The following is a 57671-nucleotide window of genomic DNA, read 5'->3' as shown; positions in this document are numbered from 1 at the left end:
GCGCTGGATTTAGCTGCTCTGGGCCATAGCCTGTCGTCAACTCAATGCCTAACGATTCTAGTTGCGTACTCATCGGCGGATACACATTTTGATCTGAGCCGGTCACTCTAAACCCTAACGCCTGCGCAATGGCCGCAATGCCGCCCATAAAGGTGCCGCAGATCCCTAAAATATGTATGTGCTGTTGCTTAGTTTGCTGACTTGCCATGAAAATAATTTGCCTTTTCTAATATTTATACCGCCATTGGCAGGGTGCTACTATGCCAAATTTACACGCAATAAACCAATTTTGGCCGAGCAAAACAGCTATGCGCAATCGGCAATAATAACCGCTTATACTGAACTTTTTATGAGTTTAGATAAAAAAAATGCCAGTCTTAGACTGGCATCTTATACAATATTTCAAGCTGCAATTACGCTACACCGTACTGATCACGATAAGCTTTTACCGCCTCAAGGTGCTCAGCCATACCCCCTTGCTGTTCAAGGTAAGTGATTAAATCGGCAAGTTTTACGATAGACACCACCTGAGTGTTAAAGTCGCGCTCTACTTCTTGAATCGCAGAAAGCTCAGCTTTGCCTTTTTCTTGGCGGTCTAGTGCAATCAACACACCTGATAAATCAGCGCCCGCTGCCGCAATGATTTCCATCGACTCTCGAATAGCAGTGCCTGCGGTGATCACATCGTCAACCAACATGATACGGCCTTCAAGTGCCGAGCCTACCAACGAGCCACCTTCACCGTGTTGCTTTTTCTCTTTACGGTTAAAGCAATAAGGCACATCTTTGTTGTAGTGATCCGCCAATGCAACCGCTGTGGTCGTCGCAATTGGAATACCTTTGTATGCAGGACCAAATAGTACATCATATTCAATGTGCGCATCTTCAAGCGCTGCGGCATAAAAACGCCCTAAGCGCGCCAAATCACGGCCTGTGTTAAACAAACCGGCGTTAAAAAAGTAAGGGCTGGTACGGCCTGATTTTAGTGTAAACTCACCAAACTTAAGCACCTGCTTTTCAAGGGCAAATTCAATAAACTCTTTTTGATATGCTTTCATGTCTTACCTATTTATTTAACGGGTTATGCCAGTGCTTTTTTCTGTAAATCGATGATTTCTCGAATTGAGTGCTTAGCCAAACCAAGTAGCTCATCTAGCTCTTCAAACGAGAACGGTTCACCCTCGGCGGTGCCCTGTACTTCAATCAGTTTACCCGTTTCGGTCATGATCACGTTCATGTCTGTTTCGGCTTCTGAATCCTCAAGGTATTCTAGATCAGAAATCGCTTCACCGTTGTAAACACCTACAGAAATCGCTGCAATCATAAACTTAAGAGGATTGTTGTTGATCATCCCTTTAGCACGCATATGCGTTAATGCATCAACCAGTGCCACACATGCACCGCTGATTGACGCTGTACGCGTACCGCCGTCAGCCTGAAGTACGTCACAGTCGATGGTAATGGTGTTTTCGCCAAGCGCTTTTAAATCAACCGCAGCACGTAGTGCTCGCGCGATCAAACGTTGAATCTCCATTGTGCGGCCGCCTTGCTTGCCTTTGGCTGCTTCACGGTTATTTCTAGTATGTGTAGAACGTGGCAACATACCGTATTCAGCGGTGATCCAGCCTTTACCTTGACCTTTCATAAAACGAGGTACGCCCGCTTCAACAGTGGCAGTACACAATACTTTGGTGTTACCGAACTCTACCAACACCGAGCCTTCGGCGTGCATAGTATAGTTGCGGGTAAATGTTACCGGTCTAATTTGGTTTGCTGTTCTTTCGCTTGGACGCATCCACGTTCCCCTAAATTCAGAATTTTGCCTATTATAAAGGCTCAACCGATACGATGCTATGCGTTAAGCTAATAAATTGTTGTGACCATAACCGATAAAATTTGCTAATTATTTCCTCTGTCGCCTTGCGCGCTTTATAAGCTATAATGGCGCAGCAAAATTTGTTAATAGATTAGGAACTTTACATGATCCATAGTATGACCGCCTACGCACGCCGAGAAGTTAAGGGTGAATGGGGCACAGGGGTTTGGGAAATTCGCTCGGTTAACCAGCGCTACCTAGAAACCTTTATCCGCGCACCTGAACAATTCCGTGCCATGGAGCCGGTAGTACGTGAACGCCTGCGCAAACACTTACAGCGCGGCAAGGTAGAAGTGTATTTGAAGTTTACCGCCAACCCAGCCCACGTGGGTGAGCTGTCTATTAATGAAACCCTAGCGGAGCAGCTGATCAAAAGCGCCAAGTGGGTACAACAGCAAAGCCAAGGCGATATCAACCCCGTTGATATTCTACGCTGGCCTGGTGTAATGGAAGCCCAAGAAGTTGACCTAGACACGGTAAACAGCGAACTACTTGCAGGTTTTGACGAACTGGTTGAAGACTTTAAAGCCGCTCGCGCCAGCGAAGGTGAAAACCTAGAAACCATGATCACCACCCGTTTAGACGCCATCTTAGAGCAAGTTGCCATTGTTGAAGGACACATGCCAGAGGTGAACAAATGGCAACGCGAAAAGCTCACCACTAAGTTAGAAGAGCTAAAAGCTGAAATCGACGAAAACCGCCTTGAACAAGAGCTTATCTACCTCGCTCAAAAGCAAGACGTAGCCGAAGAGCTAGACCGCCTAAAGTCACACGTTAAAGAAACCAACAAAATCTTGAAAAAAGGCGGCGCATGCGGCCGACGTTTAGACTTTATGATGCAAGAGTTCAACCGCGAGTCAAACACCCTCGCCTCAAAATCAATCAACACCGAAATCACCAACGCAGCGGTAGAGTTGAAGGTATTGATCGAGCAAATGAGAGAGCAGATCCAGAATATCGAATAATGTTTCAGGCTGTTTTTCATTTGGTTTAAAGCCCTTGTTTATAAGGGCTTTAAACCAAAGTAGATAATATTAAGCCAACGCTAATTTAGCCGATTGTTTCCACATAAATGAAGGCATAACATTTCTTAGTTTCCAAGTTATATTCATAGGTTGTCGTCCTGTGTGAGAAACATACTCAACCTCACCGTAATTAACAAACCCCATTGTTCTGCCATACTCATCTTTTGCCTGTTCACGCACGAATAAAAACAACCTTTTCCCTATTTTTTTGTGTCTGATGTAATCTAACCCTTTACCTACTTCCGGTCTTGCTGAGTTTTGGCTTTGCCAATGAAAAAGCTCTTCATTAATAGCGTAATCATGATACATAGTGGTTGGTGAAAACTGCTTTTCATTTTTATTGAGGGTCACAAACAGCAACTCTATATTTTGCTCTTTAATATTAAAGACCCCTTCCCTAGAATTTGACTGCTTCTCAAAAGTTGTTGCTCCGAACCCTACTAGGATCTGCTCGCGGGTATACCTCGCATGTAGCTTGATGGGGTTGTTGCCCATTAATGACATACTTTCTTGCTTATGGTGAACTCGATTGATAAGTAATTTAGTTAAGCAAATTAACTCTGACTTCAACCAAGGCTGTTTAAATCTGTCCAAACTAAAACTTACGTCCTTAAAACCAAGCTGGTGACCAGATTTTTGCCAAAAGTCATAATGCAACATTAACTGATACAACTCTGATTCAACGTTATTTTGCGAAGCAAAATCTCTGATTGCTTGTAAGTACGAGTGATCATCACACACTAGCAATCGCGTTTTAATCATACGTGAGAAATTACGTAGAAGTTCGGGGTCAGCATTTGCTAATAATCCAGCTTCTAAACAAAGCTCTGTCCAACTCAACTTTTTGTATAATTCATCAAGGTCTACTTGAGGATAAACCTTTATAAAGTTAGTTAGATTCAAATCCAAATTTGAATCCTGAGCAAACTTTCTTGCTAAACTGACCAGACGTTGTCTGCTAAGTGTTGCACTGTGTATGTTTCTTAAAATCATTTCTTGTGTTTGTTTAGACAACTCTATGCGACAGCCTAATGGAGCATGAGGAAAATCGTTTCTAATTTCATCAACGATCGCTCCGTCGGTTCTCCCGACTAACGCCCTAAATTTGCGAGCAAAGTCGTATTCAACGTTCGCATTACCGACAAAGTCTAGAACCGTACAAACTTCTTTGCTATCAGCTAAGCGTAAACCACGCCCCAGTTGCTGCAAAAAGATAGTTAAACTCTCAGTTGGTCTTAGGAAGAGCAAAGTATCAACTTCGGGAATATCAACACCTTCGTTAAAGATATCAACAACAAACAAAACGTTTATTTCTCCATACCTAAACGCCTGCTGTTTAATATGACGAGATTCGCTGTTATCACTGGTCAAATAGTCACAAGCAATACCTTTGAGCAAAAATTGTTTGTGCATATATAAGGCATGTTCTTTACTCACACAAAATGCCAGTGCTTTCATCGTAGCCGGTGATGTGACTAACTCATCTATTGTTTGACAAATCTTGTCTACCCGCCGCTGATTTCCAGTATATAGATTTGTTAACGAAGCTATATCATAGCGACCTCTGTTCCAGCTTATGGACCTTAGATCTGTTTCATCATCTACACCAAAATATTGGAATGGGCACAAGTGACGACGGTTAATTGCTTCAGGTAAACGAATTTCTGCAGCAATCACACCACAGAAATCATCTAATATGTCACCCCCATCATGGCGCTCTGGAGTCGCGGTTAGTCCGAGTAGGATCTTCGGATTAAAGTAATTAACAATACTTCGGTAAGAACTGGCTGCTATATGATGCACTTCATCAATAACGATATAATCAAAATAATCGACAGACAAAGACAAGCTTTTAAGTTGGTTGTTTAACGTTTGCACTGAAGCAAACAACTGGCTGTAACCCTCAGGCTTATGATTACCAACCCAAAGTTCTCCAAAGGCAGAATTTTTCAGCACACCTCTATAAGCTAATCTGGCTTGTTGTAGTATTTCTTCTCTGTGAGCAATAAAAAGAAACTTAGCATTCGGTTTGTTTTTAATGTATTTAGAAAAGTCAAAGGCTGAGATTAACGTTTTACCAGTGCCAGTTGCTGCAACAACCAAATTCTTAAAGCGCTTATGCAACGAGCGTTCAACTTCTAGTTGTTCTAATATTTCTTGTTGATGTATAAACGGCTTAATATCAAAGTAATGTGACTGCCCTTGGCTTGTGTTAGACCTAGCTTCTTTTAAAGCTGTACATAACTTTCTTTTAGCTTCTGCTTTACCATCAAACACTTCAAAGTCTTTCGAGTTCCAATAGCTTTCAAATGTATTGATCGAACGTTCAATAATATGCGGGATCTCTTGTGAAGTAATTTTTAAATTCCATTCCAACCCATTCGTTAAGGCCGAATGCGAAAGATTAGATGATCCTATGTAACCGGTATTAAACCCCGACTCACGTATAAACAAATAGCTTTTGGCATGTAAGCGCTCTCTTTTAGTGTTGTAGCTAAGCTTTACTTCTGTATTTGGTAATGAAGCCAAAAATTCTACAGCCTTAGCATCTGTCGCTCCCATATAAGAGGTAGTAATTACCCTTAGCTCTTTACCACTTCGCGTAAATTCCTCAAGCTCGTTACGAAAGATGCGGATACCTGCCCACTTTATAAAAGATACTAGCCAGTAGATTCTATCGGAAGAGCGAATCTCTCGTTTAAGTTCGCTCTCTAGTGATAACCCTGCGTTACTTCCACAAAAAAGTTCACTTTGTGTCAAACCTGTGAGTGGAAATATATCTTCTACATACTTTTTTAAATCAGCAGCAATAGGGTTCTCAATTTCATACAAAGCAGTAAGAATTCGGCCCTGTCCATCAAGTAAGTTTTCATCAAAAAACTCATCTTCATTTAACTTGTCTTTTAGCCATAGCAAGAGCTGATTTGATAGTTCAACCTGGCGTTGTAGTCGATCATCGCCTAGCGGAAGGCTGTTAAGCGCATACTCCATTACTCTACTTAAAAAACGAGACAGCCAAGTCACCGCTTCTGGCTGTTGTAAAACGCGCTCACCCACATAAAACTTTTCCTTATTGAGGTGTTCAGAAATTAGACTTGTAATAAGTTGCTCGTAAATACCGATTTGATTCATATATACTTTTTATTATTTTTTATTGAAGTTGCTGCACACGCCATAATGAATACATTTTTGTGTCTGTCAGACTGTATGCTTTGAATTTACACAAATAACAGTTGCGTATCTATACGTATCACAGAAATAGGTGCGTCAAGAATCTGAAACTTTTAATGATCGATGAGCCGTTTAGAGCTGTCATATTGAATCAAACTACCATTCATTGTAAACAGAATGTTGACTTTTTCACCATTTACAAATATCTTTACTACCATGTTTGTTCAGGCTGAATTCATTAATTTTTCTATCATTGACAACGTTGACAATTCCTTTCAGTTTGAATCTCAAAACAGCGTTGTTAACAACATGTACATTAACTGTGGAAAATCTCCCCATTAATAAAAAGGACAGGGACACGTGATAAATGGTGATGATTTAAGGGCGATGCGGGTCAATGCAGGCATATCCCAAGATGGGATGGCTAAAAAGCTCAAGTGTGATAGAAAAACCATCATAAATTACGAATTAGGTGTGAGTGATATTCGTTCAAAACAGCTTTTTTTGTGGTTTTTATATTGTAAGATAGACGCTGGATCGTTATTGAACGAGATTAAACAGATCCGCGATATCACCAACAGTAAAGAAAAACCCAACTTACAGGATGAAGAACCATGAACAAGTTAAGCCTACACCGTGTATTTAGCTCTATGAATTTATTTATCAAGGTGAATGGGAAGCACAAGGAAATAGCAAAAAGCGATTGTGGTTTGGTAGCGGGTGGACTTTTAGCCATAAAGCGTCCTAGAGCTACGCACGTCAGCGAGTTTACGGACTCTATTCAAGAGCTTACAAATGATACATGTATTTATGTGTCAGGTGGAACTGTACCAAATAAGCGCCCCAAGGCCACTGCCGCTAGCATTCAATTTATTATCACACCTCCGCCCCTCTTAAATGATTCACAAGGATAGAAAATGAAACTTTCAAATTTGATATTGCTCACTATCGTTTCAGTAGCAATTTTTTATATTCAACTTTGGGACGATCGTATCGTTACACCTTTGCATCTATCACTTCTCGGAGTATGTGTTGCCTATGCGATATATTCTAAGAGTATTAATATGGCTCATATAGCAAGCTTCATCCTAGTTTGCACCGTAACTAATCGTTTAGTTTTTGAAACTGGTTTAATTAATGATGTTACACCAGCAGATAATGCGCTTCTGCAAAGCTTATTAATCTACGGTACAAACTTACTATTTAGCCTGATTCTCACCCTAGTGTTAATATTTAGAGTACAGTTATCTAGAATGCTCTCTAACTCAAAAAATATTGAACTCACGCACTTTGACGGTATTTTTCATTGGATATTTATTTACATGGTAGTCATTAACCTTTTAATCCTACTAGAAGATATGGCGCTGATTTTATTCGACATGAAATCTTGGACACTTATTTATGACAACTTCGAAGGCTTGGTCTATGTAGGATGGGCGCTATGTTGCGGCACCTTACTCACCATGATGATTGTTGAAGCCAAGTCGAATCGTTCAGGTGAGGCTAACGCACTATAAGTCAGCAAAAGATGAAAGCTCTTTTTATTACTAACTCAACAATATGTTAGCTCTTACTTTTAGCCTTGATGGCGATGGCTGGTCACTTCGATTTGCAGCAAGCGACCGAGTAATACCAAAGAGTTGGCTTAGCTTCCCAAGATTGTTTTGTTAAATGGGTTTAAAGCATGATTGATGGTGAAGATTTAAGGGCATTGCGTGTTCAAGCGGGGATTACACAGCAAGACATGTGTAAAAAGCTTGGCTGTGATAGAAAAACCATCATCAATTATGAGTTGGGGGTGAGTGATATTCCCTCAAAAAAGCTGTTTCGGTGGCTACAATGCTGCAAGCTTGACCTCGGTGTGTTGCTCGGCCAAATCAAGGCGATTCGTGAAGATGCCAATAATAGCGGCAGAGCTAAGATACTGGACTTTGTCACCATGGGCTTTGTGTTGAGCCAAATATGGAGTCCTATTATCATCACGCCAATATACTTGGCCTTGATTGGTATTTGTATTATCTATGGTGTATACACAAAGAACATCAATATGATTCATATCGCAGGTATTATCTTTATATTAACTGCTGCGAGCTATACAATTTTTGAGTCAGGCTTAATCAATAAAACAACACCTGACGACAATGCCGTGTTACAAAGCATACTTATTTTTGGTACTCAGCTGCTACTCAGCCTCGTTGTCGTATTTCTCTTGGTATTTAGGGTGCAGTTTTCTAGGCTACTGTCCAAATCAAAGGACATTCAATTAACCCACTTTGATAGTATCTTTTATTGGATTTATATCTATACATCAATAGTCTACTTATTAGCTCTACTAGAAGATTTAGCCTACATACTCTTTGACTTAACATCATGGACTTTAATCTACGATAACTTTGAAGGGCTGATCTATTTCGCTTGGGTGCTTTGCTGTAGCGCACTGTTGAGCATGATGATCTGCTCAACCAAAACGCCTTCTGCTTGGGAAAGTAACCCTTAACAGCCTACGCGAAACATTTAATACCTTACACTGTGTGCTTGGGTGGTAGTACCCTATACTTCCCGCCTCCCCCTTTCTTATCAAAGCGCTACCTTTTTGAATTAATGGCAAATTTATAATAATTTTCAGTTTTTTTCTTTGTGTGGAGATTTTTCCACACACTGTATTAGACAATGTAAACATCAAGTAACCAAAGGTTAAATAAAATCATGTATGGAACGAGATTTTTAAGTGATGTTAAAGCAAATGCACACGCAGCGCAGGGATTTGATGATGTGGTGTTGTACAAAAAAGACAAGCAGGCGGTTTACATTAAACATGTGTTTATGAGTAAGCTCCCAGCCAAAGTCAAACCTGATATGAGCGCCCAACATATTGAATTTATTAAACAGTTAGACACGCTCAACCTACGCTGTTACGTACTTGTTCATGTAAAAAATAAATTGTCGGGGCAGTACGATTTAGCATTCTTTTTAGATGATTACGAAGCGATTCAGGGAGTGAGTAAAGAGCTCGCTATGCAAAGAGTTATGCCTTTAGCATCGGCAACACATTTAATCGATACAATTTTGCTGTGAGGGACCTATGATGAGAAACAATATGGCAATGAGACACGCGCAAGTAGAGCGCTTTAAAGCTGAATTGCAGATCAGTATTCGCAACCTACGTAAAGAACGAGGGCTAACACAAAGACAGCTAGCCACGATTTTAGGTGTTGACCAAGCAACCATCAGTAACTTTGAAAGTGGTAAAACCGTGATGAGCATCACTCAAGCGTACGAGTTGGTACTGGTATTTGGTAAGGACTTTTCAAACCCAACGCTGGCACTCGCGTCTGGCTACTAGTGATAACAAGTAGACGACTTGCTTGTAGCGAAGGCTTAATCTTTATTTTTCAAAATGGATGCGCATCCTAGGAGTTTAACCAACCTACATGTTTTAATCGCCCGCAATGGGTGAGTTTATTGAACTTCAACGCTATTAAAATTTTCATCTATGCGTTCTTACCTATCGATTGCCATAAAATATTTTATATTGAAACCCCGCAGATGATGAGATTCTGAAATAAATTCAGAATGACAAAACCACGATTCTGAAACACGTTCAGAATGACGAGGCTGATTGAGGTTATAAGATTCTGAAATAAATTCAGAATGACGAGACTAATTAGGGTCATGAGATTCTGAATCAAGTTCAGAGTGACGAGACCTGTTAGGATGATGAGATTCTGAATCAAGTTCAGGATGACGAGACTGGTTGAGGTTATAAGATTCTGAAATAAATTCAGAATGACAAAAGCATGATTCTAAAACACGTTCAGGATGACGAGACTAATTAGGGTCATGAGATTCTGAAATAAATTCAGAATGACAAAACCATGATTCTAAAACACGTTCAGAATGACGAGACTGGTTGAGGTTTAAGATTCTGAAATAAATTCAGAATGACAAAAGCATGATTCTAAAACACGTTCAGGATGACGAGGCTGATTGAGGTTATAAGATTCTGAAATAAATTCAGAATGACAAAACCACGATTCTGAAACACGTTCAGAATGACGAGGCTGGTTGAGGTTTAAGATTCTGAAATAAATTCAGAATGACAAAAGCACGATTCTGAAACATCTTCAGAATGACGAGGCTGATTGAGGTTATAAGATTCTGAAATAAATTCAGAATGACGAAACCATGATTCTGAAACAAATTCAGAATAACAAGACCAGTCAGAGGTGCTTAAGTGAACGGTATGAGCTGACTGCAAGGCTTGGGTTAGCTTGTACCACATCGCCAGCTTGTTTATCAGCTCATATATAAACCGCTCGTTCAAAGTGCCGAGACTTCCTGCGCTATCTCATTTTTTACCTTGTCCACCAGTTCGTTGAGGTTACTGCAATCCATCACCCAGTCAAAGTCTACATAAATACCGGCTTTCTCTTCGAGCAGTTCGCAAAACTCTACAACATCAATTGAGTCTAGCCCTAGCAGTGACATATCCAGCTTCATGTGTTCTTCGTTAAAGTCTTTGGTTACAAAACGCGTGCCCCAGCTCATCACGAGGTCTTTAATTTGACGTGTTTCCATTCTAAATTCCTTGCCTATCTAACATCCACTTGGTCACTAAACTCAGCTGACCACTCATAAACTGCTCCCGACATGTCTGGCGGCGTATCTTGCCACTAGAGGTCATAGGTATTGTCGAGGGCTGCACCAATGCAATGCCATATACCGGTATTGCAAACTCTTGATATACCGCTTTTCTAATGCTTTCAATCACTTCATCGTAGTCCGCATTTTTCACGTGGGTGCGTTCCACTTCATGAATAAGGATCAAGCGCTCTTTGTTGTTGTCATAAATTGATACCGCTGCACAGCGCTCATTTCTCAGTGCTTCATGGGCGTTGTAGCTGCATAGCTCTACGTCTTGTGGGTAAATATTTCTGCCATTAAAAATCAGCAAATCTTTTACCCGACCGGTAATAAACAGGTTTTCTCCGTCGGTAAACCCCAAATCGCCGGTATTGAGATAACACTTACCGCTGTCATCATCCGCCAGACGATTTTGAAACGCTTCTCTGGTCGCGCCTTCGTTGTCCCAGTACCCTATTGCGTTACATGGGCTGTGTAGCCATATTTCTCCAACTTGCATATTGGGTAGCTTGGTTTGACGCTCCCCATCTACAATCGCGATAGAGTCTTCAATCAACGGCACACCAGAAGAGACTATCGTTATGCTATCTGCCGACTCCCCTATTACAGGCTCTATCTTGCTACATTCATAAGAGTGCCTGTCGACTGTTAGATACACAGGCGCTTGCGTTTTAGTGGCACCACTGATGATTAAGGTAGACTCGGCCGTGCCATAACAAGGGTAAAAGGCACTGGCTTTGAAACCACAACAGGCAAATGCTTGCGTAAACTTTTTAAGCGTTTGTGCGCGAACAGGCTCTGCGCCATTAAAGGCCACTTCCCAACAGCTTAAATCCAGTGTTTGTTTATCTTCATCACTGATGCGCTCAACACACAGTTCATAGGCAAAGTTAGGCGCCCCGCTCACCCTCACTTTATATTTAGAAATGGCTTTTAACCAACGCAGTGGCTTTTGCAAAAAGGCGTTTGGTGCCATAAATATAAACGGCTGACCGATATAAATAGCTTGTAGAAAATTACCAATCAAGCCCATGTCATGATACAGCGGCAACCAAGACAAATACGTAGACGGCCCGTTATTTCTAAAGCCTTTTTTAAGAATGATCTGGTTCTCAATCAGGTTGTCATGGGTCAACGTCACGCCTTTTGGTAAGCCCGTTGAGCCTGAAGTGTATTGCAAAAACGCAATATCACTGCCAGATACATTTTGTGGCGCTTTGGGGGCTGATTGCATCAAGAGTTCATGTAACACAATATGCAACTGCGTCTGCGGTAGATATCGCTGCGCATTTTGTGCAATTCTGTCATACGCTTTTTCATAGGTGATCACCCATTTAGCGCCAGCGCTGTTGGTGATTTTTTCTATCTTTTCCCAATCGCTGGCACGTCTGCTTGGCACCGGTAACGGAATTGAAATCACCCCAGCATACAAACACCCCAAAAAGGCCACCGCAAATTCATAAGACGATTGATACAACAACACAACACGCGCGCCCTTGGTGATGTGCTGCTTATCCAGCCCCGCGGCAAATTTCATAGCCTGAGTATGAAACTCCCCATAGGTCATAGGCGGCTGTTCTGTTTCTCCATCGCTAAGAAACAACAGCGCTGTGTCGTCACGTTTCTCTAGCGCAAGTGTTGACAATATCTGTACAAAGTTAGGTAAGCCATCGCTGGCAGGTTTGTAAGCTTGTAGGTCAAGCTCATCGGTTAGTATTTCCATCGTTCTCGTTCCATTTATTCATAGCCGCACGTCCTTTGCCAACCCAACTACACATGTTCACTACAGAGCTGGTTGGAGTGTGTTTGCTATTGCTTTAAAGTTGCTTACTACCGCGCTTTTTACTTGCTCATTGAAAAAATCAACCACCTTCATACGTAACTCCGCGCTCGCAACCATGTTATTATCTTTAAATATTTGCGCCTCACACAGTGCAAAACCTCGGCTAAAGCTTAATAGCTCCACCTCACAGGTGAGTTTATCTCCTGGCACCACATAATTAACAAACTTACTGTGAGAGACCGCCGCAAGGATTGCCATGTGACTAAAATCAGACTTATACAGCACCAAATTTCCAGCCGATTGCGCCATCATTTCAATAAGCAGAACCCCTGGCACAATCGCAAAGCCTGGAAAGTGCTCATCTAAAATTGGCGACTGGTTGGGTATTTCAATCACGCTTTTTAATTGCTTAGTTTGTCTATCACTTACATCAATGCGCTGTAAAAACTTAAAACTTTCAAAGTTCATCTATGCTCTTCTCTTATAAAGTGGCATCCCGAAGCGAACACGCTTCGGGATGCCAAGCGTTAACGTAGTCGTTTAAGTGAACTTTGACTGAAGTCGCTATCACTCAAGCCCTCACGGAACTGATAGTTATAAAACTCCAGTACCGTTGATTTACCACTTTGGTGGTTAACCATCTTCGCATTATCAGGACGCCAAAATCCTTCGATGTACTTGTTATAACCGCTGTAAGTCAAAGTCTTGAGCAGCGCATCTTTACGATCATAAAACTCAATTTTTTGAATGCGATAGGCTTCTTTGTCTATCCAAACAATGCGTCGTTTATACCCTGAGTTTTCGTCTACCGGAAACTGCTCAATCTTGTGGCTTTGTAGGCCATTGGCTTCTTCTTCGCCTAAATAGTTGTAGGTATACTTTTGTACTTCAAACGAACTTAAATCTTCATAAGCAAACTCAGAGCCCATAAATGGTCCCGATTTATTGCTCGAAGAAATGCGTTTTACGCGTTTAAGTGCGGGTAAATACAACCACTGATCATCGGCCCCCACTGGGTGAGAAAAGCTCAAAAACGCCGTGCCTTTGAGGTCATACGGCTCCACAAATACAGTGAGGCTTTTATCACCGTCAGACAATTGCTCCAGCGTATTGAAGGTGATCTTACGAATACTTTCTTGGCCCTCGGTATTGCGCAAAATCATTTTGATTTCAGAGCTGCTATCACCCCAGCCCGTATCGCGAGATTTATACTCTTTGGAGATCTCTAGTCCTTTTTGTGCGCCTTCCATTGCCAGCACACCGTGAGCGCACAGCATCACGGCCGATAGTAAGGTGCAATGTGTTAGTTTTCTTAGATTTAACATGAGATTATTTCCTTTCTTTTGTTATCTGATCAGCTTGCTTCTCGCTTCAGCGCTAAGTCACTTTGCTGCTCATCCCACTGGGCGTCCGTCTGATTTGCTTTGCTGCTTTTACTTTTATCAATCGCCAATAACAGCGGTGGCAAGAACAGAAAATCAATGATGAGTGCAACCAGTAAGGTTATTGCGGTTAGCAGGCCCATATCGGCATTGGTTTTAAAGCTAGAAATAGACAACACGGCAAAACCAACAACTAGTACAAAAGTGGTGATCCACAATGAGCGTCCAACGTTGCCAAAGGCGTAATAAATTGCCTGCTCTGGGGTCTCACCACGCTCGCGTCGGGCATGGAAATACTTACTCAAGAAGTGCACAGTATCATCCACCACTATCCCTAAGGTCATACTGGCGACCACCGCAAGTGCCACGCCCATTTGCCCATCCATTAAGCCCCAAATACCAAAACCAACTAATACTGGCGCAAGGTTAGGCAATAAGCTTATCAAGCCAAAACGCACGCTTCGCATTGCCAAACCTAATACAATCGAGATCACTATTAGCGCGATGGTGGTGCTGATCAGCAAGCTCTCAACACTGCTTTGGCCGATGTGCGCAAACATCAGACTGGGGCTGGCAATATCCATGCGGTACTGATTGCTGTTGGCGCCAGACCAAGCTTGAATACGTTGCTCTACGTCAATTAACTCACTGGTTGTAAGGTTTTTAAACGTCACAATTAAGCGTGTTGAAGATTTATCAATGTTGATCTGGCTGTTTAAATCTAGGCCGTATGGCAAAGACAGCTCATACATTAGGACGTATTGCGCGGCGAGTTCACGCGATGTTGGTAAGGTATAGGCGCTGGGGTCATCACCATTCATATTGCGATTGACGCGTTTAATGGTATCGGTGATGGTACTCACGTGGTCTGTTTCAGGCTGCTGGCGTAGCCAGTCACTAAAATCAGATACAAATTTTAAGTACTGAGGTTCATAAATTCCGCTGCTTTGGCCTGAGTCTACCGACACCTCTAAAATGGTCATACCTGAGATATTTTCCTGCATAGTATCGGTCGCAGTTCTAAAAGGTACGGTTTCATCAAAGTATTTTACGTAGTCGTCATTCACTTCGTTGCTGGTAACATTCAGCGCAAGCACCACGGTAATCACACTCACCACTGGCAACAACACCTTTTTCTTGGCGATAATAAAACCCGCTAGTTTGTGCATATTATTCTGACTGTCGCTGATATCTTTACTCACGCGCACAGGCAAAATAGACAGCATCGCAGGGAAAATCGTCATAGAGAAAATAAAGGCCAAGAAAATCCCCATCGCCACTAAATTACCCAAATCGCGATACGGTGGAGAATCTGAGAAGTTCATACATAAGAAGCCAATGGCCGTAGTCACTGTGGTTAGGAATATCGGTTGAAGATTAAGCTGTAAGCTCTTAGCAATGGCCGCTTTTTTCTCTGCGCCTTGGCGCATTTCGTAAAACATAGTGCTAAGAATGTGCACACAATCCGCCACCGCAAGCGTTAAGATCATAATCGGTGCGACCGATGATGGGCTGGTCAAATAGAAACCCAACCACCCCGCCAGCCCCATGGTGCTGGCAATACTGATAATGATCACGGTCACACTGGCAATCGTGCCGGTAATGGTTCTTAGTAATACGCCAATGGTGATGATCACCAATAAAAACATCAGTGGGATAAGCGTTGCGCTGTCGGCCATTGATGATTCGCTAAATGCGGTGTTCATCATTACCATGCCCGATAAATACACTTCAGTACCGGGGTTGTTTGCCAAGTATTGAGCTTTTAAATCACGCACAAATGCAGCAACTTCGGGCACTTCGGTAATTGGATTTACACCCGGCAAGCGCACGGTGACATTCACCACTGACACATGCCCCTGCTCAGACACCGCTTTGTTCACCAATTGCGGCTCATTTAGGGCTATTTCTTTGATGCGATTAAGGTCCGCAGCGGTTAGGCTCTGCACATCCGTGACGAGGTCTTCTACGACTAAATCGTCACCCTCGGCATAACTGTGTTGAAAGTTGGTGATAGAGTCCACCCGCGTTGAATACGGTATTTGCCAACTTTGTTTGGTCAACTCTTGAATAGAAGCAAGGTGCTCTTTGCTGAACACATTACCGTCTTTAGGCACTATCAAAAAATACACGTTGTCGCTTTTGCTGTATATTTTTTGCATTGATTCATAAGCTTGTAACTGCGGATGCTCAGGCCCGAAGAAAACTCGGTAATCAGATTTAAAAAGCAGGTTTTTTGCCCCATTAGAGGCGAGAAAAGCCAGCCCTATTATTGCAACAAATACCCATATCGGGTGCTTTATTACAAAGTTAAAAATTTTATTCATCATAAACGAATTTCCTTTTATGTTTTCACGACTTATAAATATTTATGCCGATAGTGCTAACTGTTTCCGATAGCTTTTATCGACAACTTTTTTGTCCAATATCGGGCATCCATTAAAGCCAGCGAACTTTTCTAGTTCTTTGATTAGCAAAGAGAAGAATTCTTCTCTATCAAATTTCAAGTCCTCTAAATGTAAGCTCAATACTTCAAAACGCTGTTCACTGCGATGGGCTTTACAATCCACACGGCCCACCAGCTGATCGCCAAACAAAATAGGCAAACAAAAGTAACCGTACTTTCTTTTATCTTGCGCAACGTAACACTCTATTTTGTAATCAAAGCCAAATAACTCACTGAGCCGTTCCCGATGGATAACCAAGTTGTCAAAAGGCGACAAAATCTTTACCAGGTTCTTACACGCTATGGGTTGTTCGAAGGTTTGTGTATCGACGTAAAGTTCTTTACCTTTGCCATGTTTGACAACCGTGATATCTCCGGTCTGAATATGATCATTGAGAAGCTGGCGCATTGTTTCTCTAAGTGGTTTACCGGGTCTCAAATGCACCAGCTGCTTCCAATTAAATACACCATGGGCGCGTTTGGTGGTGTTAAACAAATACTCGGCGTATTCGCTAAGTGATGGTGTGCTTAAATCCAGTGAACTGGGTAAACAACGCTCCGGTAAGTCATAGACTTTTTCCATACCGTTGCGCTTACATACCATGAGTTCACCACGCATAAATAGGTTTTCAACTGCCCGTTTACCCGGCCCATAGCTCCACCAACTGCCCTCAGAGCCACCTTTTTTATCGATGTCTCTCAGACGTAACGGGCCTTCTGATTTAACCTGCACCAGTACGTCTTTCATCATCTTGGTTTGGGTACTTTGAAAGTATCGGTTTTCCCCATTGCGTATGCTGTTCATTTGTATCAGCGCATATCGATAGTCTTGCATTGGTAAATACGCTGCGGCGTGATACCAATATTCAAAAATACTTTGCTCTGTAATCAACTGATTGAGGTAGTCAGGATTGTAGCTGGGCACACGACTCCACAGCACATGATTGTGCGCGCGCTCAACAACGCTCAGCGTATCTATTTGCACATAGCCCAAATGCTCAATAACAAGTTTGGTCGCTTGCAAGCCATCATCTGGCTCTACCTCAGAAAGTAACCCTTGTTTGGCCAGCGTAATACGCCTTAGTTGCTCAAACGACTCCATATAACACTCCACATCCTCAGCGCTGTGAGCTTGCGCTAAGACAAGCCCACAGCTTTTACAACTAGCCTAATACGGGCTCAATAACATCAGGGGCAAACGCCGCCTTTGCCGATGGCTTAGACAGGTTATTAACCAAGTAATTATTTAGCTTCGCGAAAGGTTTTAAGTCCACTTTCGCGTGAACAACGTTGGTCAGTACTTCGCTTACAATAAGGTCGGCGATGGTAAAGTGGTTACCCACCAAGAACCCTGTTTTTTCAATAGCCTTTTCAAGCATGTTTAAACAGCGCATCACTTCGCCCTGCTCTTTGTCGGCAATTTTTGGGTCTCGGATACTTTCGTCGAACCAAGTTAGGTGTAGTGAAGCAACTTCAATATGGCTCTCCAGCTCAGTCATCGCCCAAACAGACCATTGCAGTAATACCGCTTCATCATGTACATCATCCACATAAAGTGTGTCTGCACCGTACTTTTTAGCCAGATAAAGACAGATTGGCACTGACTCAAACAGCACTAAACCCGCATCATCAATAACAGGAATACGGGCATTTGGATTGATTGCTCTAAACTGCTCAGAACCTGTTCCTTCACTACCGAGTTTGGTGAGTTCTTCTTGGTACGGTACGTTCATTTCCTCAAGCGCCCATCTAACACGGTTAGCTCTAGAATAGGGGTTACCATATAATTTAATCATCACAATTAATCCTTTATTTCTATTGGTTTACTTTGAAATAGACGGTATTGCTTACTCCGCCATCTCCGTTAAATACTTGTCGTGAAAATGTTTGATTGACTGTTCATAATCCTCAGCCAATGCACCAATGCCACCTAAATCCGACATCATGCCTTTTTGAACGCGCTCACATAAATCAATGTCTTCCTGATTCACGTTAAACTCTTCACTGCTGCCCGCATCTTCATAGTACTGGCCTTGGTCTTGCTCACCCTCGTCCATAAACTTACCAAACACCCTAATCTGAACCTGACTGGTGGTCGACGACGTTGGTACTGCTTTTAACATGGCCACAAACTTAGCCCCGGTGACTACGCCCAAATTGGGATAAATCATATGATCCCCCGAGCCGAACCACGTCTCGTTGGGGGCGATAATTTTTGACGGTAAGTATTTTTCGAATTCGGCCATTTTTCCTTCCACTAAGGTAGACTGAAAAAACGACCAATGACCATTGTAGTAGTGATTCACCTGACTTTTATGATCCAGTCCTAAGATCGAATTTTTATGGGCGTACCATAGGTGATAACTTTCAATGTGGTTTTCAATAAATAGCTTCCAATTTGCATTCATATCATAGTTAACGCTGTGAATTTGTTCCAACTCACTGAGATCATATGGCCCAAAGTGCTGGCCAAATTCTCCTATCCACTGGGTAAAATCTGGCGCGTTATCTGGGTCTGGGTGAATGAAGATCATACTCTTAAACACGTTAACGGCAGCTGGATAAAGTGAAAGCTCTTTTTTATCAACACGACTAAATTGCTTCGCTTGCTGTGGAATAGAACGAAGCTCTCCCGTTAGGTCATAACGCCAGCAGTGATAGCCACATTCAATTGCACTAGAGATATTACCCGAGTCACGCAGCATCACCGTGCCACGGTGGCGACAAATGTTATGAAATGCTCTCAGCTGACCTTGATTATCGCGGATCACAAACAAAGGTAAATTACCCACCGTTGTACAAATGTAATCTCCGTTATTTTTCACATCATTTTCGACGCCAACAAAACTCCAGTTTTGTGCAAATACATTTTTTTGCTCTTTGGCAAACCACTCTTCACTGAAGTAGGCTTCACGATTTAATCCTAATGACTTAACGTCCCTCATACTGCACCTCCTTGGTGACTTTGCGAGATAATGACCCGTGAGACTTAGAAATTGCTCGATTTATGCTTGTCATTATTCAATGCCATCATTTCTAAGCCTCACACCACGTTTTGTGTTATCGCTGACAGCAAGTAACTAACTATGTTCATCTGCCAGCGGCTGTTGTGTTACTCAATATTTAAGTGCCTGATGCATCGGCTATTACTTCATGCTCCGCATCTTGCTTTGCCACTGTTTTAGTGTCATTTGCACTGTGTGTTTCTTGCTCATCTTCATCTGAAATATTTCTAAAAAAGACGCGTCTAAAGGCAAGTGCTGGCCTGTCTGCTATCACGCTGACCGGCTTGTCGATACCGTAGGTTTGTTGTGATGAAAGCATCAGCTCAACATGCTCGACGTCTTCCCCATTGAGCTGCCTAACCCACTTTTTGATGATGTAATCCACCAGCGCATTTTTGGCGAATGAACGAACATGCTCACCAAAGAACCACGCCTGCGTATCATCCGCTGGAGTCACCATGAACAAGGCAACCTGCTCATGCCCAGAGACAAATCGATCGTAAAAATACACCACGCCACCTAAGTCAAAGCGGAAGTAGCATTTTTCACGGTCCAAGCGAGTCACGCCCAATAAGCGGCGGCTAAGCCCCAGCATGCCTTCTGTGCCTTTTACGTCATCATGCACAGGATCAGTTGGGTCTAACTGGCCCCAGTAGCCACGCATATCGTCGTCATAACGGATCACCTGATCGGCCACACGGGGAGGTTCACCCGCCAGTGTGCCCGGATGAATAAATGGCGGGTGCGTGTTGTCGATAGCATTTTCCACCACGCTTAAAAATGGTGCATTAGCAAAGATAGGAATATCCCTTACACGACGCATCCCTCGGCCATAGTCTTCTTCCAAAAAGTAGTAGTGTGGCGGATTGGGATCACTCGGCGCTGACTTCTCCCCCCAAATCCAAATGATCCCTTGGCTTTCGGCGACGTGATAAGCGTTCACTTTTGCATTGTTGGGAATATTTTTGGATGGGCACTGAGATGGAATGGCTGCACATTTACCCGCACTATTGAACTCCCAGCCATGAAACGGACATTGAATATTGCCGTTCACCACCTTACCAATCCCCAAGTCTGCGCCTCGGTGAGGGCACATTGCATCTAGGGCCACGACCTTGTTTTCGAGGTCTCTAAAAAATATGATTTGACTGCCTAATATCTTTCTTTTCAAAGGCAGTTCATTGTTGATTTCATGACTCCAGCCAGCGGCATACCAAGCTTTGGTCGGAAATTTTTTGTTGTCCATAATCTTTGTCCGTATATCTTGAATTATTTAGTATGCTTTTCAGGGCTTTGTAAAAACAAAATAAAGCTCATCAAACACATGGTGTAGATAAATGCATAGTGGTGGGTGATCATTCCCAAAGTTGGCACTCGCCAATACTCAAAATATTCACCAGCTATGACAATAAAACCCAAAAACAACATCACTACACTTATGCCACAACCAAATATTCCCCACTGCTTAGCGGCTTCAAAAGCCGTATCATCATTGCGTGCTTCAAACATCTTGTAGGCTGCAAACAAGCACACAGCGCCCGTTGCAAACTTAGATAAATAAATCACCGCAAACCCGAGTGTCGCTATCACCGGCGAATGGATACTGCGCCACTCTATACCGGGGGTATCCGCAGCCCCTTCCATACTCAGTACATATCGAACCTGCTCCAAACCTGGTGCGTAGTCCATCAAGTTACTCAGTACGCCAACGAACCCCCAGCAACTGACACAAAACATCAGTACAATTTTCAACAACCTTACCATTCAAATATTCCTTTTAATTCTTACTACAACGTGTTCGAAGCGCCCTTTTTATCGAGCGCGAACAAGGCCACCTATTAGCGCGTGTACACATCAAGTACATGATTGAATGACTGTGCATCGGTCACTTCATGGGCGCGAGCACGATCAATCTTGCCACTGGATGTACGGGGCAATCGACTTGTCCCTAAGAAAATAAAGCGATGTATCGCGAGCTTATATTCACTGAGGATTTGGCCACTGAGCGTCACTGCCAAGTCTTCCAGCTGAGGTAGCTGTGTACTAACTTCATCAAGCCTAGACTTATGAATTTCTTGGATAAAAATAACCTCGGAGTCATCTAACCCTTCATTGACTTGAATCAGACAAGCCCCGGTTTCAACAAAGTAATCCCGTGACTTTGCAACAAAGTACTCAATTTCTTCGCCGTAGTAGTTTTTACCGTTGACGATCAACATGTTTTTCAGCCTGCCAACCACATGTAGCTTGCCATCGTTTAGATAACCTAAGTCACCCGTTCTGAGGTAGGTAGGTTCGCCGTTGCTACCATCCAGCGTCGCTTGAAAGGTCTCTGCACTGGCTTGTGGATTATTGATATACCCCTTGGCAACATGCGGTCCGCGCACCCAGATCTCACCCGTTTCACCATCGGCAAGTTGATGTCGCTGCTCATCAACGATGATCACTTCAGCCTGTTCATCAGGTTTACCCACGCTGACATTTAATGGCGTAAGCCCTTGCGCTTCAATCACACCCGTTTCACCTGTCACATAGAGCGTGGTTTCAGCCATGCCGTAGCAGAAAAATGGCGCATTGTGCGCAAAACCATACGCGCTAAAGCGTTCAATAAAGCGCTTGATGGTCGTCGCTCGAATCATTTCTGAACCGTTAAAAGCAACTTGCCAACTACTCAAGTCAACCCCTTCTAGCTGCTCATCTCTTATCCGTGTAACACAGTAGTCATAGGCAAAATTGGGCGCACCACTGACACTGGCAGAGTACTTGGAGATCAGCTGTAGCCATTTGCTTGGGTTATGAAGAAAGTCATTAGGAGACATCAACACCGCGCTGCCGCCGGTATACACTGGATACAAAATACTCCAAATCAATCCCATATCATGGAAAAATGGTAGCCAGCTGACTGATGTTTCATCCCCGCTTAGCTGAGCATGTTTGGCAAACCCACGCTGGATCATTTGTAAGTTTGCCAACAGGTTGTCATGTCCAACTACCACCCCTTTGGGATTGGCGGTTGAGCCGGAGGTAAACTGGATCAAAGGCGGCACATCAAAAGACAACTCCGGCATAAAGCCTTCAAAATCAAAGGCACGCACTGCATCGGTGCAAATAATTTTGTACTCTTTACCATCGAATAGCTTTTCAAGTTGATAGCCAACCTGCTCTGCCTTGTCTCGCGTTGTAAATACCACGGCCACATCAATACCACTGGTGATTGAACGCAAGCGGTTATCTGGTTCATTCCCCGGCGGAATATACATGGGAATAGCTGATACATTGCCATACATACAGCCAAAAAATGCTTCCACAAATTCCAGCCCTGGCGAATACATCAGCAGCGTATATTTACCCTCTAGTTGCTGCTGCTTAGCAATATCAGCGATAGCACACGCACGCTCATGTAAACGTCGATAAGTGATAGTTACAGGACGCACAGCGCGTGGCGCATAATAGCTATACGCCTTTTTATCACCTATCTGTTGAGCGTGTTGTGCCAGCACTTGAGAAACTCCTTTTTGCTGCATCATTCACCTACTCCTTACTTATCAACAACGCTTTGTGTGGGCACCTTCGCTCTGCTACTACGCTTAAGCGGAGCCCATAGTTGGCTAAACCACCCTTCTGGTACGTAAGTGCTTACACCGATTTCTTTTGATGCCATACGGTCTTTTGGATTGAGATAAGAGCCAAAGATGTGGTCCCATATCATAGAGACCGAACCATAGTTGTTATCATGCTCATCCCTGATTTGGCTATGATGCCAATGATGTAATTCAGGCGTGTTAAAGATGTAAGATAACCAACCACTTCTCACAGCCACATTAGAATGTGTCAGCAAGCCAACTGTCAGCTGAAACGCAAAGTACCAATTCAATAATGCAGGAGGCACGTCAATGACCAACACCACCAACATAATTGGCAAGAAGAAAGTAAATACTTCCAGCGGGTGCACTCGCGCGTTGTTTAAGACGTGCAATTGGTGGCTGTTGTGATGCAGCGAGTGGAACTTCCACAGCATAGGTAAGGTGTGGAATGAGCGATGACAGATGTACCAAATGAGATCAACGATTAGGGTCATGATGATCAGTTCCAGTACAAATGGCAGGTTTAAATTAAATAAGCTTTCACTGCCTGAGCTAGCTTGCGCGCCCACCACGGCGAGGGCTACCGCTGTAGCTCCGATTTGCGCGGCGGGAAAGGTAATATTGTAGAGAAAATCATTCCAACCTTGGCGATCATATTTATTCCAACTCTTGTGATAGGGAATAATTAACTCCAAGATGAAAATCCCGACCAATAACCCCAGAAAGTGAAACTGTATCGCCATTTCATAAGACATCGCCATCGGTCCAATTAGCCACCAATACATCGCCAGTGAACCTGCCATAACCGCAGGCCAAACCAATACCAGCAAGTGACTCCACGCTGATTTATCTGCGTTTAATTCCATTACATCTTTCATGTTAACTTTCCTCCTTTGAGATCTTCCGTGATTCAACACGCTGTGGTGTTGGTACTTGCACATTGCTGGCAAGACCCATCCACTGCCACAACTTAATCAACCCATAGCCGATGTCTAAATTTCTCGCATATAGCCCCACATGTGCAGAGCGCGGAAAGGCATGGTGATTGTTATGGAATGATTCACCCAAGGTAATAATGGTCATCCACCAGTGGTTACGGCTGTTGTCTCTGGTCTGAAAGGTTTTAGTACCTATCAGGTGGTTAAGACTATTGATATAACCTATGGTGCTGCTCAGTACGAATGAACGAACTCCCCAGCCCCACAAAAAGCCGGTTAGTAAACCTATGGGTTTTTGCGTTACGGCAAACTCCACCAGTGCAGGCAGTATCATTGCTAAAGCTATCCATTTGTAATAATGCTTATTCACCGCGCCAATCTCTTCGTCACGAAGTAAATCAGGCACATACACCATGGGGTTTGGGTATTCATGGCGCTTCATCCAGCCAAAGGCAGCATGAAATACACCGTTATACTTCGAGTTATGTTGATTCGGTGTATGTGGGTCACCATCTTTATCAGTAAATTGATGGTGGCGGCGGTGAAAAGCAGCCCAGACAACAGGTGGCCCCTGCCCGCCCATACACGCCAGTGCAACCAAAGATTGCTTTAAACTTTTAACCGGTTCAAAAGAACGGTGAGATAAGTAGCGGTGACTGCCACAGATCACACCCACTAAGGTTAAAAACCACATCACTAAAAATTCTAAGATGTTTGTTAAGGTAGGTGGAAACCAAACAAACGCAGCCACAGTCAGTGGTATTGGCAAGCAAGTTAATATCAAGAAATGCCACATCTGTGTTTTTGCCATGCGTTCATCGAACATCATGGGACTCTTTTCTTCGCTTAAGACAGAGTCTACTTTCGTGTTATTGTCCATAAGATACACTCAAATATTTCTCTAAAGTGGTCGAAACTGACATCGAACTTCCTTTTTTGTTGCTAGGATCAATGCGCTCACTCGCGTCTGCCGGCCACTTCAATCACTTTTATTGCTAGCAGTCACAGCTGTGCAACGTTACGATCCCAGGCTAACAACGCCTCGGTGATCTGCTTTGCTGCACGCAGCCCTGACTCTAGCGCCCCTTCAATCTGACATGGATGCGTTTGTGCGTACTCTGCACCACACCAATAAATGGGTGGCTCCTGCTCGCGTAATACATGCCCCATCCTGCTCATCACACCGGGTGGAAAATAAGCGCCATAACTGCCACCAATCCACTCGTTTTGAGCCCAATCTTCGATTAACACCTGCTGTGGTTTTGGAAATTGGTTGCCAAACATGTTACCAATCGCATCAGCCACTAACCGCTCTCTGTCTACGCCATCGGCCATAAACGCTTTGGCATGGCTGGTCCCAACAAAGGCGGCAAGCACGCCGCTTTGCAAGTCCGAAGGAGAGTTGTCTATGGTGTAACTAAGTGGAAAGTGATTGCTCATCACCTGACCTGATAAGCCCAACTCCAGCCAATATGGCTTGTCGTATATGGCTTGAACTTTGATAACCCGCCCCATGGGGAGCGCTTGTAATAAGCGCTCTCTGGCAGTGTCTCTCGGTGGTGAAAAGATAACCTGCTTGACCGCCGGTGGTGGCATGGCACACAAGATAGAACGATAGCGCCCAGACACGTGCCCCGCATCCACAGTGACCATATCATCGGCAACTTTGATGGCTCGAACTGGCGTATTGAGCAGGATGTTTTCCAGCCCAACACTTGTAGCTAGGTGATCACACAGCTGTCTAGGGCCATGGGTGAACCTGAGCGCTTGATGGCCTTTATCAACGCTAATCAAGCTGCTTAGACTCACTGAGCGGTTGGAGTAGTAGAGTACATACAAGAACGACACCATATGTGACTCAACCCCAAACACCATTTCACTGACCATTCTGAAGAATTGTTTACCACTGGTGGTAAACAATGTCTTATCAATCCATTGGCCAAATGACATATGGTCATACTCCACAAACAACTCATCCCAAGGCTCTTGGTTTTGCAGTTTGCCCATAATGCGCTCAAAGCGCGCCATGCCTTGAATGATGTCTGAATTGACAATCGGCCCTAGCGAGGGAAGTATTCCCTTAAAAGCACTACGTTGGTCATTCCACCAAATTAAATGTTCGCCATCGTTATGCGTTTGCTTGGTTTCAATACCAAAACGTTCAATTTGCGATTTAATTAAGGGTTGTTGTTCAGAGAACCAGTTTGCGCCAAGCTCTACCGTCACGTTGTCCTGACAGGTGGTGTCTTTAACGCGTCCGCCAACGTGGCTCTGTGCCTCAAATACATCAACCGTTAAGCCTGATTTTCTCAGATGATCTGCGGCGAATAAGCCGGAAACACCGGCTCCCACCACACAAACATCCGCTGTGCGTGCTATATCACTCATGTTGATACCCTCAGAAGCAGTTTCTTAGCTGCCCACGGCGCTTGATATCGAGTGATGCACAGTGAAATGAGCCGACAAACGGAAAATAATTTTCGAACTCACAGAGAATTGGCTGCATCCCCAGCTTTTTCAGAAACTTAATTGTATGCTCTTGATTGCTTTCAACAATTATGCGTTTCTCGTCCAAGCTCAGCATATTGATATTCAACCAACCTGATAGACGCCCCAAACGGTTTTTAGCACTGTAGATCACCTCTGGCGCTTCAAACATTTCCCATGTTTTAAAGATGTCAGGCAATGCCGCTGGGTCAAAATAATCAGGACTGTATACCAAACGCCCTTCATCTAATGGCATGATGGTGTCATCAATATGCATGGCGAATGCATTTTTGGTTTCCACCTCATGCACAGTGAAGTCAGCACCTAGGATTTGTCTTACCCATTTGATCCCAGCTTCATTGGTTGTGTGGCTGCGAGAAACCAAGATATCTTTACCAAACTTCATGAAGTCAGCCGCGTCGAACAGGATTTCTTCCTCAGTGGTGAGCCACTGAGTTGGACGCCCATCTGCATCACGCTTTAAATCGTTAACAAAAGACTTATCAGACAATCTCGGTTTTGGTGCGGAAATCCAACGCGCACCTCGCTCGTTCAACTCTTTAAGAACATCTCTGTAAGCAAATGTCTCGAAGTAGCGGCTCCTATCTGCCATAGGCGACTCAACAATGAGATCACCAATTAACAATAGGCTATCTCGAGGGTTTGAAGAACAAAACTGATTTGGCACATGCCAATCGGGCGTCTTCAGAGGTTGAGTAAAATCAATTGGCTGCGCCACATGAACTTTAACTCCTTCACCTTCTAATATTGCCCGCAGCTCGGTTACTTCTTTTCTTGCCGCATCAATAAGATCGCTTGGGTAGCAGCGGCTACCATTGGGAAAAATGTTGTCTAGCACGTGCTCATATTCAGGCGGCACCACAGCATCAAAGACCGCCATTTCACCGGGCTTCATCGCCCCAAGCGGATCGCCGAGCAATACTTCTTCCAATGGGTCCCATTCGGTAAAAGTACCTACGTTATTTTGCTCACTCGTATGAATAGTCATAAAACTTTCCTTGTAGTTTTGCTTAGTAGTAGTAAGGTGCCGATGGAACTAAATCCCTAACAATTTCCAATGCATTGATTGCATTATCAATTTCTTCTACTGTGTTGGCGGCCGTAATGGTAAATCTCAACATTGAGCGTTTGATTGGCGCATTTGGATAAACCGCTGGCGTGATTAGGATCCCCTTTTCCCATAGGATTTTTGCAGCCTCAGTCACTGCGGCAATGGTGCCGATTTCAACGCTTACCAGTGGATAGAAATCAGAACTCTCCGCAACCAAACCGACTTCCCGCACTCCGGTTACAAAGCGTTTTGTGAGTTCAAAAATATGTTTTCTAAGTTCATCGCCTTCACTACTTTGCGAGATTTCCAGCCCTGTTTGCGCACTCGACAAGCTCGCTGTAGGACATGGACCTGAATTGATAAAGGTTGCTGCAGTGGCAAACATCTCAAGCTCAGCGTCGTTGCGACACGTCACAAATGCACCCAAAGATGAAAACGCTTTTGATAGCCCTGCAACATAGATTACTTTGTCTCTATTTACATCGATGTTGTACTTACGTAATAAGCCGCCACCGCCTGTGCCGTATGGGTTTTCTTCACTTGGGTTGCTGCCCCATAAACCAAACCCGTGCGCATCATCAACATAAATTGTGGCATTCGGATAGTCTCTGATCATCTCCACCATTTCAGGCAGTTTTGCATCCACACCCGTCATGGAGTAAACACCATCAATGCAGATATAAACGGCATCCAAGTCTCGGGCATTTTCTAATTCTCTTTGTAAGTCTTCCAAATCGTTATGTTTGAAAAATTTCTTCAAAGCGCCTTTGGCATACGCAAGGTCAACGCCTTCTTGGATAGATTTATGCGCACGCTCATCCATTAAAAACAAGGTATCGGGCGTTGCTACTAACGGTAAAATCCCCATATGGATCAAGGTGACGGTCGGATATACCAACACGCGTGGCACACCAACGACCTCACTTAATGTATTTTCTAGCTTGGTATACAACTCGGGAGATGCAATGGCTCTTGACCAGCTTGGGTGTGTGCCCCATTTGCGTAAGTCTGCTTCTATCTTGGTAAAAATCCTTTCATCCAAGTCCAGACCTAAATAGTTAGCAGAGGCAAAGTCATACACCTCTTTGCCTTTGATTTTTAGCGTTCTTCCATGCTGTTCGTCTACCTCGTTGTAAAACTGAGGCACTTCTTCTATCAAATGACGTTGTAGATCCGTGATACCCACACCTGGCACGCCGCCTTTAGCGTCCGTATCTTGGGTTTCATTCACAAGCTCCAATAAATCTCTGAATGTTCTAACGTTGGTAGATTTATCTGGATCGATTGATAATCCGAAGGTCTTTTCTACATGCAGTAAAAACTCAACTTGATCAATTGAGTCTAGCGCTAGGTCACCACTGAGCTGTAAGTCTAGATGTAAGTTTTGCGGAATACGCTTCTTCTTGTACTTATTGCAAAAACCAACATAAGATTCAAGTAGTTGCTCACCGTCAATGGTGCCTGACTTTGCCTTTGTAGAATTGTTAAGTTCAAGTCCAACAACTCTCTCTAAGTCTACCACTTCTTCTGATAAGTATTCTTCTTTCATGACGTTCCCTCTAAATTAGCCTGCTAGCACGACGAGGCTTTTAAATACTTTATTATTAGATTTACTCTATAAAGTCCGTGATTTATATTTCGTGACAACCAAAAAGGGTTAGAGAATTGCCAAATGACCAAAGCCACTACATCAGACATGATTTCCGTACCTTAACCAGCAACATATACCGCATTCAGTTTTCCACACTGAGTTATGCCGATAATCATCACAACCAGTTAAGAGCGTACCGCCAAAATCAACACCGCTCAAAAAACAAACTCATTTGTAACATACTTGTGCAAAAGATCAATAAATTATTTATATTATTAACTTGATTAACTTATTTTTAATTACAAAAATAATTCAAAATTAATACACTAACTCTCATTTACCAATATCAAAAACACCAATGATAATGCTTATCAATTTTAAACATTGTAATTAAAAATTTGTTATCACATATAAAGCCACAGCAGGAACAAAATAATTACCTCCTTTAAAAACAATTATTTAAAAACAGGAAATACTAGAGACGCATGCTATTTATAATAAAAAAGGATTGAAAACTATAATCATAGATATCATTATTTTTCATGTATATCAGTAAAATAAAATATTCAACACACAGCAAAACAAAAGAAGAACCTATCAAAATTAGCTCACGAATAATTTACAAATAAGCAACAGTATAATTGTTGAAGACGCACTTTTTGACTTTTAGAAGTGATAGAAGATATTGATTTCGATAAAGTCATCATTTTTGAGGCTAGAAAGTGGACTATCCGGCTTATCTGTATCAAACAGCCAAGCTTCAACTTGCCACTTCCAATGCTCATCGATACGACTTGATGTCTCAAGTTTGATGGCATATTCATCACTATTGTCCAAATCTTGACTAATGCCGAATAGCATTTCGGTGCCATTGAAGTCGTTCAGCGCCAAACGCCACCCTAGAAATAAATCATTTTGATATAAAGCCAACGCAGTATCATCGTATGAGTACTCTGCTATCCAGCCTAAGTTCCATTGCGTATTAGCAACGCCAGTTTGAGTCCATTCAACGCCACCAATGTAGGCAAAATGATGTGTTAGGCTGTCTCGATATCGCATTTCTAGCTTTATCAATAACTCGTCAAATATCGCCTGTAAATCTAGGCTGGTTTGTGTCATTTGCGCGTAATAAGGCGTTAATTCTGATTGCTGTTCGATAAAATAAGGTTCGCGGTTAGTCCCTTTGAAAAAGCTAACGCCCACTTCCCACTCATCGATAAAGTGACTATATCTGGCTGCAAAATCGACATGTTTTTGCTTTTTGCTCGACTCATATAGTGGGTCATCTGAAATCGCTAAATCAAAGCCAAGCCGGCCATCTACACCAGCAAAGGTCCGCTCTCTAAAGTAGGGTAATAGCCAAATGCTAAAACTACCATATGCCTGATGAGTGGCGACATTAAGCATAGGTTGACCCAGCTTACTCTCCTGATCGATGGCATCTGCAAAGTCAGTTTGGTTAATCACATCAACTAGATGTAGTGACTCGGTTACTCCCCAAAACTCTTTACCAATCCCTACTTTAAACTCGATATCATCGACGTAATGTACATACATAAACTCCCTGATATCCAGAAGGTTTCGCTCACTATCAACATTATCAATGCGTAGGTACGGAACAAATGAAAGCGTGCTGTTTTCACCCAACCAATGTAGCTGAGGCTCAACTGCAAATGACGTATGCCAGTGCTTATTTGCATTTCCTGTGGCTGTATCAGCGTGACTATCGTAATGGCGTTGTTGGAAAGAACTTTCACCACTGAACTCAACACCTAACGCTGTTTTGCAAACAAGCTGTGCAGCGAAAGGGATTACCCACTTGATACACTTTAAACGCATACTGGCTCCTTGAGGGTTTTCATGTTGATGCGTAAATATTTCTAATTGGCATACAGCAACAACTGATTCTTACTTCCTTGAAGAGGGCTATGGTTGCATGTAATAAAAAAGTTATCAATATGTTTTTAAATGGAAAATGATAATACTATGGTATTGGTAGCACCTTAGTGTGAGAAAATAAAAACGGCGCTGTTGAGCGCCGTTTTTTCATCTTGATTGACGATAAGAGCTATTCTTCGTTTTGCTCCTGCGGCACATCCTCGATATCTGCATTGGATGACTTAGTTTCTATCTCGTACTCATCCACACGCTGCAGACCTCGCGGTAACTTGTTACCACGACGGCCGCGTTCACCATGATAGTGTTCTAAATCACTTGGCTTAAGCGTTAGTTTTCGTTTACCAGCGTGAAGTGTCACCGAGCAGCCCTCTGGCACGCACGCTAGGACCTTTACAAACTCTTCTCGCGCTTGAACTTTGGCACTGGGGATGGAAATAATCTTATTACCCTTACCTTTACCTAACTTTGGCAAATCGCGTAGTGGGAACAGCAGCATTCGGCCTTCATTAGAAATCGCCATACACATATCGGTGGCAACATCATTTACCGTGATTGGCGCCATCAATTGTGCCCCTTTTGGCACACTCACCAGTGCCTTACCGTTTTTGTTCTTACTGACAAGGTCGTTAAATTCAGTGATAAATCCATAGCCACCATCGGTTGCCATGAGGTACAGAGTCTTCTCATCTCCCATTACCACGTGCTCAAAGTTACACCCAGGTGCAAGATTAAAACGCCCAGTCATGGGCTCGCCTTGGCTACGAGCTGACGGCAAGCTGTGCGCTTCAGTGGCAAATGCACGTCCCGAGGTATCTAAAAATACTGCCGGCTGATTACTGCGTCCTTTCGCCGAGGCTTTATAGCTATCACCCGAGCGGTAGCTTAATCCCTCGGCATCAATATCATGACCCTTAGCGACACGCGCCCAGCCTTTATCAGAAAGCACAACTGTGACCGACTCAGATGGGATCAGATCTTTTTCGCTCAGAGCTTTGGCTTCTGAGCGTTCAATTACTGGCGAGCGACGCTCGTCACCATACAACTCAGCAGCTTCTTGGATTTCTTTTTTCATCAATGTCGACATACGACGCTCTGAGCCTAAAGTGAGCTGTAACTTATCGCGTTCACTGCTTAATTCATCCTGCTCACCACGGATTTTCTCTTCTTCTAACTTCGCTAAATGGCGTAGTTTCAAATCAAGAATCGCTTCCGCCTGTTTATCCGATAAGTTAAAACGCGCCATAAGCTCTTCTTTTGGCTTGTCTTCATTACGGATAATTTCAATCACTTCATCGATATTTAAAAAGGCAATCATTAAACCTTCTAAAATATGCAAACGGGCCAATACTTTATCTAAACGGTACTGCAAACGACGGCGTACCGTTTCGCGGCGGAACACCAGCCATTCAGATAAGATCTGCTGTAAATCTTTTACCTGTGGGCGACCATCAAGGCCAATCATGTTGAGGTTTACACGATAGCTTTTTTCTAAATCAGTGGTAGCGAATAAATGCGCCATCAAAGGTTCGAGTTTGACACGGTTTGAGCGCGGTACAATCACAATACGAGTTGGATTTTCGTGATCCGACTCATCGCGTAAATCAGCTACCATGGGCAGCTTTTTCGCAGTCATTTGGGCCGCAATTTGCTCTAACACTTTGGCGCCTGAACACTGATGCGGCAAGGCAGTAATGACAATATCCCCCTGCTCTTCGGTATAAACCGCACGCATTTTGATAGAGCCACGTCCGGTTGTGTAGATCTTTCGAATATCCGATTTAGCAGTGATGATTTCTGCATCTGTAGGATAATCCGGTGCTTGCACAATTTCTAATAATTCTTCCAAAGTTGTTTTTGGCTGGTCAAGCAACACGCAACATGCGCTCGCTAACTCTTTTACATTGTGTGGCGGAATATCGGTTGCCATTCCCACCGCAATACCGGTTACGCCATTAAGTAAAATATGTGGTAACCGAGACGGCAGCACCTTTGGCTCATCCATTGTGCCATCAAAGTTTGGCGTCCAATCGACAGTGCCTTGACCAAGTTCTTTAAGTAATACTTCTGAGAACTTAGACAAACGCGCCTCTGTGTAACGCATGGCCGCAAATGACTTAGGATCATCAGCGGCCCCCCAGTTACCTTGTCCATCTACCAATGGGTAACGGTATGAAAAAGGCTGTGCCATTAAAACCATCGCTTCATAACAGGCACTATCACCGTGTGGATGGTATTTACCTAACACGTCACCCACTGTACGGGCTGACTTTTTGTACTTAGCAGCGGCTGATAACCCTAACTCGCTCATGGCATACACGATACGACGCTGTACCGGCTTTAAACCATCACCAATATGCGGTAAAGCTCGGTCCATGATCACATACATGGAGTAGTTTAAATAGGCGTCTTCGGTAAAGCGCCCCATCGTTTGTTGTTCAATCCCCTGTAAAGACAAGGTTTGAGGATCAGTCATGTAACACCCTATTTATTGTTATAGCGAACGCGATATATCGCATTGGCATAATCGTCCGACACCAACAGGCTGCCATCAACAAGTTCGGCAAATGCAACCGGACGACCCAAGGTTTGTTCTTTATCTAAAAAGCCGCTAATAAAGGGCTCATAAGCGGCTACTTCGCCTTCTTTGATGGTTGCCATCATCACGCGATAACCCACTTTCTTGCTACGATTCCAAGAGCCATGCTCGGCGACAAACAATCTATTATGTAGCGCTTTAGCAAACTGTTTACCACGATAAAAATGAATACCCAATGGCGCGACATGAGCCTGCAATGCGAGCTTTGGCATCGTGTACTTTTGCATATCAGCAAGCGTTTTGCCTTTGGCAAACTCAGGGTCCAGCACGCTACCACCGTGTACATATGGAAAACCAAAGTGTTCGCCATCAAAACTGACGCGGTTTATTTCATCGGGTGGAATATCGTCTCCCATCATGTCGCGACCGTTGTCAGAAAACCAAAGCGCCCCACTTTGCGGATTGATATCAAACCCGACTGAATTGCGCACGCCTTGCGCCACTGTCGTGAGTTTTTTGCTCTGTAAGTTCAGCGAAAAAATACGCCCATACTTTTCATCTTCTGCGCACACATTACAAGGCACGCCCACGGGGACCAATAGCTCACCACTTTCGGTAAAACGAATAAACTTCCAGCCATGGTGGCGATCCGTTGGTAAGTTATCAAACACCACCTCAAAACTTGGCTTGCTAAGCTGCTTGTCAATACTTTTGAAACGTATGATGCGATGGACCTCGGCGACATATAAATCGCCTTGGTAAAGCGCCAGTCCTGACGGCATATTAAGGTTTTTTGCCAACACAATCTGGCGATCCGCGACACCATCTTGATTATGGTCAATCAGGGCGTAGACTTTGCCAGCTTTGCGTGAACCTGCATACACCACCCCCGATGAAGAAACGGCCAACTGCCTAGCATTTTCAACATTTTTCGCAAAATAACTGATCTCATAACCTTTGGGCAGAGTTAGCCGCTCCAACAACTCATCATTTGCAGCCGCGGATTTAGTCCACATCAGCAAACTTATGAGTGCACTCATTGCTACTAGGGTGAACCGTATCATCATTTACACCTCTACTTGCGCTTTGTCACCGTGGTTTTCAAGCCATTCTTTTCTATCGCCTGAACGCTTTTTAGCCAGCAGCATGTCCATCATTTCCATGGTTTGCTCCTGCTCTTCAAGCGTTAATTGCACCAAGCGGCGTGTATTTGGATCCATCGTGGTTTCACGAAGTTGTAAGGGGTTCATCTCACCTAGACCTTTAAAACGCTGCACATTTACCTTGCCACGTTTTTTCTCAGCTTCAATGCGATCTAGCACGCCCTTTTTTTCATCTTCATCCAACGCATAGTACACCTCTTTGCCCACATCGATACGAAATAGCGGAGGCATAGCCACATACACATGCCCTTGCTTAACCAAGGCAGGGAAGTGGCGCACAAACAGCGCACATAACAAGGTGGCGATGTGCAACCCATCGGAGTCTGCATCCGCGAGAATACAGATTTTTCCATAGCGCAAGCCAGACAAATCTTCCGAATCTGGGTCTATACCCAAGGCAACAGAGATATCATGAACCTCTTGTGACGCGAGGATCTGACCCGACTCAACTTCCCAAGTATTTAAAATCTTACCTCTGAGCGGCATGATTGCCTGAAATTCACGATCTCGAGCTTGTTTTGCCGAGCCACCAGCTGAGTCCCCTTCCACGAGGAACAGCTCCGAACGCTCAGTTTCGCTGCCCGAACAATCCGTCAATTTACCCGGTAATGCTGGCCCTGAAGTAACCTTTTTACGGACCACCTTTTTCGCCGCTCGCATCCGCTTTTGAGCATTGCTGATACACAGCTCTGCGAGTAGTTCAGCCGTATCGGTGTGCTCGTTCAACCATAAGCTAAAGGCATCTTTAACAATACCCGACACAAACGTGGCACATGAACGAGAAGAAAGCTTTTCTTTGGTTTGGCCCGCAAACTGCGGGTCTTGCATTTTAACTGACAATACATAGCTACATTTATCCCAAATATCGTCAGGTGTGAGTTTTACGCCGCGTGGTAACAGGTTACGAAACTCACAAAATTCTCGCATCGCTTCCAGTAGCCCCTGTCTTAAGCCATTCACGTGGGTTCCACCTTGCGCGGTTGGTATGAGGTTCACATAACTTTCGGTGATCGACTCCCCCCCTTCAGGCAACCAATGTAACGCCCAATCTACGCCCTCAGTAGAACCACTGAAACTACCGGTGAAAGGGCTTTTTGGAAGCACTTCATAACCTTGCGAGCTGTCTTTTAGATAATCTTCAAGACCCGCTTCATAGTGCCATTCCTGCGTTTCTTTGGTTTGCTTATTGATAAAGCGAATTCTCAGACCGGGACAAAGTACCGCCTTGGCTTTAAGTACATGATTGAGCTTAGCTAAAGAAAAGTTCGCTGAATCAAAGTAACTGGCATCGGGCCAAAAATGAACCGATGTACCTGTGTTCCGCTTACCCACAGTGCCTGTCACCGTTAGGTCTTGTACTTTATCACCATGCTCAAACGCCATTTCATACACTTGCGCATCACGCTTAACGGTTATCTCAACACGGCTTGATAAGGCATTCACAACCGAGATCCCTACCCCGTGCAAACCACCTGAAAACTGATAATTTTTATTGGAGAACTTACCACCGGCGTGAAGCTTGGTGAGGATGAGCTCAACACCTGGCAAACCTTCTTCAGGGTGAATGTCCACCGGCATGCCACGGCCATCATCAATAACTTCTAGTGAGTTATCTTCATGTAAAATAACATCTATTTTGGTAGCGTGCCCCGCGAGCGCTTCATCCACACTGTTATCAATCACCTCTTGTCCAAGGTGGTTAGGGCGCGTGGTATCCGTATACATGCCTGGACGACGTTTTACCGGTTCCAGACCATTTAAAACCTCAATCGCTTCGGCGTTATAATTTTGCTCGCTCATAGGTAAATTCTTTTTATTTAATTCGTTCTGTTTTACGTGATTTTAAGAAAATTGACAACAGTGTCAAAGTAACGTTGAAAGCCCATAAAACTATGATCACCAGCAAACTCTACTCTTTGCGGGCATGATTTGTAGTATTGCAATGCATGTTGGTACGGCAGAACTTCATCGCCCATTTGCTGCAAAAGCATCAACAATGATGGGGCTGTGAGTCGCTGTAGATACAATTGCCGCAGAGCATACACATGTTCTTGACCCAGTTGATAATGTATCTGTTGATAGGGATTATACTGTGGGCCCAAATAATCCGCCAATAATTCAAAAGGCCTAACCGCAGGATTAATCACAACCGCTGGAATATTGTACTGTTGTGAAAGATACGTGGCGTAAAACCCGCCAAGGGAGCTACCCAACAATACCGTATTACTATCAAGTAAAGATTCTAGCTGGGTGATCGCAACACGGGGATCATAGTGCAGGCGTGGAGTAATATAGTGGCTTTGCAATGCCTGCTCTTTTAACCACACACCGAACTGCTGGGCCTTGGCTGATAGCTCTGAACTGTTAAAACCATGAATGTAAATCACTCGTTTAACCATACAACCTCGGTATCATAGTTTTGCCCGTCAATGCATACCAGCCGCCATGCGGGCCCCAAGTCTTGCTGCTGCCAGTCACTAACATGTTTGGTAAACTGCACCGATGTAGCAGGTGTTGCATACACATCAAGCCCTCTAAATTGGCTGTGATATTCGTTGTGTACATGGCCATGAAAAACTGCCAATACGTCACCTGTATTTACCAATGTATTGAGTAACTGAGGGCCATTTTCAAGTATGTGTTTGTCCAAGTAGCCATTGATTGGAATGGAGTGATGATGACAAAAAGCAATGGTTTTGTGCTCTGAGCTTTTGATTACTGCTTCAGTATCTTTGAGGTGCTGCGCTTCACACCAACCCGCAGGGGTTTCCCCTTTGGTATCTAACAGTAGAATATCGAGGTTGTTGGTACACAAACGTTTTGCTGCACTTATCTGGCCTCGACTCATCTGCTCAAGCATTTGTATTTCATCATGATTACCTGGCACCCAAAATACTGGGCAAGACAAACCAGAGCGTTTGACCAGCAGACTGAATAACTCATATGAGGCAACACTGTGATCTTGTGTTAGATCCCCACCAAATATCACTCCATCAATCTCATACTGAGTCAACTGCTGTAATACCTGCTTTAAGTACTCTGCGGTATTGATGTCAAAATACTGACCTTGGGGGTCGGCAAAAAGATGGCTGTCAGTAATGTGGGCAAGCTTTATTCGGCTCTTTTTAAAATGGTGAGTGTCATCAAACCAAGCCATTATTTACATCCCAATTCAATGGCGTCTTACCACTTTCTAAGCACGCCATTAACCAGTCAGCCAAAAAGGCATTTATTTGATACTTTTCATCTTTTTGGTGCATATTTGGATTCGGATAACGATACGAAGGTTTGATCCGCTGGTGATAATCTTGATGGATCACTTCCGCCACTTTGGCATCGTGATAAAGACGCACAGACAAATGTAAACTTGGGAAAAATACATTACTGGCAGACGTTTGCTTGATGGTGATATCAGTGGTATATCTGGCACACCCTTGTACCTCAATCACATAATGTACATTGGCAAGCTCTATTGCTCTTTGTGCCCCATGCTCTTCGTGAGGTAACACCTTTAGCGCTCGTAAATAGTTACGTTCGCATAATGTAATGTATTTTGGTAAAGACTGCACATAGGCGCGTTCTACAACTATATCACTCAACGAGATACCCCACTGCTAATTACGCCCATTGGGCCAGAATCTGCTCTTTGTGTATTGCTAACCATTGCAAACTAATCACGGTAGCGGCATTGTCAATCTCGCCACTGTTTAATCGCGCAATAGCATCACTGTATGGTAGCACATGACTCTTGATGTCTTCACCTTCACTATCAAGACCAAAAACTCCACCCGCATTGGATAGGTCAGTTTTAGCGAGATACAAATATAAACGCTCGGTCGTGCCGCCTGGGCTTGAGAGGTACGACGTCATAAAATGCAAATCATTAAGCTCCAGCCCAGCTTCTTCAAACGCTTCTTTACGTGCTACCTGCTCAAAATCCTTACTTCCTTCTGCCATACCAGCGATGCATTCTAATAACCATGGCGACTCCTTGCTCGCTATTGCGCCAATTCTAATTTGTTCAATTAATAATACTGAATCTATATTGGGGTCGTAAGGTAACACCGCCACCGCATGTCCACGTTCCAATATTTCTCTGGTAATCGTCTGAGACATTCCCCCAGCGAATAACGCGTGGCGAAAATGATAGGTTTGGATCTTAAAAAAACCGTTAAATACCGTTTGTACATCTTCTAGTAATACATCTTTGCTATCAAAACACGAAATTGTTGGCATAAGTTAGATCCTAATTTTTTACAGTAGGGGTTTAAATTCAATACAACTAGCCCCATGATGTACCTTTATTACCCTGTAGGCGTCTTTTACTATCTAAAAAGGCACGTATTATATTCTGTTACATTTGTTGATGCTGTTTTACGTTTTAACTTTTTCGTTCTAAAGAAAAACAAGGTAACATGCATTCAATACAAAAAGTTGTCTAAGGACTGAACGAACGATGAAAAAAAGCATTATATCTCTTTTAGTTGGCTTATCCTGTGCGCTAACTTCTAATCTATCGCAAGCCGAAGATTTACTGCAAGTATACGACATAGCAACTGCAAACGATCCAACAGTGTTAAAAGCAAAAGCACAAGCTGATGCACAAAAATTCGCTCAAGACCAAGCATTAGGAGTACTGCTACCTCAACTTGGATTTGAAGCAGGCTACAGTCAAATAGACGCAGATGCATTTCCTGGCACGCAAAACGATGTTACAGGCTACAGCATAGGTAGTGGTTTTCGCGATACATTTAGCCGTACATTATCATTGCGCCAAACCATTTTTAATATGTCATCGTGGAAAAACCTAGGCATCGCAGAAAAGCAAGCATTACAAGCTACAACCTTATACGAGCAAGCACAACAGGAGCTCGTTGTACGTATAGCACAAGGCTACTTTGATGTTCTTAGCTCATTAGATAGCCTAGAATTTGTGCAAGCAGAGAAACGCGCGATTGAACGTCAGCTTGAGCAAACTAAACAACGTTATGAAGTTGGTTTAACTGCAATCACAGACGTTCACGAAGCACAAGCTCAGTATGACCGCGCAGTAGCCAATGAAATCGGCGCTGAGAATGATGTGGAAACCGCTCGTGAAGCACTACGTACAATCACAGGTAAATACCATAGTCAGCTTGACCCGCTTAACACCCAGACCTTCTCAACGGTATCGCCGAGCAAAGCAGTGAACGACTTCATCAGCGTGGCTAAAGATAAAAACTTATCGCTGGCTATCGCTAAAGCCAGTTTAGATATTGCAGGGGATCAAATTGAGCTTGCCAAAGCAGGCCACTACCCAACGTTGAACTTAAACGCAAGCTATGGTGATACGCTAACCGACTCAAATGGCATGGTCCACCAGCCAAGGGAAGATCAAACAACGGTTGGCGTGACCTTCAATGTGCCTATTTACTCTGGTGGCACTACACTTGCGGCAACCGAGCAAGCTCGTGCACTCTATGTAGGTGCAAGTCAAGACTTAGAAGCAAGCATGAGGGAAGTCACCCGCTCAGTTATTACATCGTATAATCAAGTGGTTTCTAATGTTGCAACATATCGCGCATTAGAACAGTCAGTGGTCTCAGCGCAAAGTGCATTACAAGCGACCGAAGCTGGTTTTGAAGTGGGTACTCGTACCATTGTTGACGTGTTAGTCAGTACGCAAAGTTTATATAATGCGAAAAAGAACCTAGCTAACCTGCGTTATCAATATGTACTGTCTTCACTGCGCTTAAAACAAGCCGCTGGTACTCTTTCGCGCAGCGATTTAGAAGCTATCAACAAAGGTTTAATACAAGGCTAAGCCTAACGTTAATCACCTTTGAGCACAAAAGCCGACATATGTCGGCTTTTGTATTTTTTAGCACTTGTCGATAAACTATCGCCATTAGTGTAGTAAGAGATAATTTTTGTGGTCACAACCCCTACTTTCAAATGGTCGTTCCTTGCACCTCGTTACTGGCTAACTTGGCTTGGCGTATTGTTCATGTACCTGATATCTTGGCTGCCGCAACGTGCTCAGTTTTTGTTAGGTAAATTTCTGGGTCGCCTTGTACACCGCTTTGTGAAAAAGCGCCGCAAAATTGCCCAGATCAATGTCAGATTGTGCTTCCCAAAGCTCAATGAGCAACAACAGCGTGAAATGGTGTTAAAAAACATGGAAAACACGGGAATTGCAACGCTAGAAACTGGCATGGCATGGTGGTGGCCTCAATGGCGTATTAACCGAGTAATAGGCTCCATTGATGGCATTGAGCATGTGGAGCATATACAAAAACAAGGGAAAGGCGTCTTATTGCTAGTGCCGCATATGCTACACTTAGAAATGCTGGGTCGTATACTGGGCACTGCACAGCAGGGCATCGGCTTCTATCGGCCACATAATAATCCACTCATGGAATATTTTATGACCAAAGGACGGTTACGTTCTAATGAAAGCCTCATTACCAAGCGAGATGTAAAAGGGCTACTACAAGCGTTGAAAGATAAAAAGATGTGTTACTACTTACCCGATCAAGATTATGGCCGGAATCGGTGCGAGTTTACTCCATTTTTTGCAGTCCCTGATGCTGCCACAACAACTGGCACTTTGATATTTTCATCAAGCAAAAATTGTGAAACACTGAGCTTAAGTGGCACAAGAGATGCTAGAGGTAAGTATCACCTAAAAATTTATCCTGCATTGGCAGATTTTCCAAGTGACGATGCCAAACAAGACGTGACCAGAGTCAATCAGCGGATGGAGGAAGCGATCATGTTGGCCCCAGAACAATATATGTGGTTACATCGTCGCTTCAAAACCAGACCCGATGAAAACGCACCATCTTATTATGGTTAACTTTATTTATGGTTATAAGAAAAAATAAAAAAATACAAAGACCAGCCCCAAAACCTAAGGGACAGCCTCAGCCGCAAGCGAGAAGAAAGAGAAAGGGTAAACCAGTTGCTGCTGCATGGTTTTGGGTAAAGCACTTATCACTTGCCTTTATTTTGGTTTTTGCGGCCTATTACTTTTTGTTCGGAGCCTTGCCAAGTATGAGCGTTAGTACCAGCTCCAATGTTGCCGCACGAGGCTTTTCGCAATTTTATGAAAGCTTTCGTAACCGAACATCTAGTCGCGATACCGAGCGAGCTAAATTTGTCATCGAGCTAGGATCACCCAGCTTTAGACTGGACGAAGCACTCAAAGACCGAGAGCGCGTTGTCAGACCTTCAAGTCAACGTTGGACTGGCGAGTATGAGCCCAGACGATTTGAATCAGGCGATACCTTACGCGGGGTGCTATCTGATTACGCTCGTAAAGAAGATGTAGAACTATTCTGGTACTTGGATAAGGACTACGTAGTAAAGCAAAACTTTCGCGTAGACAGTAACTTTCTGTCCGCCTTATATCAAGTCGGTAGAGCCATCAATGATGACTTTGAGTATGAGATTTATACCTTTTACTGTTACAGACAGCGTGCTGCCGTGATCACTGAAAAGCCAACTCGCTTTGTAAGAGACAATTGCCGAAAAATAGCAAACTAAAGCAGAGTGCTGTTATTAACGGTCCGCTACAATAACTTAGCGGTTATTTGACTAAATCGCCTAAATGGCGTTTAAAAATCGCCGCTACCTGTGCTGATAATTGTGCGAGCTGTGTATCCCAGCTCACGCATTTACCTTGGCGGTTTAAGCTTTGCTTATGATATTGCTCCCTAAAGAAACAATACGCCTGCGTCAGCACACGCTGCTCTTCGTCATCCAATATCGCCAGCTCTTTTGCGTGAGCCAAAATGCGAACATTATCGGTATGTTCGGTCAAAAGAGCGTTATTTGCGGCAAAGTTCAGTACTAAAAATTGTGCCAGAAACTCGATATCGGTCATCCCTCCAAGTCCTTGTTTAAGATCAAACGCATCGTTACTGTCTTTGGACAAGTGGGTGCGCATTTTCTCTCGCATTGACACAACATTATCAGCCAACTCTTTGCAGTCTCGAGATTGCCTTAAAATGGCTGTGCGGATTTGTCCAAAACGCTCATACATGCTCTGCTCTCCCAGCACCATACGAGCACGCACCAAAGCCTGGTGCTCCCACGTCCAAGCTTGCTGAAGCTGGTACTGATAGAAGCTCTCAAGATTAATCGCCAATAACCCTGAGTTCCCCTCGGGGCGTAATCTGGTATCAAGTTCATACAAGATCCCCGATGCTGTTCTGGTATTAAATAAATGCATGAGTCGCTGTGCCAGCTTTAAATAAAACTGCCTTGCTGGAATACACTTTTCTCCCTGTGTATAGCTGTCTCCATCGCTGTTATGTACAAATACTAAGTCCAAGTCAGAGTCGTATCCCAACTCCCAGCCTCCTGCCTTTCCATACGCAATGACAGCGAACCCTTTAGTTTGCTCATCACACCCCTCAGGCTGTCCATAACGCGCAATCATTTGTTGCCAGGCAAGATTAACCGCTTGCTCAATGATAGCCTCAGCCAAAGCTGTTAAATGGTCACTCACTTTCATAATACTGAGCACATCGGTGGCATCCGCTGCGGCGATACGTAACTGATGGGCCTGTTTGAACTGTCGTAAAGCTTCCATTTGTTGCTCAAGATCGTGCTGCTCGATGCGTAAAAAGTATTGTCGAATTTCAAGCTTGTAGGCATTCAAAGGCAGTGGTTTGTAAAGTGCAGCAGGGTCAAGTAGTTCATCCAGTAAGATCGGATATTTGGCAATGTGCTCAGCTATCCATAAGCTATGGGAACACAAATATACCAGTTGCTTCAGTGCCCCCTGATTCTCATATAGCAGCTCCAAATAGGCTGTTCGCGAGGCAATCATGGCTATGATATTGAGCACACTTGTTAGTTCTTCGGCTACCAGTTCTTGCTCAGCCGCTTGGTACAATAGACAGGGGATCAATTTATCGAGAATATCAGCACCACGAGCGCCCATTTGTCGCTTGGTCAATGCTTCTTTGAAACTTTGTAACGCGTTGTGCCAAGGCTCAATTTGCGCTGTATTGAGTTTGCCAGCTAACTGCTGCGTATCCCCTTCTAGCCAAACATAAGTAAAGGCTTCATCAAACGCTGTTTGCTCAAAAGGCTCATCACCAATCACCTGAGCAAATTCATCACGGATCTTAGTCATGGTGCTTTGAATGCACTCAAGACACCGCTGATAATCCGGTTTCTGCATCAACACCTGTAGCCGTGTCTGGCATACTTCGTTTTCAGGTAAAGTCTGGGTTTGTTGATCATCAAAGGCCTGTAAATATTGCTCTATTTTGCGTAAGTATAAATAGCTCTCTCTTAGCGAGCACACCGCTTCATGGGGGATCACTTCAAGCGCATCTAGCTGACTAAGCGCCGCTAACAGTGAAGAGGTTTGTAAACTGGTATCACGGCCACCACGGATCATCTGTAGGGCTTGCACGATAAATTCAACCTCACGGATCCCGCCTGCACCAAGCTTAATATTGTTTATCAGTCCTTTGCGGCGAACTTCTTGCGCTATCATGTGCTTCATCTTTCTAAGCGACTCGATAACCGAAAAATCTATATAGCGACGATACACAAAGGGGCGCATCATTTGGTAAAACACCGGCCAGTACGCGTTTGCTTTGCCCAACAAACGCGCTTTGAGCATGGCATAACGCTCCCATTCACGCCCCTGATCCTGATAATAATCTTCCATTGCCGACAAACTCATCACCAAAGGGCCACTATCACCAAAAGGCCTTAAGCGCATATCGACTCTGAACACCTGGCCGTCCACCGTCACTTGATTTAAAGCCGCAATGAGCTTTTGTGCCACCTTCGTGTAAAAAACCTGCGCTTCAATGCTTTTACGGCCACCTTGGGTGTTAACATTGTGGGGATAGCAAAAAATAAGATCTATATCCGATGAAAAGTTTAACTCGCCCCCACCAAGCTTCCCCATTCCTAACACCAACATAGGCAACGCGTTGCCTTTGGAGTCTAGCGGTGTACCACATTGCTTGACTGTCTGTGCAAATGCCCATTGGTTTGCCGCATCAATCAGCCCCTCTGATAACTGGGACACATAGTGAATGCTGTCAGCGATATCATTGCCTTTGACTAAATCCAGCCACATAACCTTTAACCAGTATCGTTGACGATACTTTCTCAATAACCGAAAACAACTTTGTTCATCGAGGGATGATAAATCTTCAGGTAATGGATTTGGCACATCACGTGATTGCATTTGCAGCTCATCAAGTAACCAATCACCAAGCATTGGGTTTTGTTGTAACACTTTAAAAGCAAAATCACTCATTGCGAGTAAACGCGCTAAGTCGGTTTCAATAGGGTTGGTATCGTATAACTGTTGCCAGCGCTGTTGTGCTAATTGAGCCAACGTAGGGGGTAAGGTGACATCATGCATAAAAATCTCCATAGCTATATGGCTCAATGAGTTGGGAGTAGTTATAGTAACAATATCTAAAATTTATCAGTAGAGCGAATATGACTTATTTGTCGTTGCAGAACATCAATTTTTTTGCGATTTTTTCGAGTTTTATCGTTATATGTTTGGTTGTGATCGTTTTACGTTTGTTGGTGCAGTATCGAGCCAAGCAAGAGCTGCAAGAGGAGCTCGCCAAACGAGATAATTTCGCGTTGGGTATCAGTTATGCCTGCCAAATTTCAGTGATAGCCTTTAGTGTCGCGTATTTTTTTGATGACATTAAATTTGCAACGGCGCTGGCACAACCCATCCAATCCTCAGTGGTATTGTTGTTGATACTGGCGTTTGTGGCATTTGGGCAATACATCCATCGCAAATGGATTTTGTATCAATTCAATGAAGAGCAAGCCATTCTCAAACAGAATATATGCGCAGCGCTTGTCGACTCAGGCATGTTGATAGCCAATGGTATTTTAGTACTAGGTTTATACCATTGGGTACATCCAAAAGGTATCAGTGACCTATTGGTAGTCAGCCTGAGTTTTTTACTATTGCAAGGGTTATTTGCGCTAGATAGCAAGCTGCGAGAAAGCCGTTTTGCCAAGGTTAATCAAGGCGCGTCATTGCAACAAAACTTCAACCTCGCAAATACCTCTATCGGTATTCGCTATGCAGGCAAAACCATTGGTTTGTCTTTAGCTATTTACGCAGGTTTACATAGTGCTCCCTATCACGGAGCCATGATAGTAGAAAACCTTTTCTCCGTGGTGCTACATTGCGGGCTGATGTGGGCATTACTATATATATGCAGTTACATACTCCTGTATGTGTCGTTACCTAAAGTTGACATAGGATTGGAAGTCGATCATCAGGATAATATCGGAATCGCCTGTATCGAATTTGCGGTTTTCGCATCAATAGGCTATCTACTAATTAGTACTTTTTCCGTGTAGCCGCTGGACATGGCTACACTAGGTGGGGCCATGTCTATCAAACCTGATAATTTTCTGTTAGTTGACAGCAATAGCGAGTTCAGCCGGGATTACGCTGAGTATTTGCGCAAACATACCAGCAACCAAAAAAGCCAATTAATCGCCGCTGGCGATAACACTCGACATCTTTTAAAAATGATGTTTGATGAACTTATCAAAGATTATAGCTATTGTGATTTTGCGAACGAAATAAGCGTTTCAGAGTTAGCCAGCTATCTTAATGAACATCACAATATTTGTGGAGTACTCATTTCCAGCTTGGATTATCATCTTGCAAGCAAAGAGCAGCAGTTTATTTTTAACTCACTACATCCTATTCGTTACTTATTAGATCAACAAGAAGATGGCAGCTTTATGTACCAAAAGCTCACTGACAAAGCCAACATTAACCATTTATCCTGCCATGGCGCGTTATCAAATGTTGGCGAAGATATTGAAGCCTCTTTGTGTAAACTTGAAACAGGCTAACCACGCCAAATTTAAAGTATTCACAAACCTTAACTGAAGCTAGACGCTTAAAGCGCAAAACTTTACTATTACCGCATTGCTATTTTACTTGGGTCTATTATGCGCATTCCCCATATTTATCAACCTTCAGAACTAAAATTAAACACACAAGTGACACTCGATGACGATGCAGCAGGGCACCTTTCACGTGTTCTACGTATGCAAAGCGGCGATAAAGTTTCATTATTCAACGGTCACGGTGGTGAATATCTATGTGAACTGATGGAGGTGGGGAAAAAAGTCGTGACAGCTCAAGTTATTGAGTTTAATGGCCACGATTGCGAATCACCGCTCAAAATTCACCTCGGTCAAGGCATTTCTAGAGGTGATAAAATGGACTTCACCATTCAAAAATCGGTGGAGCTAGGCATCACGGAGATCACCCCCTTATTTACTAACCGCTGTGGCGTAAAGCTATCAGGTGATCGCTTAGCAAAAAAACACGCACAATGGCAAAAAATAGCGATTGCCGCATCTGAGCAATCGGGACGAAATACCGTGACTGTTGTTCATCCACCTGTCGATATTAATACTTGGCTGGCACAACACTCTAGTGAGCTAAAGCTGACATTACACCCAAGAGCGCAACATAGTATCAAAACGCTTCCTACGCCAACCCATGGCGTGCGCTTTATTGTCGGCCCCGAAGGCGGCTTTACCGATGAGGAGATCAAAGCAACCAACGATCAAGGATTTATAGATGTTCGACTAGGCCCACGGGTGCTGCGCACAGAAACCGCAGCATTAACAGTACTGAGTGCATTGCAATTACAGTTTGGTGATCTTGCTCTTTAATTTTGATTATTTGGCCCCATAGTAAGGTAAAACAGTATGAAGGTGATGCATGGCAATTAAACTAGGAATTATTTCCGATCCCATTAGTGGATTTAACATCAAAAAAGACACCGGCTTTGCCATGATGATGGCGGCGCAGGCACGTGGTTATGAGCTTTATTACATGGAGCTTGGTGACTTATTCATGTACCAAGGTCATGCAAAAGCGACAGTGGCTAAAGCAAAGGTGTTCGATGATACCGCGCACTGGTATGAACTAGAAGAAAAGCAAACCATAAATTTGGCCGATTTAGACGTCATTTTAATGCGTAAAGATCCACCTTTCGATACTGAATATATTTATGCAACATACATTTTAGAGCGAGCAGAACAAGCCGGCTGTTTAGTGGTGAACAAGCCTCAAAGTTTGCGCGATGCCAATGAGAAGCTGTTTACCGCTTGGTTTAGTGAGCATACACCAGATACCTTAGTGACACGCTCTCAACAGCAAATCCGAGAGTTTTTGTCTAAGCATCAAGATATTATACTTAAACCATTAGATGGTATGGGCGGTGCGTCTATCTTCAGAGTGAAGCATGATGACCCAAACATTGGCGTGATCTGTGAAACACTGACTGAACATGGCCAACGTTTTGCCATGGCTCAACAATATATCCCTGAAATTAAACAAGGTGATAAGCGCGTCTTAGTTGTTGATGGTGAGGTGATCCCTTACTGCCTTGCTCGCATCCCTCAAGGCGGTGAAACACGCGGTAATCTTGCCGCTGGTGGCCGCGGTGAAGCGCGCCCTATTAGTGAAGACGATTTGAAAGTCGCTCAGGCCGTTGCACCAACCTTAAAAGCCAAAGGGTTGCTGTTTGTAGGCTTGGATATTATTGGTAACAAGCTTACCGAAATTAACGTCACGGCACCGACCTGTGTTAAAGAAATTGAGGCTGCGTACGATATTTCAATTATGGACAAGTTTTATGATGCGATTGAAGTAAAACTCGCCCATACTAAATAAAATTCCATAACGGGGCGACACATATGCAATCATTAGAAAACCACTTTTTAATCGCAATGCCCAGCTTACAAGACCCATTTTTTAAGCATACAGTAACTTACATCTGTGAGCACAACGAAAATGGAGCAATGGGCTTAGTTGTTAACCACCCTATTGATGTCACTGTTGGTGAATTACTAGACAAAATTGAAATCGACAATGACAAAACTCGGCCTGCAGCGGCACAAAATGTCTTTGCTGGCGGCCCCGTTCACACTGATAGGGGGTTTGTACTTCATACCCCGAAATTAGGCTACTCATCAAGCCAAGAGCTCAGCTCTGATATCATGATCACCACATCAAAAGATGTGTTGGCATCATTGACCTCAAACAGCTGCCCAGAAGCATTTTTAATCACATTAGGGTACGCTGGCTGGGAGCGTGGTCAATTAGAAAAAGAGCTACTAGAAAACTCATGGCTCGTGATTGAGGCGGATCCCGCCATTATATTCAACACCCCTCCAGAGCTGCGCTGGGAAAAAGCAGTGCAGATGCTGGGGATAGATGCAGCACAGCTCAGCTCTCAAGCTGGACACGCATAGAAGTAAATATGACAAAAAAAGAAAAAGCTCGCCCAGGCGAGCGCACGATTATGGGGTTTGACTTTGGCACAAAAAGCATTGGCATTGCTGTGGGTCAAGAGATCACCGGCACCGCGACCAGTTTAGGTGCTGTAAAGGCCAGAGATGGCATTCCCAACTGGTCAGAAATAGAGGCGCATGTCCAGCAATGGCAACCGGATTTATTAGTTGTGGGGCTGCCACTGAATATGGATGGCACCAATCAACAAGTGACGTTTGCAGCTAAAAAGTTTGCGAATCGATTACACAATAATTACCGTTTACCCGTAGAAACTCAGGATGAACGCCTGACGACCGCCGATGCTAAAGCGAGACTGTTTGAACAAGGTGGTTATAGAAACCTAGGCAAAGGCAATGTTGATAGTATGTCAGCGGTCATTATTTTAGAAAGCTATTTTGAAAGTTTGTGGCAATAAGCCACATTCTTATTATTGTGCTTTAAGTTCCTGCATTTTAGACCAATCTGGAGTAAACCCGGCCTGAGCATAGGCTTTTTTAATAATGCCCTTTGCTCTTAATTCCTTAAGCCCTTTTTGCAGTGCAGCGAAGGCACGCCTCCCATCAGGATGAAGTTTCGACACCACAAAATGGCGGCTACCATCAAGTAATACAACCCATTTAGGGTGTGCAACTAAGTGTATTCCTTCCAGTCTGTACTCATTATTTTTACTTGGCATCAGTGGCATCAACATAAAGTCCACCCATTGCATACTTACCATTCTTGCCTGTGCTACCCACTCATGCTCAATAACGTGTTTTTTAAGCGGCAATTGTTGCAACGTTGACCAGTCAGTGCGCCAACGAGGCGTGCTAACCGCCGATAGCGCTTGGAGATCATCCCAGCTACTTAAATTTGTAACTTCACGATTATCTGGGGCATAGAAAATACCCGCGTAGTACTGCCCATGTCGGATCACCGCTTCACTAATATAGATATGTTGCGCTAAAGGTTCGGCATCAGCCAGCCAATAACTATCAAAACTCAACAGCAACTTGCCCTGCTCTAATAGCTTAGTGTTACGAAAATTGACATTCCCAGTTTGGTAGGTGAATTTCTTATCAAACCCGCCTAACAGCAAAGCTTTCTGAATCAGGACCATATCCACAACATCTCGCCGTATGTAGCCACCACTAAAGTCTTCAACATCCAGTGGCGAACGGTCTTTTAAAAAACGTTGATAGTCTGCAAATACATCATCGCGAATGTACATCTGTACACTATCGCTTTGTGCGTAGCTAGGAATTTGTAGCACCCAAAGTAGCAGCCATAATACGTGGTGGAACTTAAGTTTTGTCCAGCCCATCAACCGTCACCCCTTGTAAGAAACCCGCACCCTGCTGTTCATTATTTTGCAGCTTGATCATCAATCGTAGATCATTAGGCGAATCAGCGTGATGCAGTGCATCGGCGTAATTAATACGCTGTTGTTTGTATAATTCAAACAAGGCTTGATCGAATGTTTGCATCCCCAAGTCTTTCGACTTTGCCATGGCTTCTTTGATAGACCCCACATCACCCTTTTTAATTAACTCAGCCACCAACGGTGTATTAAGCAGTACTTCAATTGCGGCAACTCGTCCATCACCTTTCGCCGCGGGGACTAACTGCTGAGCCACAATAGCACGCAGGTTAAGCGACAAGTCATACTTTAACTTATCGTGCTTTTCTTTTGGCACTAAATGCATAATGCGGTCGATAGCTTGGTTAGCATTATTTGCATGAAGCGTCGCCACACATAAATGCCCAGTTTCTGCAAAGCTCAGTGCATACTCCATGGTTTCTTGCGAGCGGATCTCACCGATTAAAATGACATCAGGTGCTTGTCGCAAAGAGCTTTTCAGAGCTGATTCAAAGCTTTCAGTATCTAACCCAACCTCACGCTGCGTGATAATGCTTTTCTTATGTTCATGAACAAATTCAATCGGGTCTTCTATTGTAAGGATATGCCCTCTTTGATTGCGGTTACGATAACCTAACAGCGCAGCAAGTGAAGTTGATTTACCTGTGCCCGTGCCACCAACAAACAACACTAAGCCTCTTTTTGACATGATCACATCAGTTAGTACCGATGGTAGACCAAGCTCGGCCACATCGGGGATCTCTGTGATGATCCTACGTATTACCATGCCGGCACAATCTCGCTGCCAAAACGCCGATACTCGAAATCGCCCCGCGTCCGTAACAATCGCAAAGTTACACTCTTTGTGCTCATGAAACTCTTGCTTTTGCTTGTCACTCATTATGGATTCCACCAGCGCGAGTGAGTTGGTGGCATCAAGGCGCTCGTCACTCAGCGGCCTTAGCTCACCGTCAATCTTTGCACTGATCACCAATCCAGCCGATACAAACAAGTCAGATGCTTGCTTATCGACCATCATCTGTAAATAGTTATTTAATGTCATCGACATACTCCTCAATAACCACTGCTGCCGTGTTTATCTTGCGACCTGCCATAGGCATCCTGCTGTGAAATCAAACCACGATTTACTAAGTTACCTAGACACTGCTCCATTGTTTGCATACCGTGAATAGCACCGGTTTGGATGGTTGAATACATCTGGGGTATTTTATCTTCTCTGATCAGATTACGAATAGCGGGCACGCCTAGCATAATTTCATGGGCGGCAATTCTCCCCCCACCAACTTTTCTTACCAAGGTTTGTGAGATCACCGCCTGTAATGACTCAGAGAGCATTGAGCGGATCATGTCTTTTTCTTCGCCAGGAAAAACATCAATAATTCGGTCTATCGTTTTTGGCGCAGAGGTCGTGTGCAGGGTACCAAATACGAGGTGCCCAGTTTCTGCGGCAGTCATGGCCAAACGGATCGTTTCTAAATCCCGTAATTCCCCCACCAAAATAACGTCAGGGTCTTCACGCAAAGCACTACGTAGTGCGGCATTAAAGCTGTGTGTATCACGGTGTACTTCACGTTGGTTTATTAAGCTCTTCTGATTTTTATGAACAAACTCGATGGGATCTTCAATGGTTAATATATGGTAATGCTGTGTCGCATTGATATGATCGACCAAAGCGGCGAGTGTGGTTGATTTACCCGAGCCGGTAGGGCCTGTTACAAGTACCAAACCTTTTCTATATTCCGCTATCTTACGGAAAATATCAGGCGCCCCCAAGTCATCCAAACTCATAACTTGAGATGGAATGGTACGAAACACCGCAGCGGGGCCACGATTGGTGTTAAATGCATTGACACGAAAGCGAGCTAAATTTGGCACTTCGAAAGAAAAATCTATCTCAAGATTTTGCTCATAGTCTCTGCGCTGGTTATCATTCATAATATCGTACACTAGATTATTTACATCTTTGGCTTCGAGCGCGGGAATATTGACGCGTCGCACGTCGCCATCAACGCGTATCATTGGCGATACGCCTGATGATAAATGTAAATCCGAGGCTTTGTGTTGCACACTAAAAGCCAATAACTCAGTAATATCCATGTATGACTCCACTACGAGCTGAAAAATAATATGGTTACAATAGCAGAACGCCTTAAGTCCGCCTACGCTCGCGTAGAAAAAGCCGCCCAACAACGCACAGCTGATCATCTTGTTGACCACCCAGTTACTATTTTAGCAGTTTCTAAGACCAAACCGGTGGAACTTATTGAACAAGCTTATATACACGGACAGCGTCAGTTTGGCGAGTCCTATGTACAAGAAGCGGTTGATAAGATTACTCATTTAAAAGAGAAAAAAGACATTGAATGGCATTTTATTGGCCCTATTCAATCCAACAAATCCCGTTTAGTCGCAGAACATTTTAGCTGGGTGCAAAGTGTTGATCGTGAAAAAATTGCCAGACGTCTTAACGAGCAGCGTCCCAATAATCTCATGCCGTTAAATGTCCTTATTCAAGTAAATATCAGTGCAGATGAAAATAAATCGGGCTGCCGCTTAGACGAGCTTGAACAACTGGCTGAATTTATCCACAGCTGCCGCCAGCTCACGCTCAGAGGATTGATGACCATCACTGAGCAAACCGATGATAAAAATAAACAATTACAATATTTCCAGCAAATGAGAGCTTGCTTTGATAGACTAAAGGACCAATATCCTCAGCTAGATACTTTGTCGATGGGTATGAGTGGTGATTTAGAGCCTGCGGTTGTAGCAGGTGCCACCATGGTACGTATTGGCACTGATATTTTTGGCTCAAGAAAATAAGGTAAGTACACGCTATGTCTAACAAAACAATTGCATTTATCGGCACTGGAAATATGAGCTACGCCATTATCGGCGGCATGATCAAAAACGGTTTTACCCCAAACAGTATTATTGCCACCAATCGCAATCAAGACAAACTAGCCAAAGTCGCAGCCGATTTTAACGTACAAACTACCTCTGACAATAATCAAGCGCTCAATGATGCAGACGTGATTGTGCTGTCTGTGAAACCACAAATGATGGCTGAACTTTGTCAAAGCTTCCAAGATTCTGGGATTGATTTTAGCAATAAGCTATTTATTTCTGTTGCCGCAGGGATCACGGTAAATAGACTGAGAGAAATGCTGGCGCACCCAGTAAAAATGGTACGCTGTATGCCAAATACTCCCTGTTTATTGGGCCGCGGTGTGTGCGGTTTATATGGTGATGGTCTTGATTCAGAAGAGCGTAACTACGTTGAACAGGTCTTTTCAGCGACAGGCATCGCCACGTGGGTAGAACAAGAATCTCAAATTAATGACATCATTGCGGTTACAGGTTCATCGCCTGCGTACTTCTTTTTGTTTATGGAAGCTATTGAACAAAAAGCAAAAGCGCTGGGCTTTAGTGATGAACAGGCCCGTCAGTTAGTACAACAAACAGCACTAGGGGCTGCAGAAATGGCGGTATCACAACCCGATATCAGTATTGCACAACTACGTGCCAATGTGACTTCCAAAGGTGGCACCACACATGCCGCAGTGGAACATTTAAAATCTCAGAACTTACTCTCAACGGTGGCCGGCGCAATGGATGCTTGTATTGCCCGCGCTGAAGAAATGGAACAGGAAATATAAGGTTATTCTATGAACGCCATGCAATTTTTAATCGGGATCATTTTTGATCTGTTCTTGATGGTCGTATTGTTGCGATTTTGGCTACAGTTGGTGCGTGCAGATTTTTATAATCCACTGAGCCAAACTGTGGTAAAGGTGACTTCTTTTGCGGTCAACCCACTGCGTAAGATTATTCCCGGCGTTGGCGGGTTAGACTTAGCGTCTTTGTTGCTGGCGTTCATGGTAGGCTTTGCTAAAGTTTCTATATTGATGGTGCTTTTTTACGGTGGTTGGAACCCTCTCGGGGCGCTGATCAATGGTGCCATCACTGTACTAAAAGAAGCATTTTCTTTGGTATTTTGGATCTTAATTATTAGAGCCATTATGAGCTGGGTCGTGCAAGGCTATAACCCTATTGCTGCGGTTTTTGATCAGTTAACTGAGCCTATGCTCAGACCTATTCGTAAGGTTATCCCTCCACTGGGAGGACTAGACTTATCGATTTTAGTGTTGCTCATCGGCATGCAGTTTTTACAACTGCTGGTGATGGACTTACTCACTTAGGAGCAATACATCATGAATAAATATTTATCACTCGCCTTGTTGCTGTTTGTATGTGCTTTCGCACAAGCAGGCTCAGAACAAGGGGGGCAATTTAAAACTCTTGGTCCATGGCAAGTGCACTATATTGCATTTCCTTCGACTTTTATTCAGCCCAATATTGCCAAAGCATATGGCCTTGAACGTAGTAATTACAAAGCGACCGTGAATATCTCTGTGCTGAGCAATAGCGCCGAAAAACCAGCGCAAAAAGTACGCTTAACAGGTGAAGCTAGAAACCTACTTGGTAATAAGCAAAACTTAGAGTTTAAAGAGGTGGTTGACGGAGATTCGGTATATTACTTAGCGCAAATTGATTTTAGCAACGAAGAAACCTACCGCTTCAAGGTAACTATTTCACAAGGCAATACTCAGCAAGTATTGAACTTTCAACAAAAATTTTATGTGGATTAAACCCAAATGCCCCAACAAGTAGTCTTGGCAACAGGTAACCAAGGTAAAGTAAAAGAGCTCGCGAGCATGCTCAGCGAGCTCAAAATTGAAGTATTACCGCAAAGCCAGTTCAATGTACCGGACGTGGCAGAAACAGGCACTACCTTTGTGGAAAATGCCATTATCAAAGCGCGTCATGCAGCTGAAGTCACTGGAATGCCCAGCATAGCTGATGACTCTGGGTTAGAGGTTGATGCGCTTAATGGTGCACCAGGGGTTTACTCGGCACGCTTCGCAGGCGCTAACGCCAGCGATCAAGACAATATAGACAAACTATTACTAGAGCTTGGAGATAATCCACAGCGTAGTGCCCGTTTTTGGTGTGTGTTAGTTTATATGCGTCATGCAAGCGACCCAACACCTATTATTTGCCAAGCCAGCTGGGAAGGACAAATAACCATGCAACAGCAAGGTCGAGAAGGGTTCGGCTATGACCCTGTATTCTTTGTTCCTGAAAAAAGCTGCACCAGTGCCGAACTTAGCAAAGAACAAAAGAATGCTCTGAGCCATCGAGGCCAGGCACTGGGTATGTTGTTGAGTCAATTGCAGGCCAATGTGTGAAATTACCTCCTCTTAGTTTATATATCCATGTTCCTTGGTGTGTACAAAAATGCCCTTACTGTGACTTTAATAGTCACAGTTTAAAGGGGAAAATTCCTGAGCAAGAATATGTACAGCACTTGTTAGACGACCTGAAAGCCGACTTACACCTTGTGCAAGGGCGCAAGCTACACAGTATTTTTGTTGGCGGAGGCACCCCAAGTTTGCTCTCAGCAAATGCTTATACCCATTTGTTGACACAAGTACGCGCGCTCATTCCTTTTGAAGAAGATATTGAAATTACTCTGGAGGCCAACCCTGGCACGGTTGAAACGGACCGCTTTGCACACTATGTTGACGCTGGCATAAATCGTATTTCAATTGGCGTGCAGAGCTTACAAGCGGACAAACTGAATGCGCTGGGTCGCATTCACGGTGAGCAAGAGGCAATTAATGCCGCACACGAAGCCCGCAAAGCGGGGTTAGGTTCATTTAATATGGACTTAATGCATGGTTTACCAAACCAGACCTTAAGCGATGCACTGAGCGATTTACAACGCGTTATAGAGCTAGAACCACCGCACATATCTTGGTATCAACTGACCATTGAGCCTAACACTCAGTTTGCGTCTAAACCACCCACATTGCCGCAAGACGAGATCCTTTGGGATATTCAAGAACAAGGTCAAGCATTGTTGGCTAATGCCGGATATCAGCAATATGAAATATCAGGGTATGCCAAGTCGGGTTTTCAATGTAAACACAACCTCAATTATTGGCAATTTGGCGATTATCTAGGGATCGGGTGTGGCGCCCATGGCAAAATTACTCTACCAGATAATCTGGAGATCTTACGTACCGTTAAAGTAAAACATCCTCGTGGTTACATGGATTTGAGCAAACCTTACCTTTACCAAAGTTGGCAAGTCGAAGAGCAGGATAGACCCTTTGAGTTTTTTATGAATTGCTTCCGTTTACAGCAACCGTGCTCTAAACAAGACTTCATTGATTTTACTGGACTATCTTTAGAGGCTGTTGAAGACAATATTGCCAATGCCGAGTCAAATGGTTTGTTACTAAATCAGGCCCATTCATGGTTAGTTACAAATAAGGGCCACACATACCTAAACGACCTGCTACAATCGTTTGTTTAGAGCAGAGAAAATCCTCTTATCTGAAATAAAGAATTTAAGACTGAGCAGATGTGCTCATGAATAACAAGAAAGGTAAAACAATGCGTAAACTTACTGTTATTGCTGCCGCTATCAGCGTAGCGCTATTAGGTGGCTGCCAGCAAACTGCTGACCAGCCAGCGCCTCAACAACAAGTTCAACAAGTTGCTCAAAGCGAAGTTGAAAAAGCAAATGCTTTTTTTGAAGAAGTATTTATGCGCAGCGTCATGCGCAGCCCTGTATATCAAACCTACATGGGTATCAAACAAGATTACGATAAATGGGACGATGAAAGCGACGCGCGTAAACTTGAAGATCTAGAGCTTGCAAAAAAGGATTTAGCAACGCTAAAAAGCATTGACCGCAACAAGCTGGATGCGTCTACGCAAGTAAGTTACGATTTAATGCAGCAAAACCTAGAAAATGAAATCGCAGACTTTAAATGGCGCTATCACACATACCCAGTGAATCAAATGTATGGTACGCATTCTACTGTGCCTGCATTTTTGATCAATCAGCACCAGATCACTGATAAAAAAGATGCACTCGCTTACATTTCACGTCTAAACGGCGTTACGAAAGTATTTGACCAATTGTTAGAAAGCTTAGAGCTTAGAGCTAAAAAAGGGATCATAGCGCCTAAGTTTGTATTTCCACACGTCATTGAATCTAGCAAAAACATAATTAAAGGCGCTCCGTTTGAAGCAGGGGAAGATTCAACTTTACTCGCTGACTTTAAGCGTAAAGTGAACAAGCTAGAGATTGACAAGGCAGAAAAAGCCGAGCTAATCGCGCAAGCAACAAATGCCCTAAACGAGGCTGTAAAACCTTCATATAGCAAACTAATCAACTACTTAGAGCAGCTTGAAAAACGTGCCGATGAGCGTGATGGCGCATGGAAGTTCCCAGATGGTGAAACCTTCTACAATACTAAGCTGGCACGTACCACAACGACTGACTTAACCGCCAAAGAAATTCAT

General features: G+C 43.7%; 55 protein-coding genes (2 of these 55 running past the window's edge). 23 read left to right on the top strand and 32 right to left on the bottom strand.

Annotation, left to right across the window (positions count from 1 at the left end; genetic code table 11):
- The 3 genes from mpl to rph form a co-directional block, all read right to left on the bottom strand.
- Positions 1–208, bottom strand: the start of a protein-coding gene (mpl, locus tag BET10_RS03030) for a UDP-N-acetylmuramate:L-alanyl-gamma-D-glutamyl-meso-diaminopimelate ligase (RefSeq protein WP_070983341.1). Its footprint begins 1166 nt before the window's first position; the window shows 208 of its 1374 coding nt (coding positions 1–208); it begins with the start codon at positions 206–208; the stop codon falls past the left edge of the window.
- A gap of 205 nt (positions 209–413) precedes the next feature.
- Positions 414–1058, bottom strand: a complete 645-nt coding sequence (pyrE, locus tag BET10_RS03025) for an orotate phosphoribosyltransferase (RefSeq protein ID WP_070983340.1) — start codon at positions 1056–1058, stop codon at positions 414–416.
- A 23-nt stretch (positions 1059–1081) separates the two neighbouring features.
- Complete coding sequence (rph, locus tag BET10_RS03020; protein WP_070983339.1) at positions 1082–1795, bottom strand: ribonuclease PH; 714 nt, start codon at positions 1793–1795, stop codon at positions 1082–1084.
- 185 nt (positions 1796–1980) lie between these two features.
- Here rph and BET10_RS03015 point away from each other — a divergent pair, with 185 nt between their 5' ends.
- Entirely contained in the window at positions 1981–2841 is an 861-nt protein-coding gene (locus BET10_RS03015; protein WP_070983338.1) for a YicC/YloC family endoribonuclease, read from the top strand.
- Between the two features lie 69 nt (positions 2842–2910).
- On the opposite strand, the gene BET10_RS03010 is transcribed toward BET10_RS03015, so the two are convergent.
- Positions 2911–6033: a DEAD/DEAH box helicase gene (locus BET10_RS03010; RefSeq protein ID WP_070983337.1), complete on the bottom strand. Its 3123-nt coding sequence runs from the start codon at positions 6031–6033 to the stop codon at positions 2911–2913.
- A 399-nt stretch (positions 6034–6432) separates the two neighbouring features.
- On the opposite strand from BET10_RS03010, the gene BET10_RS03005 reads away from it, so the two are divergent.
- From BET10_RS03005 to BET10_RS02980, 6 genes are all read left to right on the top strand, one after another.
- Entirely contained in the window at positions 6433–6690 is a 258-nt protein-coding gene (locus tag BET10_RS03005; protein ID WP_070983336.1) for a helix-turn-helix domain-containing protein, read from the top strand.
- Positions 6687–6986 carry a hypothetical protein gene (locus BET10_RS03000; protein ID WP_070983335.1) on the top strand — a complete coding sequence of 100 codons (300 nt, stop codon included), beginning with the start codon at positions 6687–6689 and terminating at the stop codon, positions 6984–6986. Before BET10_RS03005 ends, BET10_RS03000 begins: the two co-directional genes overlap by 4 nt.
- 3 nt (positions 6987–6989) lie before the next feature.
- Positions 6990–7589 carry a hypothetical protein gene (locus BET10_RS02995; RefSeq protein WP_070983334.1) on the top strand — a complete coding sequence of 200 codons (600 nt, stop codon included), beginning with the start codon at positions 6990–6992 and terminating at the stop codon, positions 7587–7589.
- Positions 7590–7756: 167 nt separating this feature from the next.
- Positions 7757–8569, top strand: a complete 813-nt coding sequence (locus tag BET10_RS02990) for a helix-turn-helix domain-containing protein (RefSeq protein WP_083330412.1) — start codon at positions 7757–7759, stop codon at positions 8567–8569.
- Positions 8570–8778: 209 nt separating this feature from the next.
- Entirely contained in the window at positions 8779–9147 is a 369-nt protein-coding gene (locus BET10_RS02985; protein ID WP_070983333.1) for a hypothetical protein, read from the top strand.
- A 22-nt stretch (positions 9148–9169) separates the two neighbouring features.
- Positions 9170–9415, top strand: coding sequence for a helix-turn-helix transcriptional regulator (locus tag BET10_RS02980; RefSeq protein WP_240503626.1), 246 nt, complete (start codon positions 9170–9172; stop codon positions 9413–9415).
- A 977-nt stretch (positions 9416–10392) separates the two neighbouring features.
- On the opposite strand, the gene BET10_RS02970 is transcribed toward BET10_RS02980, so the two are convergent.
- The 24 genes from BET10_RS02970 to BET10_RS02855 form a co-directional block, all read right to left on the bottom strand.
- Positions 10393–10650 (bottom strand): acyl carrier protein, encoded by a 258-nt coding sequence (locus BET10_RS02970; protein ID WP_070983330.1) that lies wholly within the window; start codon positions 10648–10650, stop codon positions 10393–10395.
- A 1-nt stretch (position 10651) separates the two neighbouring features.
- Complete coding sequence (locus BET10_RS02965; RefSeq protein ID WP_070983329.1) at positions 10652–12439, bottom strand: fatty acyl-AMP ligase; 1788 nt, start codon at positions 12437–12439, stop codon at positions 10652–10654.
- Between the two features lie 60 nt (positions 12440–12499).
- Positions 12500–12967 (bottom strand): 3-hydroxyacyl-ACP dehydratase FabZ family protein, encoded by a 468-nt coding sequence (locus BET10_RS02960; protein WP_070983328.1) that lies wholly within the window; start codon positions 12965–12967, stop codon positions 12500–12502.
- A 59-nt stretch (positions 12968–13026) separates the two neighbouring features.
- Complete coding sequence (locus tag BET10_RS02955) at positions 13027–13824, bottom strand: outer membrane lipoprotein-sorting protein (RefSeq protein ID WP_070983327.1); 798 nt, start codon at positions 13822–13824, stop codon at positions 13027–13029.
- Positions 13825–13853: 29 nt separating this feature from the next.
- A complete protein-coding gene (locus tag BET10_RS02950; protein WP_070983326.1) occupies positions 13854–16211 on the bottom strand; it encodes an efflux RND transporter permease subunit in 2358 nt (785 codons plus the stop codon).
- Between the two features lie 39 nt (positions 16212–16250).
- Positions 16251–17429, bottom strand: coding sequence for a winged helix-turn-helix domain-containing protein (locus tag BET10_RS02945; RefSeq protein ID WP_070983325.1), 1179 nt, complete (start codon positions 17427–17429; stop codon positions 16251–16253).
- A 61-nt stretch (positions 17430–17490) separates the two neighbouring features.
- Entirely contained in the window at positions 17491–18123 is a 633-nt protein-coding gene (locus tag BET10_RS02940) for a glutathione S-transferase family protein (RefSeq protein WP_070983324.1), read from the bottom strand.
- A gap of 51 nt (positions 18124–18174) precedes the next feature.
- A complete protein-coding gene (locus tag BET10_RS02935; protein ID WP_070983323.1) occupies positions 18175–19272 on the bottom strand; it encodes an aromatic ring-hydroxylating oxygenase subunit alpha in 1098 nt (365 codons plus the stop codon).
- A 178-nt stretch (positions 19273–19450) separates the two neighbouring features.
- Positions 19451–20578: a Rieske 2Fe-2S domain-containing protein gene (locus BET10_RS02930; protein WP_070983322.1), complete on the bottom strand. Its 1128-nt coding sequence runs from the start codon at positions 20576–20578 to the stop codon at positions 19451–19453.
- Between the two features lie 23 nt (positions 20579–20601).
- A complete protein-coding gene (locus BET10_RS02925; RefSeq protein WP_070983321.1) occupies positions 20602–21096 on the bottom strand; it encodes a DUF2165 domain-containing protein in 495 nt (164 codons plus the stop codon).
- A gap of 74 nt (positions 21097–21170) precedes the next feature.
- A complete protein-coding gene (locus tag BET10_RS02920) occupies positions 21171–22859 on the bottom strand; it encodes a fatty acyl-AMP ligase (protein WP_070983320.1) in 1689 nt (562 codons plus the stop codon).
- A gap of 11 nt (positions 22860–22870) precedes the next feature.
- The gene (locus tag BET10_RS02915) at positions 22871–23794 is read right to left on the bottom strand and encodes a sterol desaturase family protein (protein ID WP_070983319.1); all 924 of its coding nucleotides are present in this window, start codon (positions 23792–23794) and stop codon (positions 22871–22873) included.
- Position 23795: 1 nt separating this feature from the next.
- Complete coding sequence (locus BET10_RS02910) at positions 23796–24734, bottom strand: acyl-CoA desaturase (RefSeq protein ID WP_070983318.1); 939 nt, start codon at positions 24732–24734, stop codon at positions 23796–23798.
- A gap of 122 nt (positions 24735–24856) precedes the next feature.
- Entirely contained in the window at positions 24857–26242 is a 1386-nt protein-coding gene (locus BET10_RS02905; RefSeq protein ID WP_070983317.1) for a flavin monoamine oxidase family protein, read from the bottom strand.
- Positions 26243–26252: 10 nt separating this feature from the next.
- Complete coding sequence (locus BET10_RS02900; RefSeq protein ID WP_070983316.1) at positions 26253–27350, bottom strand: hypothetical protein; 1098 nt, start codon at positions 27348–27350, stop codon at positions 26253–26255.
- Between the two features lie 22 nt (positions 27351–27372).
- The gene (locus tag BET10_RS02895; protein ID WP_070983315.1) at positions 27373–28962 is read right to left on the bottom strand and encodes an aminotransferase class I/II-fold pyridoxal phosphate-dependent enzyme; all 1590 of its coding nucleotides are present in this window, start codon (positions 28960–28962) and stop codon (positions 27373–27375) included.
- Positions 28963–29670: 708 nt separating this feature from the next.
- Positions 29671–30843, bottom strand: a complete 1173-nt coding sequence (locus tag BET10_RS02890) for a hypothetical protein (RefSeq protein WP_070983314.1) — start codon at positions 30841–30843, stop codon at positions 29671–29673.
- A gap of 229 nt (positions 30844–31072) precedes the next feature.
- Positions 31073–33376 carry a DNA topoisomerase IV subunit A gene (gene parC, locus BET10_RS02885; protein WP_070983313.1) on the bottom strand — a complete coding sequence of 768 codons (2304 nt, stop codon included), beginning with the start codon at positions 33374–33376 and terminating at the stop codon, positions 31073–31075.
- A gap of 8 nt (positions 33377–33384) precedes the next feature.
- Entirely contained in the window at positions 33385–34506 is a 1122-nt protein-coding gene (locus tag BET10_RS02880) for a PQQ-dependent sugar dehydrogenase (RefSeq protein WP_070983312.1), read from the bottom strand.
- Positions 34507–36402 carry a DNA topoisomerase IV subunit B gene (gene parE, locus BET10_RS02875; RefSeq protein WP_070983311.1) on the bottom strand — a complete coding sequence of 632 codons (1896 nt, stop codon included), beginning with the start codon at positions 36400–36402 and terminating at the stop codon, positions 34507–34509. It abuts the gene before it with no gap.
- Between the two features lie 32 nt (positions 36403–36434).
- Positions 36435–37001 carry a YqiA/YcfP family alpha/beta fold hydrolase gene (locus BET10_RS02870; protein ID WP_070983431.1) on the bottom strand — a complete coding sequence of 189 codons (567 nt, stop codon included), beginning with the start codon at positions 36999–37001 and terminating at the stop codon, positions 36435–36437.
- The gene (locus tag BET10_RS02865; RefSeq protein ID WP_070983310.1) at positions 36986–37759 is read right to left on the bottom strand and encodes a metallophosphoesterase; all 774 of its coding nucleotides are present in this window, start codon (positions 37757–37759) and stop codon (positions 36986–36988) included. Before BET10_RS02865 ends, BET10_RS02870 begins: the two co-directional genes overlap by 16 nt.
- Positions 37746–38201 (bottom strand): DUF1249 domain-containing protein, encoded by a 456-nt coding sequence (locus BET10_RS02860; RefSeq protein ID WP_070983309.1) that lies wholly within the window; start codon positions 38199–38201, stop codon positions 37746–37748. The genes BET10_RS02865 and BET10_RS02860 overlap by 14 nt, the downstream gene beginning before the upstream one ends.
- A gap of 19 nt (positions 38202–38220) precedes the next feature.
- Complete coding sequence (locus tag BET10_RS02855; RefSeq protein WP_070983308.1) at positions 38221–38838, bottom strand: NUDIX domain-containing protein; 618 nt, start codon at positions 38836–38838, stop codon at positions 38221–38223.
- Between the two features lie 220 nt (positions 38839–39058).
- On the opposite strand from BET10_RS02855, the gene tolC reads away from it, so the two are divergent.
- The 3 genes from tolC to BET10_RS02840 all read left to right on the top strand — a co-directional run bounded on the left by tolC (position 39059) and on the right by BET10_RS02840 (position 42129).
- Positions 39059–40405 carry an outer membrane channel protein TolC gene (gene tolC / locus BET10_RS02850; protein WP_070983307.1) on the top strand — a complete coding sequence of 449 codons (1347 nt, stop codon included), beginning with the start codon at positions 39059–39061 and terminating at the stop codon, positions 40403–40405.
- A gap of 108 nt (positions 40406–40513) precedes the next feature.
- Positions 40514–41440, top strand: a complete 927-nt coding sequence (gene lpxL, locus BET10_RS02845; protein ID WP_070983306.1) for an LpxL/LpxP family Kdo(2)-lipid IV(A) lauroyl/palmitoleoyl acyltransferase — start codon at positions 40514–40516, stop codon at positions 41438–41440.
- Positions 41441–41637: 197 nt separating this feature from the next.
- Positions 41638–42129 (top strand): TcpQ domain-containing protein, encoded by a 492-nt coding sequence (locus BET10_RS02840; RefSeq protein ID WP_240503625.1) that lies wholly within the window; start codon positions 41638–41640, stop codon positions 42127–42129.
- A 43-nt stretch (positions 42130–42172) separates the two neighbouring features.
- Here BET10_RS02840 and glnE read toward each other — a convergent pair whose 3' ends face one another.
- Complete coding sequence (gene glnE / locus BET10_RS02835) at positions 42173–44986, bottom strand: bifunctional [glutamate--ammonia ligase]-adenylyl-L-tyrosine phosphorylase/[glutamate--ammonia-ligase] adenylyltransferase (RefSeq protein ID WP_070983305.1); 2814 nt, start codon at positions 44984–44986, stop codon at positions 42173–42175.
- Between the two features lie 80 nt (positions 44987–45066).
- Between glnE and BET10_RS02830 the strand changes: the two genes are divergently transcribed.
- The 6 genes from BET10_RS02830 to ruvX all read left to right on the top strand — a co-directional run bounded on the left by BET10_RS02830 (position 45067) and on the right by ruvX (position 49343).
- The gene (locus BET10_RS02830) at positions 45067–45960 is read left to right on the top strand and encodes a DUF350 domain-containing protein (protein ID WP_070983304.1); all 894 of its coding nucleotides are present in this window, start codon (positions 45067–45069) and stop codon (positions 45958–45960) included.
- Between the two features lie 30 nt (positions 45961–45990).
- Positions 45991–46467: a hypothetical protein gene (locus tag BET10_RS02825; protein ID WP_070983303.1), complete on the top strand. Its 477-nt coding sequence runs from the start codon at positions 45991–45993 to the stop codon at positions 46465–46467.
- Positions 46468–46566: 99 nt separating this feature from the next.
- A complete protein-coding gene (gene rsmE, locus BET10_RS02820; RefSeq protein ID WP_070983302.1) occupies positions 46567–47301 on the top strand; it encodes a 16S rRNA (uracil(1498)-N(3))-methyltransferase in 735 nt (244 codons plus the stop codon).
- Positions 47302–47350: 49 nt separating this feature from the next.
- Positions 47351–48307 (top strand): glutathione synthase, encoded by a 957-nt coding sequence (gene gshB, locus BET10_RS02815; RefSeq protein ID WP_070983301.1) that lies wholly within the window; start codon positions 47351–47353, stop codon positions 48305–48307.
- Positions 48308–48330: 23 nt separating this feature from the next.
- Positions 48331–48888: a YqgE/AlgH family protein gene (locus tag BET10_RS02810; RefSeq protein WP_070983300.1), complete on the top strand. Its 558-nt coding sequence runs from the start codon at positions 48331–48333 to the stop codon at positions 48886–48888.
- An 8-nt stretch (positions 48889–48896) separates the two neighbouring features.
- Positions 48897–49343, top strand: a complete 447-nt coding sequence (gene ruvX, locus BET10_RS02805; protein ID WP_070983299.1) for a Holliday junction resolvase RuvX — start codon at positions 48897–48899, stop codon at positions 49341–49343.
- 12 nt (positions 49344–49355) lie between these two features.
- Here ruvX and BET10_RS02800 read toward each other — a convergent pair whose 3' ends face one another.
- Genes BET10_RS02800 through BET10_RS02790 form a run of 3 tightly spaced genes read right to left on the bottom strand, consistent with a single transcriptional unit; the run spans position 49356 to position 52385 of the window.
- Positions 49356–50231 carry a hypothetical protein gene (locus BET10_RS02800; protein ID WP_070983298.1) on the bottom strand — a complete coding sequence of 292 codons (876 nt, stop codon included), beginning with the start codon at positions 50229–50231 and terminating at the stop codon, positions 49356–49358.
- Entirely contained in the window at positions 50212–51336 is a 1125-nt protein-coding gene (locus BET10_RS02795) for a PilT/PilU family type 4a pilus ATPase (RefSeq protein ID WP_070983297.1), read from the bottom strand. Before BET10_RS02795 ends, BET10_RS02800 begins: the two co-directional genes overlap by 20 nt.
- Before the next feature lie 5 nt (positions 51337–51341).
- Positions 51342–52385, bottom strand: coding sequence for a type IV pilus twitching motility protein PilT (locus BET10_RS02790; RefSeq protein WP_070983296.1), 1044 nt, complete (start codon positions 52383–52385; stop codon positions 51342–51344).
- Positions 52386–52415: 30 nt separating this feature from the next.
- Between BET10_RS02790 and BET10_RS02785 the strand changes: the two genes are divergently transcribed.
- The 7 genes from BET10_RS02785 to BET10_RS02755 all read left to right on the top strand — a co-directional run.
- Positions 52416–53111, top strand: a complete 696-nt coding sequence (locus BET10_RS02785) for a YggS family pyridoxal phosphate-dependent enzyme (protein WP_070983295.1) — start codon at positions 52416–52418, stop codon at positions 53109–53111.
- 14 nt (positions 53112–53125) lie between these two features.
- Positions 53126–53947, top strand: a complete 822-nt coding sequence (gene proC, locus BET10_RS02780; RefSeq protein WP_070983294.1) for a pyrroline-5-carboxylate reductase — start codon at positions 53126–53128, stop codon at positions 53945–53947.
- Between the two features lie 9 nt (positions 53948–53956).
- Positions 53957–54490, top strand: coding sequence for a YggT family protein (locus tag BET10_RS02775; RefSeq protein ID WP_070983293.1), 534 nt, complete (start codon positions 53957–53959; stop codon positions 54488–54490).
- Between the two features lie 12 nt (positions 54491–54502).
- On the top strand, positions 54503–54940 hold the full coding sequence (locus BET10_RS02770) for a DUF4426 domain-containing protein (protein ID WP_070983292.1): 438 nt from the start codon (positions 54503–54505) through the stop codon (positions 54938–54940).
- 6 nt (positions 54941–54946) lie between these two features.
- Entirely contained in the window at positions 54947–55540 is a 594-nt protein-coding gene (locus tag BET10_RS02765) for an XTP/dITP diphosphatase (RefSeq protein ID WP_070983291.1), read from the top strand.
- Positions 55537–56673 (top strand): radical SAM family heme chaperone HemW, encoded by a 1137-nt coding sequence (gene hemW, locus BET10_RS02760; RefSeq protein WP_070983290.1) that lies wholly within the window; start codon positions 55537–55539, stop codon positions 56671–56673. The genes BET10_RS02765 and hemW overlap by 4 nt, the downstream gene beginning before the upstream one ends.
- 80 nt (positions 56674–56753) lie before the next feature.
- Positions 56754–57671 carry the 5' portion of a DUF885 domain-containing protein gene (locus tag BET10_RS02755; RefSeq protein ID WP_070983289.1) on the top strand. The gene runs 912 nt beyond the window's last position, so only the first 918 of its 1830 coding nucleotides appear in the window; it begins with the start codon at positions 56754–56756; its stop codon lies beyond the right edge, outside the window.

Source organism: Pseudoalteromonas amylolytica, assembly GCF_001854605.1.
Lineage (GTDB): Bacteria > Pseudomonadota > Gammaproteobacteria > Enterobacterales > Alteromonadaceae > Pseudoalteromonas > Pseudoalteromonas amylolytica.
This window is presented reverse-complemented; position numbering and strand designations above follow the sequence as displayed.

Bases quoted from the DNA above. Each gene is read 5' to 3' on its own strand.
- pyrE (WP_070983340.1), bottom strand. From the start codon at position 1,058: ATGAAAGCATATCAAAAAGAGTTTATTGAATTTGCCCTTGAAAAGCAG.
- rph (WP_070983339.1), bottom strand. From the start codon at position 1,795: ATGCGTCCAAGCGAAAGAACAGCAAACCAAATTAGACCGGTAACATTT.
- BET10_RS03015 (WP_070983338.1), top strand. From the start codon at position 1,981: ATGATCCATAGTATGACCGCCTACGCACGCCGAGAAGTTAAGGGTGAA.
- BET10_RS03010 (WP_070983337.1), bottom strand. From the start codon at position 6,033: ATGAATCAAATCGGTATTTACGAGCAACTTATTACAAGTCTAATTTCT.
- BET10_RS03000 (WP_070983335.1), top strand. From the start codon at position 6,687: ATGAACAAGTTAAGCCTACACCGTGTATTTAGCTCTATGAATTTATTT.
- BET10_RS02995 (WP_070983334.1), top strand. From the start codon at position 6,990: ATGAAACTTTCAAATTTGATATTGCTCACTATCGTTTCAGTAGCAATT.
- BET10_RS02990 (WP_083330412.1), top strand. From the start codon at position 7,757: ATGATTGATGGTGAAGATTTAAGGGCATTGCGTGTTCAAGCGGGGATT.
- BET10_RS02985 (WP_070983333.1), top strand. From the start codon at position 8,779: ATGTATGGAACGAGATTTTTAAGTGATGTTAAAGCAAATGCACACGCA.
- BET10_RS02980 (WP_240503626.1), top strand. From the start codon at position 9,170: ATGGCAATGAGACACGCGCAAGTAGAGCGCTTTAAAGCTGAATTGCAG.
- BET10_RS02970 (WP_070983330.1), bottom strand. From the start codon at position 10,650: ATGGAAACACGTCAAATTAAAGACCTCGTGATGAGCTGGGGCACGCGT.
- BET10_RS02965 (WP_070983329.1), bottom strand. From the start codon at position 12,439: ATGGAAATACTAACCGATGAGCTTGACCTACAAGCTTACAAACCTGCC.
- BET10_RS02960 (WP_070983328.1), bottom strand. From the start codon at position 12,967: ATGAACTTTGAAAGTTTTAAGTTTTTACAGCGCATTGATGTAAGTGAT.
- BET10_RS02955 (WP_070983327.1), bottom strand. From the start codon at position 13,824: ATGTTAAATCTAAGAAAACTAACACATTGCACCTTACTATCGGCCGTG.
- BET10_RS02950 (WP_070983326.1), bottom strand. From the start codon at position 16,211: ATGATGAATAAAATTTTTAACTTTGTAATAAAGCACCCGATATGGGTA.
- BET10_RS02945 (WP_070983325.1), bottom strand. From the start codon at position 17,429: ATGGAGTCGTTTGAGCAACTAAGGCGTATTACGCTGGCCAAACAAGGG.
- BET10_RS02940 (WP_070983324.1), bottom strand. From the start codon at position 18,123: ATGATTAAATTATATGGTAACCCCTATTCTAGAGCTAACCGTGTTAGA.
- BET10_RS02935 (WP_070983323.1), bottom strand. From the start codon at position 19,272: ATGAGGGACGTTAAGTCATTAGGATTAAATCGTGAAGCCTACTTCAGT.
- BET10_RS02930 (WP_070983322.1), bottom strand. From the start codon at position 20,578: ATGGACAACAAAAAATTTCCGACCAAAGCTTGGTATGCCGCTGGCTGG.
- BET10_RS02925 (WP_070983321.1), bottom strand. From the start codon at position 21,096: ATGGTAAGGTTGTTGAAAATTGTACTGATGTTTTGTGTCAGTTGCTGG.
- BET10_RS02920 (WP_070983320.1), bottom strand. From the start codon at position 22,859: ATGATGCAGCAAAAAGGAGTTTCTCAAGTGCTGGCACAACACGCTCAA.
- BET10_RS02915 (WP_070983319.1), bottom strand. From the start codon at position 23,794: ATGAAAGATGTAATGGAATTAAACGCAGATAAATCAGCGTGGAGTCAC.
- BET10_RS02910 (WP_070983318.1), bottom strand. From the start codon at position 24,734: ATGGACAATAACACGAAAGTAGACTCTGTCTTAAGCGAAGAAAAGAGT.
- BET10_RS02905 (WP_070983317.1), bottom strand. From the start codon at position 26,242: ATGAGTGATATAGCACGCACAGCGGATGTTTGTGTGGTGGGAGCCGGT.
- BET10_RS02900 (WP_070983316.1), bottom strand. From the start codon at position 27,350: ATGACTATTCATACGAGTGAGCAAAATAACGTAGGTACTTTTACCGAA.
- BET10_RS02895 (WP_070983315.1), bottom strand. From the start codon at position 28,962: ATGAAAGAAGAATACTTATCAGAAGAAGTGGTAGACTTAGAGAGAGTT.
- BET10_RS02890 (WP_070983314.1), bottom strand. From the start codon at position 30,843: ATGCGTTTAAAGTGTATCAAGTGGGTAATCCCTTTCGCTGCACAGCTT.
- parC (WP_070983313.1), bottom strand. From the start codon at position 33,376: ATGACTGATCCTCAAACCTTGTCTTTACAGGGGATTGAACAACAAACG.
- BET10_RS02880 (WP_070983312.1), bottom strand. From the start codon at position 34,506: ATGATGATACGGTTCACCCTAGTAGCAATGAGTGCACTCATAAGTTTG.
- parE (WP_070983311.1), bottom strand. From the start codon at position 36,402: ATGAGCGAGCAAAATTATAACGCCGAAGCGATTGAGGTTTTAAATGGT.
- BET10_RS02870 (WP_070983431.1), bottom strand. From the start codon at position 37,001: ATGGTTAAACGAGTGATTTACATTCATGGTTTTAACAGTTCAGAGCTA.
- BET10_RS02865 (WP_070983310.1), bottom strand. From the start codon at position 37,759: ATGGCTTGGTTTGATGACACTCACCATTTTAAAAAGAGCCGAATAAAG.
- BET10_RS02855 (WP_070983308.1), bottom strand. From the start codon at position 38,838: ATGCCAACAATTTCGTGTTTTGATAGCAAAGATGTATTACTAGAAGAT.
- tolC (WP_070983307.1), top strand. From the start codon at position 39,059: ATGAAAAAAAGCATTATATCTCTTTTAGTTGGCTTATCCTGTGCGCTA.
- BET10_RS02840 (WP_240503625.1), top strand. From the start codon at position 41,638: ATGAGCGTTAGTACCAGCTCCAATGTTGCCGCACGAGGCTTTTCGCAA.
- glnE (WP_070983305.1), bottom strand. From the start codon at position 44,986: ATGCATGATGTCACCTTACCCCCTACGTTGGCTCAATTAGCACAACAG.
- BET10_RS02830 (WP_070983304.1), top strand. From the start codon at position 45,067: ATGACTTATTTGTCGTTGCAGAACATCAATTTTTTTGCGATTTTTTCG.
- BET10_RS02825 (WP_070983303.1), top strand. From the start codon at position 45,991: ATGTCTATCAAACCTGATAATTTTCTGTTAGTTGACAGCAATAGCGAG.
- rsmE (WP_070983302.1), top strand. From the start codon at position 46,567: ATGCGCATTCCCCATATTTATCAACCTTCAGAACTAAAATTAAACACA.
- gshB (WP_070983301.1), top strand. From the start codon at position 47,351: ATGGCAATTAAACTAGGAATTATTTCCGATCCCATTAGTGGATTTAAC.
- BET10_RS02810 (WP_070983300.1), top strand. From the start codon at position 48,331: ATGCAATCATTAGAAAACCACTTTTTAATCGCAATGCCCAGCTTACAA.
- ruvX (WP_070983299.1), top strand. From the start codon at position 48,897: ATGACAAAAAAAGAAAAAGCTCGCCCAGGCGAGCGCACGATTATGGGG.
- BET10_RS02800 (WP_070983298.1), bottom strand. From the start codon at position 50,231: ATGGGCTGGACAAAACTTAAGTTCCACCACGTATTATGGCTGCTACTT.
- BET10_RS02795 (WP_070983297.1), bottom strand. From the start codon at position 51,336: ATGTCGATGACATTAAATAACTATTTACAGATGATGGTCGATAAGCAA.
- BET10_RS02790 (WP_070983296.1), bottom strand. From the start codon at position 52,385: ATGGATATTACTGAGTTATTGGCTTTTAGTGTGCAACACAAAGCCTCG.
- BET10_RS02785 (WP_070983295.1), top strand. From the start codon at position 52,416: ATGGTTACAATAGCAGAACGCCTTAAGTCCGCCTACGCTCGCGTAGAA.
- proC (WP_070983294.1), top strand. From the start codon at position 53,126: ATGTCTAACAAAACAATTGCATTTATCGGCACTGGAAATATGAGCTAC.
- BET10_RS02775 (WP_070983293.1), top strand. From the start codon at position 53,957: ATGAACGCCATGCAATTTTTAATCGGGATCATTTTTGATCTGTTCTTG.
- BET10_RS02770 (WP_070983292.1), top strand. From the start codon at position 54,503: ATGAATAAATATTTATCACTCGCCTTGTTGCTGTTTGTATGTGCTTTC.
- BET10_RS02765 (WP_070983291.1), top strand. From the start codon at position 54,947: ATGCCCCAACAAGTAGTCTTGGCAACAGGTAACCAAGGTAAAGTAAAA.